The sequence below is a fragment of the Sphingomonas sp. PSPC2-2 genome, assembly GCF_049897725.1.
In the GTDB taxonomy this organism is placed as follows: domain Bacteria; phylum Pseudomonadota; class Alphaproteobacteria; order Sphingomonadales; family Sphingomonadaceae; genus Sphingomonas.
The window spans coordinates 563,284-618,203 of sequence record NZ_JAFCWU010000001.1; the positions used below are offsets into that span (position 1 = coordinate 563,284).

At 64.5% G+C, this 54,920-nt stretch carries 59 protein-coding genes (1 of these 59 running past the window's edge); 24 read left to right on the top strand and 35 right to left on the bottom strand.

What is annotated here, in order from left to right:
- The 3 genes from ACP7BY_RS02755 to ACP7BY_RS02765 form a co-directional block, all read left to right on the top strand.
- A protein-coding gene (locus ACP7BY_RS02755) for a type II secretion system F family protein (RefSeq protein WP_033964967.1) crosses the window boundary here: on the top strand, positions 1-338 show its end. The gene continues 637 nt to the left of window position 1, outside the view; 338 of the gene's 975 nt are visible here — the last part of the coding sequence; the start codon falls outside the window, past its left edge; the stop codon is at positions 336-338.
- A gap of 4 nt (positions 339-342) precedes the next feature.
- Positions 343-1,338: a type II secretion system F family protein gene (locus ACP7BY_RS02760; protein WP_033964968.1), complete on the top strand. Its 996-nt coding sequence runs from the start codon at positions 343-345 to the stop codon at positions 1,336-1,338.
- An 87-nt stretch (positions 1,339-1,425) separates the two neighbouring features.
- Positions 1,426-2,256, top strand: a complete 831-nt coding sequence (locus ACP7BY_RS02765; protein WP_209515340.1) for a hypothetical protein — start codon at positions 1,426-1,428, stop codon at positions 2,254-2,256.
- Here ACP7BY_RS02765 and ACP7BY_RS02770 read toward each other — a convergent pair.
- The 5 genes from ACP7BY_RS02770 to ACP7BY_RS02790 all read right to left on the bottom strand — a co-directional run bounded on the left by ACP7BY_RS02770 (position 2,253) and on the right by ACP7BY_RS02790 (position 9,654).
- Complete coding sequence (locus tag ACP7BY_RS02770; RefSeq protein ID WP_033967325.1) at positions 2,253-2,768, bottom strand: DUF1254 domain-containing protein; 516 nt, start codon at positions 2,766-2,768, stop codon at positions 2,253-2,255. The genes ACP7BY_RS02765 and ACP7BY_RS02770 overlap by 4 nt on opposite strands.
- On the bottom strand, positions 2,768-3,352 hold the full coding sequence (locus tag ACP7BY_RS02775) for a DUF1214 domain-containing protein (protein ID WP_033967329.1): 585 nt from the start codon (positions 3,350-3,352) through the stop codon (positions 2,768-2,770). Before ACP7BY_RS02775 ends, ACP7BY_RS02770 begins: the two co-directional genes overlap by 1 nt.
- A 16-nt stretch (positions 3,353-3,368) precedes the next feature.
- Entirely contained in the window at positions 3,369-6,053 is a 2,685-nt protein-coding gene (gene ppdK, locus ACP7BY_RS02780) for a pyruvate, phosphate dikinase (RefSeq protein ID WP_033967326.1), read from the bottom strand.
- 81 nt (positions 6,054-6,134) lie between these two features.
- Positions 6,135-8,630, bottom strand: a complete 2,496-nt coding sequence (gene glyS, locus ACP7BY_RS02785) for a glycine--tRNA ligase subunit beta (RefSeq protein WP_137903046.1) — start codon at positions 8,628-8,630, stop codon at positions 6,135-6,137.
- Positions 8,631-8,787: 157 nt separating this feature from the next.
- Positions 8,788-9,654 carry a glycine--tRNA ligase subunit alpha gene (locus ACP7BY_RS02790; protein ID WP_033967405.1) on the bottom strand — a complete coding sequence of 289 codons (867 nt, stop codon included), beginning with the start codon at positions 9,652-9,654 and terminating at the stop codon, positions 8,788-8,790.
- A gap of 179 nt (positions 9,655-9,833) precedes the next feature.
- On the opposite strand from ACP7BY_RS02790, the gene ACP7BY_RS02795 reads away from it, so the two are divergent.
- From ACP7BY_RS02795 to ACP7BY_RS02830, 8 genes are all read left to right on the top strand, one after another.
- Positions 9,834-10,739: a TraB/GumN family protein gene (locus ACP7BY_RS02795; RefSeq protein ID WP_033967403.1), complete on the top strand. Its 906-nt coding sequence runs from the start codon at positions 9,834-9,836 to the stop codon at positions 10,737-10,739.
- Positions 10,736-11,599, top strand: a complete 864-nt coding sequence (locus ACP7BY_RS02800; RefSeq protein ID WP_171010584.1) for a TraB/GumN family protein — start codon at positions 10,736-10,738, stop codon at positions 11,597-11,599. The genes ACP7BY_RS02795 and ACP7BY_RS02800 overlap by 4 nt, the downstream gene beginning before the upstream one ends.
- Before the next feature lie 244 nt (positions 11,600-11,843).
- On the top strand, positions 11,844-12,488 hold the full coding sequence (locus ACP7BY_RS02805; protein ID WP_033966177.1) for a 50S ribosomal protein L25/general stress protein Ctc: 645 nt from the start codon (positions 11,844-11,846) through the stop codon (positions 12,486-12,488).
- A gap of 122 nt (positions 12,489-12,610) precedes the next feature.
- Complete coding sequence (pth, locus tag ACP7BY_RS02810) at positions 12,611-13,186, top strand: aminoacyl-tRNA hydrolase (RefSeq protein WP_033966176.1); 576 nt, start codon at positions 12,611-12,613, stop codon at positions 13,184-13,186.
- Positions 13,183-13,788, top strand: coding sequence for a TIGR02466 family protein (locus ACP7BY_RS02815; protein WP_010403813.1), 606 nt, complete (start codon positions 13,183-13,185; stop codon positions 13,786-13,788). The genes pth and ACP7BY_RS02815 overlap by 4 nt, the downstream gene beginning before the upstream one ends.
- A gap of 81 nt (positions 13,789-13,869) precedes the next feature.
- The gene (gene ychF, locus ACP7BY_RS02820) at positions 13,870-14,970 is read left to right on the top strand and encodes a redox-regulated ATPase YchF (RefSeq protein WP_137903119.1); all 1,101 of its coding nucleotides are present in this window, start codon (positions 13,870-13,872) and stop codon (positions 14,968-14,970) included.
- Between the two features lie 38 nt (positions 14,971-15,008).
- The gene (locus tag ACP7BY_RS02825; RefSeq protein WP_171010583.1) at positions 15,009-15,320 is read left to right on the top strand and encodes a hypothetical protein; all 312 of its coding nucleotides are present in this window, start codon (positions 15,009-15,011) and stop codon (positions 15,318-15,320) included.
- A 52-nt stretch (positions 15,321-15,372) separates the two neighbouring features.
- Positions 15,373-16,929, top strand: coding sequence for a hypothetical protein (locus ACP7BY_RS02830; RefSeq protein ID WP_137903118.1), 1,557 nt, complete (start codon positions 15,373-15,375; stop codon positions 16,927-16,929).
- Between the two features lie 69 nt (positions 16,930-16,998).
- Here the strand turns inward: ACP7BY_RS02830 and ACP7BY_RS02835 are convergent, their stop codons facing one another.
- A complete protein-coding gene (locus ACP7BY_RS02835) occupies positions 16,999-17,271 on the bottom strand; it encodes a hypothetical protein (protein WP_033964472.1) in 273 nt (90 codons plus the stop codon).
- Between the two features lie 179 nt (positions 17,272-17,450).
- Between ACP7BY_RS02835 and ACP7BY_RS02840 the strand changes: the two genes are divergently transcribed.
- Together ACP7BY_RS02840 and ACP7BY_RS02845 are read left to right on the top strand one after the other, a co-directional pair.
- On the top strand, positions 17,451-18,743 hold the full coding sequence (locus ACP7BY_RS02840; RefSeq protein ID WP_033964479.1) for an ectonucleotide pyrophosphatase/phosphodiesterase: 1,293 nt from the start codon (positions 17,451-17,453) through the stop codon (positions 18,741-18,743).
- Between the two features lie 38 nt (positions 18,744-18,781).
- Entirely contained in the window at positions 18,782-19,243 is a 462-nt protein-coding gene (locus ACP7BY_RS02845; RefSeq protein WP_033964471.1) for a MaoC family dehydratase, read from the top strand.
- Here ACP7BY_RS02845 and ACP7BY_RS02850 read toward each other — a convergent pair.
- The 5 genes from ACP7BY_RS02850 to petA form a co-directional block, all read right to left on the bottom strand.
- Complete coding sequence (locus tag ACP7BY_RS02850; RefSeq protein ID WP_033964477.1) at positions 19,240-19,626, bottom strand: hypothetical protein; 387 nt, start codon at positions 19,624-19,626, stop codon at positions 19,240-19,242. The genes ACP7BY_RS02845 and ACP7BY_RS02850 overlap by 4 nt on opposite strands.
- A 95-nt stretch (positions 19,627-19,721) precedes the next feature.
- Positions 19,722-20,258, bottom strand: coding sequence for an adenine phosphoribosyltransferase (locus tag ACP7BY_RS02855; RefSeq protein WP_033964470.1), 537 nt, complete (start codon positions 20,256-20,258; stop codon positions 19,722-19,724).
- Between the two features lie 100 nt (positions 20,259-20,358).
- Positions 20,359-21,177 carry a cytochrome c1 gene (locus ACP7BY_RS02860; RefSeq protein ID WP_033964469.1) on the bottom strand — a complete coding sequence of 273 codons (819 nt, stop codon included), beginning with the start codon at positions 21,175-21,177 and terminating at the stop codon, positions 20,359-20,361.
- 15 nt (positions 21,178-21,192) lie between these two features.
- On the bottom strand, positions 21,193-22,500 hold the full coding sequence (locus ACP7BY_RS02865) for a cytochrome b (RefSeq protein ID WP_033964468.1): 1,308 nt from the start codon (positions 22,498-22,500) through the stop codon (positions 21,193-21,195).
- Positions 22,501-22,510: 10 nt separating this feature from the next.
- On the bottom strand, positions 22,511-23,083 hold the full coding sequence (petA, locus tag ACP7BY_RS02870) for a ubiquinol-cytochrome c reductase iron-sulfur subunit (protein ID WP_033964467.1): 573 nt from the start codon (positions 23,081-23,083) through the stop codon (positions 22,511-22,513).
- A gap of 189 nt (positions 23,084-23,272) precedes the next feature.
- Here petA and ACP7BY_RS02875 point away from each other — a divergent pair, with 189 nt between their 5' ends.
- The 3 genes from ACP7BY_RS02875 (at position 23,273) to ACP7BY_RS02885 (ending at position 25,233) form a co-directional block, all read left to right on the top strand.
- Entirely contained in the window at positions 23,273-23,722 is a 450-nt protein-coding gene (locus ACP7BY_RS02875; protein WP_033964466.1) for a tRNA (cytidine(34)-2'-O)-methyltransferase, read from the top strand.
- A 65-nt stretch (positions 23,723-23,787) separates the two neighbouring features.
- Positions 23,788-24,627 carry an oxygen-dependent coproporphyrinogen oxidase gene (gene hemF, locus ACP7BY_RS02880; protein WP_033964465.1) on the top strand — a complete coding sequence of 280 codons (840 nt, stop codon included), beginning with the start codon at positions 23,788-23,790 and terminating at the stop codon, positions 24,625-24,627.
- A 15-nt stretch (positions 24,628-24,642) separates the two neighbouring features.
- The gene (locus ACP7BY_RS02885) at positions 24,643-25,233 is read left to right on the top strand and encodes a GNAT family N-acetyltransferase (RefSeq protein ID WP_033964463.1); all 591 of its coding nucleotides are present in this window, start codon (positions 24,643-24,645) and stop codon (positions 25,231-25,233) included.
- Here ACP7BY_RS02885 and ACP7BY_RS02890 read toward each other — a convergent pair.
- Positions 25,206-25,943, bottom strand: coding sequence for a hypothetical protein (locus tag ACP7BY_RS02890; RefSeq protein WP_137903117.1), 738 nt, complete (start codon positions 25,941-25,943; stop codon positions 25,206-25,208). The genes ACP7BY_RS02885 and ACP7BY_RS02890 overlap by 28 nt on opposite strands.
- A complete protein-coding gene (locus ACP7BY_RS02895; protein WP_171010582.1) occupies positions 25,940-26,779 on the bottom strand; it encodes a hypothetical protein in 840 nt (279 codons plus the stop codon). Before ACP7BY_RS02895 ends, ACP7BY_RS02890 begins: the two co-directional genes overlap by 4 nt.
- Before the next feature lie 128 nt (positions 26,780-26,907).
- On the opposite strand from ACP7BY_RS02895, the gene lipB reads away from it, so the two are divergent.
- The 3 genes from lipB (at position 26,908) to ACP7BY_RS02910 (ending at position 28,793) form a co-directional block, all read left to right on the top strand.
- The gene (gene lipB, locus ACP7BY_RS02900; protein ID WP_033964461.1) at positions 26,908-27,594 is read left to right on the top strand and encodes a lipoyl(octanoyl) transferase LipB; all 687 of its coding nucleotides are present in this window, start codon (positions 26,908-26,910) and stop codon (positions 27,592-27,594) included.
- A gap of 89 nt (positions 27,595-27,683) precedes the next feature.
- Complete coding sequence (locus ACP7BY_RS02905; protein WP_033964460.1) at positions 27,684-27,941, top strand: hypothetical protein; 258 nt, start codon at positions 27,684-27,686, stop codon at positions 27,939-27,941.
- Positions 27,942-28,118: 177 nt separating this feature from the next.
- The gene (locus ACP7BY_RS02910) at positions 28,119-28,793 is read left to right on the top strand and encodes a hypothetical protein (RefSeq protein WP_126847034.1); all 675 of its coding nucleotides are present in this window, start codon (positions 28,119-28,121) and stop codon (positions 28,791-28,793) included.
- A gap of 19 nt (positions 28,794-28,812) precedes the next feature.
- Here ACP7BY_RS02910 and queE read toward each other — a convergent pair whose 3' ends face one another.
- The 8 genes from queE to ACP7BY_RS02950 all read right to left on the bottom strand — a co-directional run bounded on the left by queE (position 28,813) and on the right by ACP7BY_RS02950 (position 35,703).
- The gene (gene queE / locus ACP7BY_RS02915; protein WP_033964459.1) at positions 28,813-29,445 is read right to left on the bottom strand and encodes a 7-carboxy-7-deazaguanine synthase; all 633 of its coding nucleotides are present in this window, start codon (positions 29,443-29,445) and stop codon (positions 28,813-28,815) included.
- A 4-nt stretch (positions 29,446-29,449) separates the two neighbouring features.
- Positions 29,450-30,148 carry a 7-cyano-7-deazaguanine synthase QueC gene (queC, locus tag ACP7BY_RS02920; RefSeq protein ID WP_033964458.1) on the bottom strand — a complete coding sequence of 233 codons (699 nt, stop codon included), beginning with the start codon at positions 30,146-30,148 and terminating at the stop codon, positions 29,450-29,452.
- A gap of 160 nt (positions 30,149-30,308) precedes the next feature.
- Positions 30,309-30,737: a DUF3617 domain-containing protein gene (locus tag ACP7BY_RS02925; RefSeq protein WP_033964457.1), complete on the bottom strand. Its 429-nt coding sequence runs from the start codon at positions 30,735-30,737 to the stop codon at positions 30,309-30,311.
- A gap of 92 nt (positions 30,738-30,829) precedes the next feature.
- Positions 30,830-31,753 (bottom strand): Hsp33 family molecular chaperone HslO, encoded by a 924-nt coding sequence (locus ACP7BY_RS02930; protein ID WP_033964456.1) that lies wholly within the window; start codon positions 31,751-31,753, stop codon positions 30,830-30,832.
- Between the two features lie 137 nt (positions 31,754-31,890).
- Complete coding sequence (gene argF, locus ACP7BY_RS02935) at positions 31,891-32,808, bottom strand: ornithine carbamoyltransferase (protein WP_033964455.1); 918 nt, start codon at positions 32,806-32,808, stop codon at positions 31,891-31,893.
- 48 nt (positions 32,809-32,856) lie between these two features.
- Positions 32,857-34,050, bottom strand: a complete 1,194-nt coding sequence (locus ACP7BY_RS02940; RefSeq protein ID WP_033964453.1) for an aspartate aminotransferase family protein — start codon at positions 34,048-34,050, stop codon at positions 32,857-32,859.
- 109 nt (positions 34,051-34,159) lie between these two features.
- Positions 34,160-34,858: an efflux RND transporter periplasmic adaptor subunit gene (locus tag ACP7BY_RS02945; protein WP_033964452.1), complete on the bottom strand. Its 699-nt coding sequence runs from the start codon at positions 34,856-34,858 to the stop codon at positions 34,160-34,162.
- Positions 34,855-35,703 (bottom strand): ABC transporter permease, encoded by an 849-nt coding sequence (locus ACP7BY_RS02950; RefSeq protein ID WP_126847024.1) that lies wholly within the window; start codon positions 35,701-35,703, stop codon positions 34,855-34,857. The genes ACP7BY_RS02945 and ACP7BY_RS02950 overlap by 4 nt, the downstream gene beginning before the upstream one ends.
- 77 nt (positions 35,704-35,780) lie before the next feature.
- Here ACP7BY_RS02950 and ACP7BY_RS02955 point away from each other — a divergent pair, with 77 nt between their 5' ends.
- Together ACP7BY_RS02955 and ACP7BY_RS02960 are read left to right on the top strand one after the other, a co-directional pair.
- Complete coding sequence (locus ACP7BY_RS02955) at positions 35,781-36,491, top strand: GcrA family cell cycle regulator (protein ID WP_137903116.1); 711 nt, start codon at positions 35,781-35,783, stop codon at positions 36,489-36,491.
- Positions 36,492-36,594: 103 nt separating this feature from the next.
- Positions 36,595-37,374, top strand: coding sequence for a hypothetical protein (locus tag ACP7BY_RS02960; RefSeq protein ID WP_137903115.1), 780 nt, complete (start codon positions 36,595-36,597; stop codon positions 37,372-37,374).
- Positions 37,375-37,543: 169 nt separating this feature from the next.
- On the opposite strand, the gene ACP7BY_RS02965 is transcribed toward ACP7BY_RS02960, so the two are convergent.
- The gene (locus ACP7BY_RS02965; RefSeq protein ID WP_033964324.1) at positions 37,544-38,476 is read right to left on the bottom strand and encodes an IS1595 family transposase; all 933 of its coding nucleotides are present in this window, start codon (positions 38,474-38,476) and stop codon (positions 37,544-37,546) included.
- 267 nt (positions 38,477-38,743) lie between these two features.
- Between ACP7BY_RS02965 and parE the strand changes: the two genes are divergently transcribed.
- Together parE and ACP7BY_RS02975 are read left to right on the top strand one after the other, a co-directional pair.
- The gene (gene parE, locus ACP7BY_RS02970) at positions 38,744-40,723 is read left to right on the top strand and encodes a DNA topoisomerase IV subunit B (RefSeq protein WP_137903114.1); all 1,980 of its coding nucleotides are present in this window, start codon (positions 38,744-38,746) and stop codon (positions 40,721-40,723) included.
- A gap of 35 nt (positions 40,724-40,758) precedes the next feature.
- Positions 40,759-41,955: a tetratricopeptide repeat protein gene (locus ACP7BY_RS02975; RefSeq protein ID WP_137903113.1), complete on the top strand. Its 1,197-nt coding sequence runs from the start codon at positions 40,759-40,761 to the stop codon at positions 41,953-41,955.
- Positions 41,956-41,961: 6 nt separating this feature from the next.
- On the opposite strand, the gene ACP7BY_RS02980 is transcribed toward ACP7BY_RS02975, so the two are convergent.
- From ACP7BY_RS02980 to ACP7BY_RS03000, 5 genes are read right to left on the bottom strand one after another with little or no spacing between them, the layout of a single operon-like run.
- On the bottom strand, positions 41,962-42,228 hold the full coding sequence (locus ACP7BY_RS02980) for a hypothetical protein (protein WP_171010581.1): 267 nt from the start codon (positions 42,226-42,228) through the stop codon (positions 41,962-41,964).
- Positions 42,225-42,752 (bottom strand): GNAT family N-acetyltransferase, encoded by a 528-nt coding sequence (locus tag ACP7BY_RS02985; protein WP_033964322.1) that lies wholly within the window; start codon positions 42,750-42,752, stop codon positions 42,225-42,227. Before ACP7BY_RS02985 ends, ACP7BY_RS02980 begins: the two co-directional genes overlap by 4 nt.
- Complete coding sequence (locus ACP7BY_RS02990; RefSeq protein ID WP_033964321.1) at positions 42,749-43,555, bottom strand: LysR family transcriptional regulator; 807 nt, start codon at positions 43,553-43,555, stop codon at positions 42,749-42,751. The genes ACP7BY_RS02985 and ACP7BY_RS02990 overlap by 4 nt, the downstream gene beginning before the upstream one ends.
- Positions 43,552-43,950, bottom strand: a complete 399-nt coding sequence (gene apaG, locus ACP7BY_RS02995; protein ID WP_033964320.1) for a Co2+/Mg2+ efflux protein ApaG — start codon at positions 43,948-43,950, stop codon at positions 43,552-43,554. Before apaG ends, ACP7BY_RS02990 begins: the two co-directional genes overlap by 4 nt.
- A gap of 13 nt (positions 43,951-43,963) precedes the next feature.
- Positions 43,964-45,169, bottom strand: coding sequence for a trans-sulfuration enzyme family protein (locus ACP7BY_RS03000; RefSeq protein WP_033964319.1), 1,206 nt, complete (start codon positions 45,167-45,169; stop codon positions 43,964-43,966).
- Positions 45,170-45,276: 107 nt separating this feature from the next.
- On the opposite strand from ACP7BY_RS03000, the gene ACP7BY_RS03005 reads away from it, so the two are divergent.
- Complete coding sequence (locus tag ACP7BY_RS03005; RefSeq protein ID WP_231564991.1) at positions 45,277-46,572, top strand: phospholipid carrier-dependent glycosyltransferase; 1,296 nt, start codon at positions 45,277-45,279, stop codon at positions 46,570-46,572.
- A gap of 135 nt (positions 46,573-46,707) precedes the next feature.
- On the opposite strand, the gene ACP7BY_RS03010 is transcribed toward ACP7BY_RS03005, so the two are convergent.
- The 8 genes from ACP7BY_RS03010 to ACP7BY_RS03045 form a co-directional block, all read right to left on the bottom strand.
- Positions 46,708-47,808, bottom strand: a complete 1,101-nt coding sequence (locus ACP7BY_RS03010; RefSeq protein WP_033964317.1) for a glycosyltransferase — start codon at positions 47,806-47,808, stop codon at positions 46,708-46,710.
- A complete protein-coding gene (leuB, locus tag ACP7BY_RS03015) occupies positions 47,805-48,857 on the bottom strand; it encodes a 3-isopropylmalate dehydrogenase (RefSeq protein WP_033964316.1) in 1,053 nt (350 codons plus the stop codon). The genes ACP7BY_RS03010 and leuB overlap by 4 nt, the downstream gene beginning before the upstream one ends.
- A 47-nt stretch (positions 48,858-48,904) precedes the next feature.
- Entirely contained in the window at positions 48,905-49,531 is a 627-nt protein-coding gene (gene recO / locus ACP7BY_RS03020; protein ID WP_033964315.1) for a DNA repair protein RecO, read from the bottom strand.
- A 98-nt stretch (positions 49,532-49,629) separates the two neighbouring features.
- Positions 49,630-49,959, bottom strand: a complete 330-nt coding sequence (locus ACP7BY_RS03025) for a hypothetical protein (protein WP_126847004.1) — start codon at positions 49,957-49,959, stop codon at positions 49,630-49,632.
- A gap of 176 nt (positions 49,960-50,135) precedes the next feature.
- Entirely contained in the window at positions 50,136-51,050 is a 915-nt protein-coding gene (locus tag ACP7BY_RS03030) for a GNAT family N-acetyltransferase (protein WP_171010580.1), read from the bottom strand.
- On the bottom strand, positions 51,047-52,003 hold the full coding sequence (locus ACP7BY_RS03035) for a polysaccharide deacetylase family protein (protein WP_137903112.1): 957 nt from the start codon (positions 52,001-52,003) through the stop codon (positions 51,047-51,049). Before ACP7BY_RS03035 ends, ACP7BY_RS03030 begins: the two co-directional genes overlap by 4 nt.
- Before the next feature lie 70 nt (positions 52,004-52,073).
- Positions 52,074-53,477, bottom strand: a complete 1,404-nt coding sequence (locus ACP7BY_RS03040) for an NAD(P)H-dependent flavin oxidoreductase (protein ID WP_137903111.1) — start codon at positions 53,475-53,477, stop codon at positions 52,074-52,076.
- Positions 53,478-53,545: 68 nt separating this feature from the next.
- Positions 53,546-54,685, bottom strand: a complete 1,140-nt coding sequence (locus ACP7BY_RS03045; RefSeq protein ID WP_033964311.1) for a glycosyltransferase — start codon at positions 54,683-54,685, stop codon at positions 53,546-53,548.
- Between the last annotated feature and the right edge of the window lie 235 nt (positions 54,686-54,920).

Genomic DNA, 54,920 nt, shown 5'->3' on the forward strand with positions numbered 1-54,920 from the left:
TGGGAACGCCCGAATTTCAGTTCTTCTGCATCACCATCGCGATCCAACGCGAAACCGGCGGCAACCTGGCCGAAACGCTGTCCAATCTCGCGACCGTGCTGCGTATGCGCGGCCAGATGAAGCTGAAGATCAAGGCGATGTCGTCCGAATCCAAGGCCTCCGCCTATATCGTCGGGTCGCTGCCCTTCATCGTGTTCGGCCTGATCTGGATGATCAACGCCAGCTACATGCAGAACTTCTTCGTCGACCAACGCCTGATGGTGGCTGGTGGCGGCGGGTTGATCTGGATGGGAATCGGCGCGTTCATCATGAGCCGCATGGTCAATTTCGAGATCTGATGCGATGAATCCCGCCACCCCCACCGGTCCGGTTATCCTCGGCGTCGACGTCTATACCGTCGCGACGCTGTTGGCCGGCCTCGCTGCGTTCATGGTGCTGCTGGCCATCTACGCGGTGACCACCTCGCACGACCCGATGACCAAGCGCGTCAAGGCACTCAACGACCGGCGCGAACAGTTGAAGGCGGGCATTACCGCCTCGACCAAGCGCCGCGCCAAGCTGGTCACCAAGAATGAGACGACCGACCGCATCAAGGCGCTGCTCTCCTCGCTCAAAGTGCTGCAGGACAGCCAGGTCAAGGCCGCGCAGATCAAGCTGATGCAAGCCGGCATCCGCTCCAAGGAATATGCGGTGGCGGTGATTTTCGGCCGCCTCGTCCTGCCGCTGACGTGGGGCGTGTTTGGGCTGTACGTGGTTTACGGCACCGAGATGTTCGCGAATTGGACGCCGATCAAAGCCTATGGCCTGGTCGCGGCCAACTTCATCCTGTCGTACAAAGCGCCCGACCTCTACCTCAACAACAAGATCAGCAAACGGTCGCTGGCGATCCAGAAGGGCTTGCCCGACGCGCTCGATCTGCTCGTCATCTGTGCCGAAGCGGGACTGACCGTCGACGCCGCCTTCAACCGCGTCGCGCGCGAATTGGGGAAAGCCTATCCCGAGCTTGGCGACGAATTCACGCTGACGGCGATCGAACTCGGCTTCCTTTCCGAACGACGGCAGGCCTTCGAAAACCTCGCGCAACGCGTGAAACTCGATGCCGTGAAGGGGGTGGTCACCACCATGGTCCAGACCGAGAAATACGGGACTCCGCTGGCATCCGCCCTGCGTGTGCTTTCGGCCGAGTTCCGTAACGAACGCATGATGCGGGCGGAAGAAAAGGCCGCACGCCTGCCCGCGATCATGACGATCCCGCTGATCCTGTTCATTCTGCCGACGTTGTTCGTGGTGATTCTGGGCCCCGCCGCCTGCTCGATCTCGGACGCGTTCAAGCACTAAGGCCCGCGGGTCAGCACGCTTGCCCCCAGCCGTGGTTAACGGCAGGATCGTTGCGGAAGCGAATCTTGGGCGGGGGATGCAAAGGTCATGCTGTTCACGACACCGGAACAGTTCATCGTACTTGCGGCAGTGCTCCTCGGCGGGTGGTTGCTGGGGTATGTCAGCGCGCCGAGCCCGAAAAAGTGGAAGCGCCGGGTGCGGGAGCAATCGGAAAGCTTCACCGCTTATCATGAGCAGGCGCAGGACCAGTTGCGGGCATCGCATAGCCGCGCCGCGAACCTGACCGCCGATCTCGAAGCGCTACGCGCTGACCATGCCGAGGCGGAACGGACGATCGTCGGGCTCCGCAGCGCTGCGGCGGCCGCCACGCCGCCAGCCGCCGCTCCGGTGATCGCTGTCCCGCTGCCCGTGACCCCGCCCCCTGCGGCACCGCTCCCGTCACCCGAGCCGGTCATCGCGGCCGCAGTGCCGGAGGAACCGTCAGCGGCGATTGACCACACCGACACGCCACCAGTGGCAGCGCCCCCCTCCACCGTTACGGAAGCCCCCGCCGCGATCGCCGTCGAGCCGTCACCGGTTCATCAGCCAGAACTGGAAGCCGAGCCGACCGAAATCGCGACGGCAGCCCCGGACCCCGCCCCTACCGACCGTTTCGTCCCGAGCCCGCGCGATTCGCTGACGAGAATCCGCGGCATTGATGACGCGCTGCAGGCGCGCTTGTCCGATCTGGGAATCGTCCGCTTCGAGGATCTGGAAAAGCTGTCCGCGCAGGACGAGATGGCGCTGGAGCAACGGCTCTCCTTGCCCGTTGGCTATGTCGCGCGCGAGCAATGGCGGCCGCAGGCAGCCTTGCTGCGCGCGGGCCAAAATGCCGATCACGCGGCGCATTTCGCCGCAACCGAGCCAGCGCCGCTTTAACGCAGTTCGCACACCGTCGCCCGGCGCGCCGCATCCAGCCGGGGAAAGGCCGCACGATCGGCGACCAGAATCCGGATCAACGCGATCCCGCGGTCCCCAGCGACATCGACGCGCTGATAGCCTGTCGGCACCGAACGCCCAGCGTGGGTGATGGCAACCGCAAACGGCTTCCCCCCCGCCTGCCCACCATTGCGCACGAACACCGCATTGGTCCGCGAATCGAAGATCGACAGCGACCAATAGGGTGCCGCCACCGGCACCGCGTGGATCAGCAAAGACCCTCGCGAGATGTCATAGGGACAGGCCGAATAGGCCAGGTCCGGGCTGGGCCGCACGATCTGGCGGCTTGCCGCCGTAGCGAGCGGGCTGTGCGCGAAGCGGTTGAAGCCGCCAACCGCGACCCGCCGGATCGCCGTCGCCATCAACAGATCGGGCGCATAGGCGATCGCGCCATAGCCGGTGAGCGCCGCGACGAGTGCCCCGGCGACAAGGGGGCCGGTCCAGCGCGCCATCAGCAGGCCTCCCGCGTGATCTTGGGCAGGATGTCCGCGCCGGGATTCCCTCGGCCCCCATCGCTCGGCAAATAAGTGCGCAGGGTCAGTTCGACGCGCGCGATCCCGCCGCTTGGCAACCATTTCGCGGTTTCGGTTGGCGGCGGCGCGGTCGGGGCGAGCAGGATCGTCCAGCCCGCTTTGCCGCCATCGGGGAACGCCGCCCCCGCAACCGAATACCGTCCGGCGGCATTGGGGACGAGATAGCCGTCCGGGTCATACGCCGTCAGGCTCCACCACGCTGCGGGCAGCGCCGCGCCGGTGATGCGGTAGCGACACCGCCCCTCGATCCGCGCGCCCGCGCTGTCGCGGGCGGCGGTGTAATAGCGCGCCTCCTGCGCGGGCAAAGCGAGCAGGCCCTTCAACGCGACCACCGCGCGGGTATAGGGGTCGGCCGCCGCCGAGCCGAAGGTCTGCCCGGTCGTCCACGGCCCGATCGCCACATTGTTGCCGAGCGCCGCGCTGCGCAGGGCATAGACCGCACCGCCGAGCCCGAGCGCGACCCCGGCCACCGTGCCGATAAGATACCGCGCCCAAGCCCTCATGCGGATGCCCCCCACCTCATGCCGCTGGCTTTGCCGCAAGCGCGGCCTGCGCCGCTGCCAGTCGTGCGATCGGCACACGATACGGCGAGGCGCTGACATAATCGAGCCCCACCGTCTCGCAGAACGCGATCGACGCCGGATCGCCGCCATGTTCGCCGCAAATGCCGAGCTTGATGTCGGGCCGCGTCGCGCGACCACGCTCTGCCGCCATGCCGATCAACTGCCCAACGCCCTCGACATCGAGGCTGACGAACGGATCGCGCGCATAGATGCCGCGCTCGACATAGGTCGTCAGGAAGCGCGCGGCGTCGTCGCGGCTGACGCCCAACGTGGTCTGCGTCAGGTCGTTGGTGCCGAAGGAGAAGAATTCGCCCACTTCGGCAATCTCGCCCGCCATCAGGCAGGCGCGCGGCAGTTCGATCATCGTGCCGACATGATAGGTGATCGTCGTGCCGGTATCGGAGAACACCGCTTGCGCCGCCTTGTCGACCACCGTCTTCATCAATTCCAGCTCGCGGCGCGTGCCAACCAGCGGGATCATCACTTCGGGGATCGGTGCCGCGCCCGATTTCTGCGCAACCAGCACCGCCGCCTCGAAGATGGCGCGCGCCTGCATCTCGTAGATTTCGGGATAGGTGACGCCCAAACGGCAGCCGCGATGCCCCAGCATCGGGTTGAATTCGTGCAGGTCGGCCGCGCGCCGCTTGAGCTCGTCGACCGCGACACCCGCCGCCGCCGCGACATCGGCGAATTCGCTTTCCTCATGCGGCAGGAATTCGTGTAGCGGCGGATCGAGCAGGCGGATCGTCACCGGCAGGCCTGCCATCACCTCGAACAATTGCACGAAGTCGCTGCGCTGTTCGGGCAGCAATTTGTCGAGCGCGGCGCGGCGGCCCGCTTCATCCTCGGCCAGGATCATCTGGCGGACATTGGTGATGCGCTCGGCATCGAAGAACATATGTTCGGTGCGGCACAGGCCGATGCCCTCGGCACCGAAGTCGCGCGCGACCTTGGCGTCGAGCGGGGTCTCGGCATTGGCGCGCACGCGCAGGCGGCGCACGCCATCGGCCCACACCATCAGCGTCGCGAAATCGCCCGAAAGCTCGGGCTGCACGGTCGGCACTTCGCCCGCCATCACTTCGCCGGTGGTGCCGTCGATGGTGATGGTGTCGCCCGCATTGACCACGCGCGCGTCGGCCCCGAGACCGACACGCATCACGCCGGCCTTGGCATCGATCGCAATGCCGCCGGCACCGGAAACGCACGGACGCCCCATGCCGCGCGCCACCACCGCGGCGTGGCTGGTCATGCCGCCGCGCGCGGTGAGGATGCCCTTGGCGGCGTGCATGCCGTGAATGTCTTCCGGGCTGGTTTCGGTGCGGATCAGGATCACCGCCTCGCCTGCTGCCGCACGCTTCTCGGCGGTGTCGCTGTCGAACACGGCAAAGCCCGAGGCCGCGCCGGGCGAGGCCGGCAGGCCCTTGGTCAGCACGTCGCGCACCGCCTTGGGGTCGAGCGTCGGGTGCAGCAACTGGTCGAGCGCTGCCGGATCGACGCGCTCGACGGCCTCCTCGCGCGTGATCAGCCCTTCCTCGGCCATGTCGACCGCGATCTTGAGCGCGGCCTTGGCGGTGCGCTTGCCGTTGCGGGTCTGCAGCATCCACAGCTTGCCCTGCTGCACGGTGAATTCGATGTCCTGCATGTCGCGGTAATGCGTTTCGAGCAGGTCGAACACCTTGGCGAGTTCGGCGAACACCACCGGCATCGCCTCTTCCATCGACAGCGGCTTGGCGCCTGCCGCCTCGCGTGCGGCGGTGGTGAGATATTGCGGGGTGCGGATGCCGGCGACGACGTCCTCGCCCTGCGCATTGATCAGGAATTCGCCATAATAGGCGCGTGCGCCGATCGCCGGATCGCGCGTGAAGGCGACCCCCGTGGCCGAGGTGTCGCCCATATTGCCGAACACCATCGCCTGCACGTTGACGGCGGTGCCCCAGCTTGCCGGAATGTCGTTGAGGCGGCGATAGACCTTGGCGCGTTCCGACTGCCACGATCCGAAGACCGCGCCGACCGCGCCCCATAATTGATCGTGCACGTCCTGCGGGAAGGGCTTGCCCCAAAGCTTCTCGACCAGGCCCTTATATTCGGCGACGAGGCCGCGCAGGTCATCGGCGGTGAGATCGGTATCGAGGAAATAGCCGCGGTCTTCCTTGGCGATTTCCAGCGCTTCCTCGAATGCATCGTGGTCGAGTTCGAGCACCACGTCCGAATACATCTGGATGAAGCGGCGATAGCTGTCCCACGCGAAGCGCGCGTCGCCGCTGGTGGCGGCAAGGCCCTCGACGGTCTGGTCGTTGAGGCCGAGGTTGAGCACCGTGTCCATCATGCCGGGCATCGACGCGCGCGCGCCCGAGCGGACCGAGACGAGCAGCGGATCGGCGGCATCGCCGAAGCGCTTGCCGGTCACGCCTTCGATATGGGCGATGCCGGTGGCGACTTCGTCGCGCAGGCTTTGCGGGAATTGGCCGCCTTCGTCATAATAGACCGCGCAGAATTCGGTCGAGATGGTGAAGCCGGGCGGCACCGGCAGGCCGATCGCGGCCATCTCGGCAAGGTTCGCGCCCTTGCCCCCCAGGAGGTTGCGGTCCCCCTTGCCCCCGTCCGAAACACCGCCGCCGAACCGATACACGTATTGCGTCATGGGTCTTCCCTCTAAGTACCTGTATTCGCTGGGGAGGCGTTTGGAAGGTTAGGCTAAAGTTCAGGCAAAGTGCGCGTCCGTTCAGCCCTCGATCTTGGAAAAATCTGCAACATTGTGCACCGCAGCACGAACCCGATCAAGCAAGGCGAGCCGGGCGGCGCGCTTTTCGGGGTCAGGATCGTTGACGATCACGCCTTCGAAAAACGCATCGATCGGCGCACGCAGCGTGGCAAGGGCTGCCATCGCCGCTTCGAAATCCTCGCGCGCGACGGCCGCCGCAGCGGCGGGTTCGGCGGAGTCGAGCGCCCGCGCGAGCGCGGCCTCTGCCGGTTCCTTCTCCCTCTCCCCTTCAGGGGAGAGGGTCGGGGAGAGGGGCTGTGCTACGCTGTCGAGCGAACCGCCTGTTGCAGCGTCCCCCTCTCCCCGACCCTCTCCCCGGAGGGGAGAGGGAGAAACGCCCTCTTTCTTCAAAATATTCGCCGCCCGCTTATAGCCCGCGAGCAAATTCGCGCCGTCCGCGGTGCCGATAAACGCCTGCAACGCATGGACGCGCGCGAGCAAGCGGACGAGATCATCCTCGCCGCCGAGCGCAAACACCGCATCGATCAAGTCGTGGCGAACACCGGCTTCGCGTTGCTGGACTTTGAGGCGGTCGGCGAAGAAGTCGAGGAAATCAGCCTGAGCAGCCCCAAACATCTCCGAAATCGCCTCTGAGACATCAGTGCGACTCGATTTGTATACCTCGAAAATCTCCTCGAGACGATCTTTCGAGATTACCCCACTAGCCGCCTGCCCAAAGTTCGCCAGCTTCCGAGCCATAGGACCGAACTCTTCGAGCGCGACATATTCCATGAACGGCAGCGCTGCCTGAATATAAAGTGCATTCAGGCGGCTGCGGAGCGAATTTTTCAGGATGAGCGCGGTGGCCCCGATTGCGCTCCGCCGGAGGGCGTATGGATCTTTAGAGCCGGAAGGTTTCATTTCAAAAGCGAAAAACCCAACCAACGTATCCAGCTTATCCGCCAAAGACACCGCCACCGTCACCGGATCGGTCGGCACGGCATCGCCCTGCCCGACCGGCTTGTAATGATCGCGGATCGCGGCGGCGACGCGGGGGTCTTCGCCTTGGGCGGCGGCGTAATAGCCGCCCATCAGGCCCTGCAATTCGGGAAACTCGCCGACCATGCCGGTGACGAGATCGGCCTTGCACAGGAGCGCTGCGCGGTAGGCGAGCGCGGCCAAAGTCTCCCTCTCCCCTTCAGGGGAGAGGGTGGCCGAGCGCAGCGAGGTCGGGAGAGGGGCAGTATCGGAAGACGGCGCTTGTGACTGCCCCTCTCCCCGACCCTCTCCCCGCGAGCGGGGAGAGGGAGAAGAAATGATTCCCTCTTCGACCAACCACCGCGCCAGCTTCGCAACACGCGCGACCTTGTCCGCGACCGTGCCCAATTTCTCGTGGAACACGATCCGGTCGAGCTTGGCCGCTTGCTCTTCCAGCGGCACCTTCAGATCAGTCTCATAGAAGAATTTCGCGTCGGACAGGCGCGCGGCCAGCACCTTGCGGTTACCCTCGACGATCTTCGCGCCACCATCCGCCGCATCGATATTGGCGGTGCAGACGAAGGCATTGGCTAAATCCCCCTCCCGCTTGCGGGAGGGGTTAGGGGAGGGCAGCTCGCTGACTGCTATGTCAGACTCCCCTCCCCCAGCCCCTCCCGCAAGCGGGAGGGGAGCGCGGCACACGAAATACTTCTGGTTCACGCGCGCGGTGAGCTGAATCACTTCGGGCGGCACGGCGAGGAAGGATTCCTCGAACCGCCCGAGCAGCGGCACTGGCCATTCGGTGAGGCCGGCATTCTCGGTCAGCAGGCCCTCGTCCTGCACCAGTTCCAGACCCGCCTTACGCGCGGCCATCGTCGCGCCGAGCGCGATGATCTGGCGGCGTTCGGCCTGGTCGACGAGAACATGGCACGCGCGCAGTTTCTCGACGTAATCGTCGGCCGAACCAATCGTGATGACGCCAGGATGGTGGAAGCGATGGCCGACGGTGGCGGCACCCGCCTGCACGCCAGCAATCTCGACCGGCACGACATCCTCGCCGAACAAAGCGACGATGCCTTGCAGCGGCCGCACCCAGCGCAGCGATTCCATCGTGGTCGAGCTGGCACCCCAACGCATCGCCTTGGGCCAGGGAAAGGCGCGGATGATCGTGGGGATGGCGTCGGCCAGCACCGCGCTGGTCGCACGGCCCGGCTTGTCGACCACGGCGAACAGCACGCCATCGCGCTCGACCAGTTGCTCGCGCGTGAGGCCGGTCTTGCGCAGAAAGCCTTCGAGCGCTTGCGGCGGGGCGGAGGCCTTGGGGCCCTTGGTTTCTTCCGACACCGCCGCCGTCTCGAGCGGCAAGCCGCGCGCGATCAGCGTCAGGCGGCGGGGCGTAGCGTAGGTGACGATCTCGCTGGCAGTGAGGCCGCTCTTGGCGATCTCGGCGGTGAACAGCTTGGCGAGATCCTCGCGCGCACGATCCTGCATCCGCGCAGGAATTTCCTCGGAGCGCAACTCAAGCAAAAAGTCGGTCATCGTCCCTCTCCCATCGGGAGAGGGAGGGGCCCGCCGCGCAGCGGTGGGAGGGTGAGGGTGATACGGTGAGCGCTCTCGCCCTCACCCTTCCCACTCGGCTGCGCCGACCGGGCCCCTTCCCTCTCCCACGGGGAGAGGGAGAAATGCACTACGCTGCTCATGCTGCCCATCCCGGGAAGCGCGCTTCCCATTTGGCGGTGTTGTGCGCGATCCATGCGCCGCACGCGCCCTTCGCCAGATCGCGGACGCGGCCCATATAGGCCTGGCGCTCCGCCACCGAGATGACGCCGCGCGCCTGCAACAGGTTGAAGATGTGGCTGGCCTTGATCGCCTGCTCATAAGCCGGGATCGGAAGCTGCTTGCCGAGGCAATTCTCGCATTCGGCGACGTGCTTCTTGAACTGGTCGAACAGGCTGTCGGTATCGGCCACTTCGAAATTCCAGGTCGACATTTCGACCTCATTCTCGTGGAACACGTCGCCGTAGGTGACGCCAGCGTCGTTGAACGCAAGGTCGTACACGCTGTCCTTGTTCTGAATATACATAGCGAGGCGTTCGAGCCCGTAGGTCAGCTCGCCCGCGACGGGCTTCATGTCATAGCCGCCCATTTGCTGGAAATAGGTGAACTGCGTCACTTCCATGCCGTCGCACCACACTTCCCAGCCCAGGCCCCAGGCACCGAGCGTCGGGCTCTCCCAATCGTCCTCGACGAAGCGGATGTCGTGGACGAGCGGATCGATGCCGATCGCGGCGAGGCTGCCGAGGTACAGCGCCTGCAGATCGGGCGGGCTCGGCTTCAGGATCACCTGATATTGGTAATAATGCTGCAGCCGGTTGGGGTTCTCGCCATAGCGGCCATCGGTCGGGCGGCGGCACGGCTGGACGAACGCGGCGTTCCACGTCTCGGGGCCGAGCGCACGCAGCGTCGTCGCCGGGTGAAAGGTGCCTGCCCCCATCTCCATGTCATAAGGCTGCAGGATCAGGCAGCCGTGCTGGCTCCAATAATCATGGAGCGTAAGGATCATGCGTTGGAAGCTGAGCGGGTGTGTCACGCCCGGCGCTTTGGCGCAGCGCGGCGGGAGAATCAACCAAACGATGGCCCGGTTCGGCCACGAACGATGAATGCGGGCGCAGGCATTCTCGCAGAGGCGATATCGCGATATGGGGATTGCCGCGCGCTTGGCGACACTGTTTGGGGATGTGCATGAAGACGATCAAGACCGTATCCGCCCTGCTGGCGCTGCTGCTGGCGACACCCGCAATCGCGCAGACCCCCGCCCCGGCACCCGCTGCCCCCACCATCCCCGCCGATCCCGCCTTGTGGGTGGTGAAGGACAAGGACACGACGATCTATCTGTTCGGCACGATCCACGCGCTGAAGCCGCAGCTTAGCTGGTTCGATTCGGCGGTGCGCAAGGCGTTCGATGCGAGCGGGCAATTGGTGCTCGAAATTCCGTTGCCCAGCCCCGAACAGGCCAAAGCGGTGATCGGGCCGCTGGCGGTCGATGCGACGGGCAAGCCACTGACGCAGAAACTGAGCGCGGAGGATCGCAAGGTCTATGCCACCGCAATGGCCAAGCTCGGCATCCCTGAAACCGCGTTCGACACGTTCGAGCCGTGGTTCGCCGCGGTCACGCTCGCGCAGATCGAGCTGCAAAAATCCGGGTTCAATGCCGCCGAGGGCGTGGAAGTCGCGCTGAACGCCGCAGCCAAGGCCTCGGGCAAGCCAGTCGCGGGGTTGGAAACGCTGGAGCAGCAGCTCGGCTATTTCCACAATTTGCCGCAAACCGACCAGATCGCGTTTCTCATCTCCAGCGCGAAGGACATCGACACATTCGATTCGACGATCAACGCCATGCTCGATCGCTGGAAGGCGGGCGATGCCGAGGGCCTGAGCAAGTTGATGAACGACGATCTCACCAGCCAGCCCAACCTCTACAAAGTGCTGCTGGCCGATCGCAATGCGCGCTGGGCCGATTGGATCGACACCCGGCTGAAGACGCCGGGCACCGTGTTCATCGCGGTCGGCGCGGGGCATTTGGCGGGCAAGGACAGCGTGCAGGTCTATCTCACCAAACATCATCTGGTGGCCAAGCGAGTCCGTTATTGATCGCGCGGTGGTGCGCGCTCGGGCTGGCGCTGGCCCTGAGCGGGTGCGCGCGAGCGCCCGAAACCAAGGCGCATCCGGCGCTGTGGCGCGTGGGCGATGCGGACACCACGATCTGGTTGTTCGGGACGATCCACGCGCTGCCGCCCGGCGTTGACTGGCAAACGCCCGCCGTTGCGCGCGCAATCGCGGCGGCGGATACGCTGATCGTGGAGGTGCCGCCCGCCGATCCTGCGGCGGCGCGCGCGCAATTCGTTGCACTGGCGGAGCAGCCAGGCTTGCCGCCGATTGCGTCGCGCGTGGCCGTTGGGGATCGTCCGACGCTGGCACGCGGCATGGCGGCGGCGGGGCAAACGGCGGCGGACCTCGATGGGCTCAAAACCTGGGCGGCGGCGCTGACGATCACCGCAGGCGCGGGACACGCCGAGCAAGCGAGCGCCGCCGAAGGTGTCGAGCCCGTGCTCACCCGGCGTTTCGCGGGCAAGGCGATTGGCGCGCTGGAGACGCGCGACGGGCAATTGCGACTGTTCGATCGGTTGCCGGGCACCGCGCAGCGCGTGCTGCTGGTGCAGGCGGCGATCGATGCGCAGGATGCCGCGCGCGGCTATGCGCAGTTGTTCAAGGCGTGGTCGGCGGGCGATGACGCCGCGCTCGCCGCGACCATCGCCCCGTTGCGGCGCGATCCGGCGATTGGCAAGGCGCTGCTCGCCGACCGCAACGCGCGCTGGGCGAGCGTGATCGTGCGGCGGATGGCGCGGCCGGGGCGCGTGTTCGTGGCCGTCGGCGCCGGGCATCTGGTCGGGCCGGGATCGGTGGTGGAATTGCTGCGCAAGCGCGGGCTGAAGGTCGAGCGGGTGGAGTAAATCCTTCTGCCGTTGGGAGAAGGTGGCGCGTAGCGCCGGATGGGGGTGACTTGGGCGAACGCGCGCCTCATCCTCACTCTTCCCACGCCTTCGGCGCGGGCCCCTTCCCTCTCCCGGTGGGAGAGGGAGATGCTATCCAGCATATTGCGCTTTACCCCGCCCTCCCCTATAGCGCCGCGCTTCGGTCAGGGTCATCCCTGGAGGCCTGGCCGGAGACCACACACACGCATATCGGAGTAATGCAATGAGCGACCAATTGGAGCTCGCAGCCGAGACGCGCGAACAGGTTGGCAAGGGAGCCTCCCGTTTGCTTCGTCGCGAAGGCCGCGTCCCCGCCGTGATCTACGGCAACAAGCAAGATCCCGAGTCGATCCACGTCGAGGAAAAGGCGCTGATGCGTCTCCTGATGACGGGTCACTTCATGAATTCGGTCGTCATGATCGAGGTCGGTGGCAAGAAGGTTCGCACCCTGCCGAAGGACGTGTCGTTCGACGCCGTCACCGAGCGTCCGGTCCATGCCGACTTCCTGCGCATCGGCGCGCACACCACCGTGCATGTCAACGTGCCTGTCGTGTTCACCGATGAAGACGAAGCCCCCGGCATCAAGACCGGCAAGGGCGTGCTCAACATCATCCAGCACGAGCTGGAACTGGTATGCGACGCAGCCGAGATCCCGGACGACATCACCATCTCGCTGGCTGGCCGCGAGATCGGCGATTCGATCCACATCTCGAACGTGACGCTGCCCAAGGGCGTGACCCCGGCGATCACCGACCGCGACTTCACCATCGCGACGATCGTCCCGCCGACGGTGCCGACGGTTGCCGACGAAGAAGCGGACGCAGCTGTTGCTGAGGCGCAGGCCGCCGAGAGCGACACCGCCGAGTAATGGAGGACAAAGCCCTCTCCCCGCTGGCGGGGAGAGGGTTGGGAGAGGGGCTGAACCGGGCACAAGCGCGCGTAACGGCCCCTATCCCCTACCCTCTCCCCGGAGGGGAGAGGGAGTCTTGAATGCAAATCTGGGTCGGCCTGGGCAATCCCGGCGCGCAATATGCGCTCAACCGCCATAATGTCGGCTTCATGGCGGTGGATATCATCGCCGAACTGCACGGCTTCGGCCCCGTCAAAAAGGCGTTTCAGGGCTGGACGCAGGAGGGCCGGATCGGCTCCGAGAAAATCCTGCTGCTCAAACCCGCGACCTTCATGAACGAGAGCGGCCGCAGCGTCGGCGAAGCGATGCGCTTCTACAAGCTCGATACCGGCGACGTCACCGTCTTCCATGACGACCTCGACCTCGACCCGTTCCGCGTGAAAGTGAAGACCGGCGGCGGCACTGCCGGGCATAACGGCTTGCGCTCGACCGAGGCGCATATCGGCAACGCCTTTCGCCGCGTGCGCATCGGCATCGGCCACCCCGGCCACAAAGACAAAGTCAGTCCCTATGTGCTCGGCAATTATGCCAAGGCCGAGATGGAGCCGCTGGCCGATCTGCTCGGCGCGATCGGGGCGGAGGCCCCGTGGCTGGCCAAGGGCGATGATGGCCGTTTCATGAGCGATGTCGCGCTGCGACTGGGAGAGACGAAATGACCGTGCGCACGCTGTTCGCGACGCCGTTCTACGAAGGCAAGTTGAAGAACGCCGCTCTGGTCGCCGATCTCGACCGCTCGTGCCAGGCGCTGGCCGAGGATGACCGCGCCGGGCGCGCCTGGTCCAAGGCGCATGGCTATCGCGGCTACACCTCCTACGCCTCGCTCAACGATTTGCCGATGCGCGACCCGGCCTTTGCCGATCTGGTCAAGCTGCTCAACAAGCATGTCGCCAAGTTCGCCGAAGACTGCGCGTTCGACCTGAACGACCGCAAATTGAAACTCGACAGCTTGTGGGTGAACGTCCTGAAACCAGGCGGGATGCATTCGGGGCATGTCCACCCGCACAGCGTGATTTCGGGCACGGTCTATATCGTCGTGCCGGAGGGCGCGGGTGCGCTCAAACTGGAAGACCCGCGTCTGCCGATGATGATGGCGGCACCGACGCGACGCGACGACGCGCCCGAAATGCTGAAACCCTTCGTCTATGTCGAGCCGCAGGCGGGCAGCGTGTTCCTGTGGGAAAGCTGGCTGCGCCACGAAGTCGCGCCCGGCACCGCCAAAAGCGAGCGGGTGAGCGTCAGCTTCAACTATCGCTGGTAGGCTTCCCGCGCCGTCTCTGGCATTCCGGTGCCGGACGCCGTATCGGCGGCGCATCACACATATCGTGCTTCAAGGATCATCATGGGTTTTCGCTGTGGAATCGTCGGGCTGCCCAATGTCGGCAAGTCCACCCTGTTCAATGCGCTGACGCAGACTGCGGCGGCGCAGGCGGCGAACTATCCGTTCTGCACGATCGAGCCGAACGTCGGCAACGTCGCGGTGCCCGACCCCCGGCTCGACAAGCTCGCCGCGGTCGCGGGATCGCAGAAGATCATCGAAACGCAATTGGGCTTTGTCGACATTGCCGGGCTGGTGCGCGGCGCCTCCAAGGGCGAGGGCCTCGGCAACCAGTTCCTCGGCAACATCCGCGAAGTCGATGCGATCGTGCATGTGCTGCGCTGCTTCGAGGATGACGACGTCACCCATGTCGAGGGCAAGGTCGACCCGATCGCCGATGCCGAGACGGTCGAAACCGAATTGATGCTGTCCGATCTGGAGAGCCTCGAAAAGCGCGTCCCCAATTTGCTGAAAAAGGCGACGCAGGGCGACAAGGAGGCCAAGGTCGCCGCCTCGGTGCTGGGCCAGGCGCTCGACCTGCTGCGCGAAGGCAAGCCCGCGCGGCTGACCGTACCCAAGGATGAAGACGAAGCCCGCGCCTTCAAACAGGCGCAATTGCTGACCGCCAAGCCGGTGCTCTATGTCTGCAATGTCGAGGAAGCGAGTGCCGCCAACGGCAATGCGCAATCGGCGCGCGTGTTCGAGAAGGCCAAGGCCGAGGGGGCCGAAGCCGTCGTCGTCTCCGCCGCGATCGAGGCCGAGATCGCCACGATGGAGCCGGAAGAGCGCGGTGAATTTCTCGCCGAACTGGGCCTGACCGAAACCGGCCTGTCGCGCGTGATCGTCGCCGGGTATCGGCTGCTCAAGCTGCTGACCTTCTTCACCGTCGGCCCCAAGGAAGCACGCGCCTGGACCGTCCATGCCGGGGCTAAGGCCCCGCAGGCAGCGGGCGAGATCCACACCGATTTCGAGCGCGGTTTCATCCGCGCCGAGACGATTGCCTATGACGATTATGTCGCGCTCGGCGGCGAAACCGGTGCGCGCGATGCCGGCAAGCTGCGCCAGGAGGGCAAAGAGTATGTCGTCCATGACGGCGACGTGCTGAATTTCCGCTTCAACGTCTAATCTTGTCGGCGGGCGACGCGCGGCCTAGGGTTTCCGCGATGTTCGCCCGCCTGATCCTTGCGCTGCTGCTGGCAGCCTTTGCCATCCCGGCGATAGCGCATGGGCAGTCGTGCCATGAAATGCCAATCGCCGCGCCGATGGCGCATGGCGCGCACCACATGCCGCGTCAGGACGATCAGGCGACCGTGCCGCATATCTGCATCGGCTGCATTCCCCCGGCCAGCCTCGCCGCGCGCGGGGTGGATCAACCCGGCGTGAAGGCGGCCGTGCCGCGCCGCATCGTCGCGACCGCGTTTGATCCGGGCACGGCCACACCACCGATCGTCCCTCCTCCGCGCCGGACCGTGTGATCCGGCGGGCCATCGCGCCCGCCCGCATGCTTTCCCCGTTGAGGATTTTCCGATGACCCGATCGATGTTGATCGCGGGCTGCGCGCTGTCCGCGCTGCTGCCCGCGCCTGCTTTTGCGCAAATGATGCCCGGCATGAAGATGGACATGCCGATGCCCGCCAAGCCCAAGCCCAAGGCGAAACCCAAGCCGGTGGTGAAACACGCGCACCCCGCAGCGCACCCGGCCGCCGCACAATCCGCGCCCCCTTCTCCCCCACTACCTTCCCCGGCGCAGGCCGGGGCCCAGGAGCGGGCGGCCGATAAAGAAGCGCGGCCCTCTCCTATGACCACCTCCGAGACTGGGCCCCGGCCTGCGCCGGGGAAGACGGACGACAGCGTTCCAGCATCCCCGATGGCCATGCCCCCCGCCCCGCAGCCCCAAGGCGATCACGATCATTCCATGCCCGACATGCCCGGCATGGCCATGGGCCCAGCCGACCATGCCTATGGCGACGGGTCCGGCACCTCGCGCAACCCCGGCAATGACGGCGCGATGAAGGGGCTGCACCTCGCCACCGGCGACTGGATGGTGATGCTCCACGGCTATGCGACCAGCGTTTACACCAACCAGGGTGGCCCGAGCGGCGATCAGGAGACGTTCGTCGAATCGATGGCGATGCTCACCGGCACGCGCGATTTCGGCGGCGTGCGGTTGCAGTTGCGATCAATGATGAGCCTGGAGCCCGCAATGGGGGCGAAGGGCTATCCCAATTTGTTCGCCACCGGCGAGACCGCCAACGGCACCACGCAATTGACCGATCGCCAGCACCCGCACGATCTGTTCATGGAGCTGGCGGCGCGGCTCGATGTCGATACCGCGCACGGCAGCCTGTTCCTCTATGGCGGCCCCGTGGCCGAGCCGGCGCTGGGGCCATCGGCCTTCATGCACCGCGCCTCCGCGCAATATCAGCCGCTCAGCCCGATCACGCACCATTGGTTCGACAGCACGCATATCAGCTACGGCGTGGTGACGGCGGGCTATGGCACGGCGCGCTGGCAGATCGAGGCGTCAGGCTTTCGGGGGCGTGAGCCCGACCAATATCGCTGGAATATCGAGCAGCCGGGCCTCGATTCGTGGAGCGTGCGGGCGACCTGGACACCCTCCCCCGCCTGGGCGGTGCAAGTCAGCCATGGCTGGCTGAAGAGCCCGGAACAGTTGGAAGCCTTTCGCAACGAAGCGCGCACCACCGCGAGCGTACAATATGCCGCGCACGGCGTCTCCGCGCTGCTCGCTTTCTCCAACAAGCATAAATTGCCCGGGCGCGTGCTGACGGCATGGCTGGCCGAGGCGAATTGGGACATTGACCGCCACCACACGCTGTTTGCCCGCGCAGAAAATGTGGCGAATGACGAGCTGTTCCCGAACCCGCTCGATCCGCTGCACGATCGCAAGGTCAGGGTGAGCAAGCTGGAGAGCGGCTATGCCTATCGCCTGCGCTTTGTGGGGCCGTTCGATCTCGCGCTCGGCGGCGCGGTCGGCATCTATGACAAGCCTGCCCTTCTGGACGCGGCTTATGGCCGCTTCCCGCTGAGCTTCAGCCTGTTCGCCAAGGTCTCGCTCGGGCATTGAATGCGAAAGCGGCACCGGGGAGTTCTGCTCCCCGGTGCCGCCACTTCGCCCTTGCTGCAGGCAATCGAGTCAGTCGACTGCCTTGCGCTGGTCGCGGCGGTCGGCGCTGGCGATCACCTGGACGCAGCCTTCGGCCGCTGGTGCCGGAGCCAATTGCGTCTTGCCCGAGAGATGGATCGGGGCGGCGCGCTGCTCGCACCCGCGCTTGATCGGGTGGTAGGTTACCGCCGGGATTTTGCCCACGGGTGCCCAACGCATTTCATGCGTATCGGAAAGCGATTGCGCGGCGGCGGGGGCAGCGGCAAGCGTCATCGCAAGCGCGGCATATTTCAGCAAAGACATGGCAAATTCCTCAAAGCGTCAGGCGGATGAGGAAATATTTAGGGAGCCCACCTTGCCACCCGCTGTCCGCATTGTGACAAAGCATGTCCGGGGCCTCGTGGGCGGGGTGCAGGGCCACCCTATGCCCAGGCGCTATGTGCTGTCATAGCGCCGACGCAATTCTATCGCAGGGGATGCACATGCGCTGGACAACCCGGATCTTCGCCGCCGCCTTGTGCGCCGCCCTGCAGGCATGCGTCACGGCCCCCATTTCAGGCCCCAAGCCAGCGACCGTCGCGCAGACGGAAACGCGCGCGCCGGTCACCATTCTCATCTCGATCGACGGTTTCCGTCCCGATTACCGTGCGCGCGGGGTGACGCCCAATCTCGATGCGCTGGCGGCAAGCGGCATCAGCGCGGCGATGCGCCCGTCCTTCCCGTCCAAGACTTTCCCCAATCACTGGACGCTCGTCACCGGGCTGCGGCCCGATCGCAACGGCATCGTGTCGAATTCGATGGAGGATGTCGCGCGGCCAGGCGTGACCTTCACGATGGAAAATTCCAAGGACCCGTTCTGGTGGAACGAAGCCGAGCCCTTGTGGGTCACAGCCGAGCGCAGCGGAGTGCGCAGCGCGACGCTGTTCTGGCCGGGTTCGAACGTCGCCTGGGGCGGCACGACGAAAGGTGGCCATGGCGACCCGACCGGCGGCGTCCGGCCTGAGGATTGGTGGCCGTTCGACATGGCGGTGCCTGGCGAGCAGCGCGTCGCGGGCGTGCTCGACTGGCTTCGACGTCCCGCAGCCACGCGTCCGCGCTTCCTGACGCTCTATTTCGATACCGTAGACAGTGCGGGGCACACTTATGGTCCGGATGCCCCCGAAACGACTGCGGCGGTCGCAAAGGTCGATGCGCAGATCGGCGCGCTGGTCTCCGGACTGAAAACCCTCGGCCAACCTGCCAACATCGTCGTCGTCGCGGACCATGGCATGGCCGGGACCAGTGCAAAACGCACCATCGCGATGGACACCGTCGCCAACCCCGCCGATTATCGCCAGTTCGAGGCCGGTCCGTTCGCCAGTTTCTACCCCGTGCCCGGCCATGAGGTCGCACTGGAAAAGGCGCTGCTCGGCCACCACGCGCATTATGACTGCTGGCGCAAAAGCGAGATCCCGGCGCGGCTGCATTACGGCACCAACCCGCGCATCCCGCCCTATTTCTGCCTGGCCGAAACCGGCTGGCTGCTCAACAAGACCGCGCCAGCCGCCGATGCGCATGATGGCGGCACGCATGGCTATGATTCGGCCGCGCCGGAAATGGCGGCGCTGTTCATTGCCAACGGCCCGGCGATCAAGCCGCTGGGTACGTTGCCCGCCTTCGACAATGTCGATGTCGCACCGCTGATTCGCGACCTGCTGGCGCTGCCCGCCGGGGCCAATCTGGACGGTGATGATGCGCCGTTCCGGGCGGCGCTGCAGCCAACCCATCGCAACTAGGGGCTTGCCTTTGCCGCCACCGCGCTGGACACTGGGGCATGCACTATTTTGAAGATATCGTGGTCGGAGAGAAAGCCTCGTTCGGCCATTATGTGGTGAAGCGCGACGAGGTCGTCGCCTTCGCCAAGGCCTATGACCCGCAGCCGTTTCATCTATCCGATGAAGCGGCCGCGCAAACCCATTTCGGGCGGCTGTCGGCCAGCGGCTGGCACACCTGCGCGATGACGATGGCGATGCTGGTCGAGCAGTTCAAGGTGACCGAGCAAGCCGGGCTGGGCTCGCCTGGGGTAGACGAGCTGCGCTGGCTCAAACCCGTTTATCCGGGTGACACGCTGCGCGTCGAAACCGAGATTATCGAGAAGCGCGCGTCGCAGAGCCGCCCGGAAATGGGCAGCTTTCGCAGCAAGGTGACCGTCTTCAACCAGGACGACGTGGCGGTGATGACCTTCACCTCGATCGGGCTGATTAGAACGCGCCCGGCCGACGGATCCGACGCTTAGCGGTGGCCGCGGCCACCGCGCCCACCCGGAGCGCGGCCGGAACCAGGCCGACCTTGCACGCCATAATCGCGCCACATCGGCCGGATTTCGCGGCGGTCATTGTGCCAGCGCTGCGTGCGGCCTTGCCAATAGCCGCGCTGGTCCGGGTTCCAGCGGTGGCGGACATTGGAGCGATCGTAAACGTAATAGCCCGAGCCCGGATAATAATAATCGCCATACCAGCCCCAATAGGGGTCAGCGCGATAGCCGCCATAATAGGGGTCCCACGCGCTGGCGCCGTAGCCGACCGACACGCCCGAATAGCCGTAATCCTCGGCACAGGCGGAAAGCCCCCCCAGCGAAACGAGGGCGGCAGCGGCGAGCGAGAGTTTCATGACGGACATGGCGGCGAGTCCTTGAAGGAGGTCGCGCCCTTTGGGCTGGCGCGGCGTTGTCCAATCAACCCCGCTCGCCAGCCTTTGGTTCCTCTCGCCCGCGCTCAATGGCCGGGGAAGGCGATCAGCGAATCAACCGCAATCCCATCGGCGCGCAGTGCATCCGCACCGCCCAGGTCGGGCAGATCGACCAGGAACTGCGTCTGCTCGACCACCGCGCCCGCCTTGCGCAGCAGCCGCACCGCCGCGCGCGCGGTGCCGCCGGTGGCGATCAGATCGTCGACCAGCAGCACGCGCTGCCCCGGCACCAGCGCGTCCTGATGCATGGCGATACGATCGGTGCCATATTCGAGCGCATAATCCTCGGCAATGGTTGCGCCGGGCAGCTTGCCGTCCTTACGGATCAACAGCACGCCGGCGTTCAGCGGCGCGGCGAGAGCTGCTGCAAAAATGAAGCCGCGTGCCTCGATCCCGGCGACCAGATCGACCGGGCCGCGCGTGGCCGCTGCCATCCGCGTGATCGCGCTGGCAAAACCCGCAGCATCGAGCAGCAAAGTGGTGATGTCGCGAAACTGGATGCCGGGCTTTGGGAAATCCGGGATGGTGCGGATCAGCGCCTTCAGATCGTCATTCTCGGCCATAGCATCCTCGTCGCCCCGGAGCCGCTCGGCCCGGGTGGGAACCGCCGCCCCGCACCGCGCGGAGCCGCCCCGACACCAGGGCCGGGGCGACGTCCATGGCTCAGTGCTTGATATCGCGCCAGATGTTTTGATACGCGCCGTACGCCAGGATGCAGAAGAACAGCAGGAAGCCGAGCACCGCCAGACCGTAAGCGTGCCGCGTCGGCAGGTTTGGCTCGGCAGCCCAGGTCAGGAATGCCGCGACGTCCTTGGCATTCTGATCGACGGTCGATTTGGTGCCGTCGAGATAGGTGACTTGCCCATCCTGCGACAGCGGCGGCGGCATCGCGATGTTGAGGTTCGCGAAATACGGGTTGAAGTACAGCCCGTCCGGCACCTTGGCATCGGGGAATTTCTTCAACAAAGCGGCCGGTTGCGGTCCATAGCCGGTCAGCAATGAATAGACATAGGCCGGGCCGTCATGCCGCGCCTTGGTGATCAGCGACAAATCTGGCGGATTGCCGGTGCCGGGATAATAAACGGTCGGGAAATAATCCGATGGCAGGTTCGGGCGCTCGGTGGTGTCGCCCGATTTCGGATCGAACTGCTTGGCCTTGACCGACCAGTCCGCCGCGAACTTCTTCACTTGCGCGGGCGTATAGCCGAGCTGAGTCAGGTCGCGGAAAGCGACATGTTTCAGCGAATGGCAGTTGGCGCAGACTTCCTTATACACCTGCAGCCCGCGCTGGAGCTGGCGCTGGTCATAGGTGCCAAAGAAGCCGTTCGATGCGAGCTCGACCTCCTTGGGGTGGAGATGGAATTCGTCGACCGCCGTCGGAGCCGGGGGATCGGTGACGACCCCCTGGATCGACCAGAACAGCGCCCAGGACAGTACGGCAACGAAGCCGGCACCGATGAGAATTGCGATTGCGCGAACCATTGCTCGTAATGCCCCTTATTCGGCCGGGACCGCGCTACCGCTGAGTGCGGTATGCGCCGGTGACGTGCCACCCTTCTTCGCCAGCACCGCCTCGGTGATCGAGTTTGGCAGCGGCGTCGGGCGTTCTGCCCGCGAGATGATCGGGATGATGATCAGGAAGTGCGCGAAATAATAGGCCCCGCTGATCTGGCTGATGATGACATAAAGCGGCGTCGCAGGCGAACCGCCACACCAGCCGAGCACCAGCACATCGGCCACCAGCACCCAGAAGAAGATGCGATAGAGCGGACGATAATTGGCCGAGCGCACCGGCGACGAATCCAGCCAGGGCAGGAAGAACAGCAGCAGGATCGACCCGAACATCGCCAGCACGCCGAGCAGCTTTGCCGGAATGCCGATGAAATCGACCGTGAAGGCGCGCAGGATCGCGTAGAACGGCCAGAAATACCATTCGGGCACGATGTGCGCCGGGGTCTGCAGCGCGTTGGCCGGGATATAATTGTCCGGGTGGCCAAGGCTGTTGGGCGCGAAGAACAGGAGTGCGGCAAAGATGAACAGGAACACGCCGAGCCCGAAGCCGTCCTTGGCGGTGTAATAAGGGTGGAACGGAACGGTGTCCTGTTCGCCCTTCACGTCGACGCCGGTCGGGTTGTTCGAACCCGGAATGTGCAGCGCCCAGATGTGCAGGATGATGACCGCAGCGATCACGAACGGCAGCAGGTAATGCAGCGAGAAGAAGCGGTTGAGCGCAGCGTCATCGGGGGCATATCCCCCCAGAAGCCAGATGCGGATGGTGTCGCCCACCACCGGGATCGCCGAGAAGAAGCCGGTGATAACCTGCGCACCCCAGAAGCTCATCTGCCCCCAGGGGAGCACATAACCCATGAACGCCGTCGCCATCATCAGCAGGAAAATGACCACGCCGAGCAACCAGATCATCTCGCGCGGGGCCTTGTACGATCCGTAGAACAGCCCGCGGAAGATGTGGATATAGACCACGACGAAGAACATCGAGGCGCCGTTGGCATGCGCATAACGCAGGAACCAGCCGCCATTCACGTCGCGCATGATATGTTCGACCGAGTCGAACGCCACGCCGCCATTGGCGGCATAGTGCATCGCCAGCACGATGCCGGTGACGATCTGGATGGCGAGTGCCGCGCCCGCGAGCACGCCGAAGTTCCAGAAATAATTGAGGTTGCGCGGCACGGGATAGCCCGCGCCGACCGCGCCATAAACGAACCGGGGAAGCGGCAGCCGCTCATCGATCCACTTGGTGAAGCCCGATTTCGGCTCGTACTGCTTGGCCCAGGGGAAGCTCATATCTCTATCCTCAACCCACCGTAACCGTCGTTGGCGACGTGAATTTATACTCCGGCACGAACAGGTTCTTCGGTGCCGGTCCTTTGCGGATGCGCGCCGCCGTGTCGTATTGCGAACCGTGGCAGGGGCAGAAATAGCCACCGAACTGGCCGCGATCCTCGCCGCTGGTAATGCCCTGCGGAATACAGCCGAGATGCGTGCAAACGCCCAGCGTGATCAGCCAGTTCTTCTGGCCGCGCGTGCGTTGTGCGAGCGTTTCGGGGTCGCGCAGCGTCTTGATGTCGACCTTGTCGGCCTCGGCGATTTCGGCCGGGGTCAGGTTGCGGACGAACAGCGGCTGCTTGCGGAAGGAGGTAACGATGCCCTGCCCCGCTTCGATCTTCGACAGATCGACGTCGGTGGTGGATTGCGCCAGCACGTCGGCCGAGGGGTTCATCTGGTTGATCAGCGGCACCACGATCGCGATCCCGCCGACACCCGCAGCCGCAACGGCCGCGATGTTCAGAAAGTCGCGGCGGCGTGGTTCGCCGTCATGATGGGGTTCATTCTGCCGGGGAACTTCCAGGGTGTTTCCGCTTGCCATTCACTTGCCCTTGTACTTCGCGCACCGTGTCGAAACACGGCACGACGAAAAATCCGACAACGCCACCCTCACAAGAACGACGTGTGGGTCACGCCTGAACGCCCTCCCTCTGCTGGGGAAGCTTGAGCGTTCTGTTAGACGGCGCGACGGTGTTTTGCCAACAGCATTTTCGGAGTAGGGACGCTGGTTATGCGTATTGCTCTGTACCAACCCGAAATTGCCGGAAATGTCGGTGCCATTCTGCGCCTCGGCGCGTGCCTGGGAACCCCGGTGGATGTCATCGAACCGACCGGCTTCACCTGGAGCGAGAAGGCGCTCGCCCGGTCCGGTATGGATTATGCCGGGGTCGTGGATGTCCGTCGCCACCTCGACTGGGCGGCGTTCGAGCATCAGGTGCCCGGGCGAATCGTTCTGCTGACCACGCGTGGCGGCGTGCGCCTCGACGCGGCGGTTTTTCAGTCGGACGACGTTTTGCTGATGGGCTCCGAAGGAAGCGGCGTGCCAGATGCGGTGCACGCCCGCGCGGATCTGGCGGTCCGCATCCCGTTGGCAGAAGGGATGCGGTCGCTCAATATTGCGGTCGCAACCGGTATCGCGCTGAGCGAGGCCCTGCGCCAGACCAACGGCTGGCCCGCGTAACACCCGTGCGAACACGCGAATAAGTGATCTCGACTTGGCCGTCATCCCTCGCCACAACATCCCCGATGGACCTGGACCAAGAACAAACCGCCGCCCGCCACTGGTTCGAGCATCTGCGCGACCAGATCTGCGCCGAATTCGTCGCGATCGAACGTGAAGCCGGATCGGAGGCGAGCTTCGAATATACACAGTGGGACCGCGCCGACCCCAGCGGCGGCGATGGCGGCGGCGGCGTGCGCGGCGTGATGAAGGGCAAGGTGTTCGAAAAGGTCGGCGTCAACGTCTCGACCGTCGGCGGCACCTTTGAGGGAGAGTTCGCCAAGTCGATCCACGGCGCGGCGGAAGACCCCAGCTTTTTTGCCACCGGCATCAGCCTCGTTGCGCACATGGCTAACCCCCATGTGCCCGCAGTCCACATGAACACGCGCTTCCTGGTCACGACCAAGCGCTGGTTCGGCGGCGGGGCCGATCTCAACCCGCCGATTCCCTATGGCGAAGACACCGCCGAGTTTCACGCGGCGATGCGCGCGGCGTGTGATGCGCATGGCGACGATTATTATGCGCGCTATTCGAAATGGGCCGAGGAGTATTTCTACATCCCCCACCGCAAGGTGCATCGCGGGGTCGGCGGCATTTTCTGCGACCATCTGGAGGGGGATTTCGCCGCGAACTTCGCCTTTATCCAGGACATTGGGCGCGCCTTTCTGGACGTATATCCGCAAATCGTGCGACGCCGGATGAACACGCCCTTCAACGCCGCCGACACCGCGCAAATGCTCGAATGGCGCGGTCGCTATGCCGAGTTCAACCTGGTGTACGATCGCGGCACGCTGTTCGGGCTGAAGACTGGCGGCAATATCGATGCGATCCTGATGAGCTTGCCGCCGCTGGCAACCTGGTCCTGATGACGGGGCGCTAAGATGGGGTTGATCGCGGTTCGCGACGATGAGGTGGCGACCATCGTCACCACGCTGGAAATGCGGCAGCGCCCGCCGCTACGCCCGCTGCCCGCCTCCCCGATGCGGCTGGTAGCGTGGGAAGCGCCGAGCTTAGACGCCTATCGCACGCTGTTCCGCCGCGTCGGGGCACCATGGCTGTGGTTCTCGCGGCTGGTGATGGACGATCGGACGCTCGGCGCGATTCTCGCCGACCCCAACGTCGCGATCCATGCCGTGGTCGACCGCAGCGGAATCGAGGTCGGGATGCTCGAACTCGATTTTCGCGAAGCCGGCCAGTGCGAGATTTCCTATTTCGCGCTGGTGCCCGAACTGGCGGGCAAAGGGCTCGGTCGCTGGCTGATGGCGGAAGCGCTGGCACGCGGATGGCGCAAGGGGATCGATCGGGTGTGGGTCCACACCTGCACGCTCGACCATCCCTCAGCGCTCAACTTCTATCGCGCGCAAGGATTCGTCGCGATCAAGCGGGCGATCGAGACCTTTCCCGATCCCCGCATCACTGGGCATCTGCCGCCCGATAGCGCGCCTCAGATTCCGCTGCTCAACCGCCGATAAAGCGCGATCTCGATCAGCACCGCCGCAACGGTGCCGAGCGTATGCCCCCCGGCGATTCCTGCATCGAGCACGGCAGCCACGACCGGATTGGCCATCGGCGCGCCATCGAGCGCAGTGCCAAGCAGCTCGAAGGGCAGCGCGATCAAGCGCCCCCCCAGCAACGGTACGAACGCCAGGCCCATCAGCACCAGGCCATTGCCCCGCGTCAGCGCAAAGCTGCGCCGCCACGCCGCGAACACGCCGATCGGTCGCTCCCCGACGAAGACGGGCGAAACCGGCAGCAACCGTCCCTTGAGATACAGCCCTGGAAAGACCAAGATCGAGCCGATGCTGACCGGCACGCTGACAGCCAGCGCCAGCAAGAGATAGTGCGGCAATAACGCGCCCGCCTGACCGAGCGCGCCGCTCACGGTCGGGCGCGCTCGGTCGATATACACGACGAACAGCGCCAGCACCCCGAACAGCGACAGCAGGCTGAGCACGATCACCAGCAACTCATATTGCTGGCCCCATACGCCAAGTTGCTTGAGCCAGAGATCCGCCGACGTCTGATCCACGACCGCCGGTGGAGCGGGCGCGGGAGCGACATAAATGGCCCCCGCCAGATCGGGAATGAACAAGAAGACGCCCGCTATACCGAGCAGCAGTTCGGAATCCCGCTTGGCCATCGCCCAGGCATCGCGAAGGATGCCTGCCACATTGAGTTTCATGAAACCTCGACGATCGCCTCACGCGCATCACGCGCCGCAAGATAGAGTTTGGCGACGAACGCGACCGCCAGCAGCGAAAAGATCGTCGACACGGCGGCCACAGCGATTTGGGTCAACACGGTCGCAACGCTCAACTGCCCCTCACCGCCGATCAGCAGCCCGAAGACCGTGCCGAACACCAGCTTGGCCGCAGCGGAAGCAACCCATGATACGCAGCCATACAGCAACACCACCCCCATGACCTTCCAAGTGATCCTGCGCGTGAGCACGAAAGAGCGCGCGTAAACGCCGAGCCCGCGCCGCTCCATCACGATGATCGGCGTGGCCAGCACAACAAAGCGGGCATAGCCCCAGAACAAGATCAGGCACAGCAACAGGGTGTAGAGCGAGCCGAAGGTCAACGCGCCCTGATTGACCTCGCCTGACGGGGGCTTTCCTGCCGCCAAGGCGGCCATGTCGACGCCGCTCAGCGCAAACGCGATGAAAATCGGCGCGGCGAGCAGCAGCACGACGAGCAAGGTGACAAGCCCAACTCCGATCACCGGCAACAACCGTCGATTGGCCACGCGCACCGCCCCGCCACGCCCCGCCGCCGGATCGAATGCGAGCGCGGTGATCGCCACCCCCGCCCAGCTCGACACCAGCGACAGTGCCAACACCATCAGGCCAAGCGCAAGATCAGCAGGCTGCCCGCCAGTCCCCATCAGCGGCATCAGGCTGCCGATCAGCGTGAGCGGCACGAAAATGCCGAACAGCACGAGCGGCGTGAGCGCGGCCAGATTGTCGCTGAGAAATTCGGCCGTACGGTCCCACACGGTGCTCATCGTCGCGATCACGTCTCTAGTCTCCCCGGATCCAACGACATGATATTGCCGCGATCGGGCGGTAGCGCAATGCTCTGCCGCCCGCCACTCCCTGCAAACCCTCCCTTGCGCGGCGGGCCCAGCTACGCCATTTCCGGGGCGTGACTTTCAGGACTGACGACATCGAATGGCGCATAACGCCAGACCCGGTTCCCTATGAGGTGGCGGTCGCCGAAATGGAAGCGCGCGCCGCAGCGATCGCTGCGGGCACAGCGCGCGAAATGGTGTGGTTGCTGGAACATCCCCCGATCTACACCGGCGGCACCAGCGCCGACCCGGCCGAGCTGCGCGACCCGCATTTTCCGGTTGTGCAGACCGGGCGCGGCGGCCGCTACACCTATCACGGGCCCGGTCAACGCATCGGCTATGTTATGCTCGACCTCAACCGGCGCGGACGCGACGTTCGGCAGTTTGTCCACGCTCTGGAAGGCTGGGTGATCGCGGCGTTGGGAGATCTGGGGGTTGCGGCGTTTCGCGCACCAGGACGCGTGGGCATCTGGACCAACATCCCCGATCTGGCCAACGATGGCGGTATGGCCGAGGCCAAGATCGGTGCGATCGGCGTGCGCGTGCGGCGCTGGGTGACGCTGCACGGGTTTTCCGTCAACCTTTCGCCAAACCTTTCACATTTCAGCGGAATTGTGCCCTGTGGCTTGGCCGACTATGCGGTGACGAGCATGGAAATGCTGGGACTTCCGACCGATTTTGAAACTTTTGACGCGGCGCTTGCGTTGCGATTCGCAGCGTTTCTGCAAACTCATTCTTCTACGGCAGAAAACTGGGCTTGAGGGGCGCGCCGATCCGGACTAATGTCCACCACGGTTTGGGTATTAAAGGTCTCGAGGCCAACCAAATCCATTATCTAGGGAGCTTTCCAATGCGTGCACTCATTTCCAAGGTCGCTGCTGGTTCGATGATCGCTGTTGCTGCGATCGCCATTTCGGCATGCACCCCGAAGACCGAAACGACGACGACCGACAACACGATGGTCACCGATCTGAACTCGACCGACACGATGACCACCAACGACACGATGACGTCGACCGACGGCGCGATGGCAAACGACGGTGCGATGGTTTCGAACGACACCATGACCACCAACACCACGTCGACCACGACCACGAACAAGATGTAATTCTTCCCTTTCGGGAAAGATTGTATCGAAGGCCGTCCGGGCGACCGGGCGGCCTTTTCGATTCCGCCGTTCGATACACCGCATTTGCGGGTAGCCTCGCGCTGCAGGATGCGCGATTAGGGTTGGGGCGCGCGAAAAAACGCCGTAATTGCAAAGTGTGTGAACGAGAGGCTTCGAATGACTGTGTTGCGTACCCTTGCCGTGCTGGCCGCTGTCGCGAGTGCCGCACTTGCTGGCCCCGCCTCGGCCCAATTCTTCTTCCAGTCGCATGACATGAGTGGCCCGCCGGCGCGCGGCGACGAGCCCGGCCTGCCATCGTTGCCAGGCGCGACAGAAGACGAAGTCCGCGCCAATCTGGTTTGGAACCTGCGCTCCGCGCTCAACGTCGCCGCGTTGCAGTGCAAGTTCGAGCCGTCACTGCTGACGCTCCAAAATTACAATATCATCCTTGAAAATCACAAGGACGAGCTGAAAAAAGCATATGAAACGGTGAACAAGTATTTTGTTCGCACCAACAAGGGCGCGAAGGTCGGCATCTCCGCGATGGACCGTTACGGCACCCGCACCTATTCCGCCTTTACCACGGTCGCCGCGCAATATGGCTTTTGCCAAACCGCCAGCGCGATTGCCACGCACGCCGCCTACGCCCCGCGCGGCACGCTGTACAAAGTGGCGATCGCCGAGATGAACGCGTTGCGCAACGCGTTGGTGCCGTGGGGCGAGGAGCGTTTCTCCCGCCGCGTGCGCGTCGACACCCGCCTGGCAATGCCGCGCCTGGACTCGATTTGCTGGTCGAAGCGGAACGAATGGGTTGCCAAGAAGTGCGGCCCGTTCGAACTGACCTACCGCTAAGGCGGCCTTCGACGCTGGGTCAGCGTAGGCCCAGCGTCTTGTGCGCTTGCAGCGTCAGCCGCCATTTGGGCCGCGCCATGACAAGGTCGATCGCGGCGGCGTGATTGGACGCTGCATCGACGCTATCGAGCGGCTGCACCAGGTGATGCGCAAACGCCCATTGCTCCAGCGCGGCGACATCGGTTCCTGGCTGGGGCCAGACCAGCTTCAACTCATCGCCGCTTTGCTGGACAACCATGCTGTCCGCCTTGGGGCTGATGCACACCCAGTCGATTCCCGGATGGACTGGCAGGGTGCCGTTGCTCTCGATCGCGATCTCGAACGCGGCACCGTGCAACGCCTCGATCAGCGCATCGTCGATCTGGAGCATCGGCTCGCCCCCGGTCAGCACGACGAAGCGGCTGTCGGCACCGTGGCCCCAAAAACGCTGCACCGCCTCCGCCAAGGCCGCGGCATCGGCGAATTTGCCACCGCCAGCGCCATCGGTTCCGACGAAATCGGTATCACAGAAGCGGCACACTGCGGTCGCGCGATCCTGCTCGCGTCCCGACCACAAATTGCACCCGGCAAAACGGACGAAGACGGCGCGACGCCCAGCCTGTACGCCCTCCCCCTGGAGCGTCAGGAACATCTCCTTGACGGCATAGGACATCGCGTCAGACCGCGTAGCCGGTCGGATCCGGCAGGCCGGCTTCCTCAAATCCCTTTTTGCGCAGTCGGCAGCTGTCGCAGGTGCCGCAGTGCAGGCCACCTGGGGCGGGATCATAGCAGGACCAGCTTATCCCCGCGTCCAACCCGAGCCGCGCCGCCTCGCGCGCGATGTCGGCCTTGGTCATGTGCTGCAGCGGCGCATGAATGCGAAAGGGACTGCCCTCGACCCCGGCCTTGGTTGCCAGTTCGGCCAAGCCTTCGAACGCGGCAATAAATTCCGGACGGCAATCGGGGTAGCCCGAATAATCCAGCGCATTGACCCCGATGAACAGGTCGCGCGCGCCCGCCGCCTCCGCCCATCCGAGCGCAAGGCTGAGGAAGATCGTATTGCGCGCCGGCACATAGGTGATCGGAATGCCCGGCTGTACGCCGTCCTTCGGGACCGCGATATCGTCGGTCAGCGCCGAGCCGCCAAATGCCGCGAGATCGAGCGGCAGCACCACATGGCGCACTGCGCCGAGCGCATTGGCGATGCGTCGGGCCGATGCCAATTCCATTCGGTGGCGCTGATTATAATCAACCGAAAGCGCGAGCAAACGATAGCCCTGCTCGCGCGCCAGCGCTGCGGCCACCATCGAATCGAGGCCACCCGACACCAGCACGACTGCCAGCGGGGCGACCGAAGAGGTCTGTTCCAATGTCATGATGCAAGGGAGTTAGTCACCAACCCCGCATTGCGCAAGCAGCGCATAAAAAACGGGCCGCCCGAAAGCGACCCAGGGGTTCCCCTAAGGGGGCGAATTGGGAGAAACGCGTGCCATAAAATGCACGCGTGATGTATATCGGGAGACTCTAAAGACCGGCTTAACGCGCCGTGCTGGCACCGGGCGGGCACGCCCCGATGCGGCGTGCCTCGTAATGATAATCGAATGGCGCGCCGCTGACGATCCCTTGCGTGTCCAAATTGAAGGCGCGCGGCGTCGAAATCTTGAACGTGGTGCGGCCGTGACCGTTGCCCGGGCAAGTATAATGCACGGTGGCCAGATCCGGCTCGTTATCAATGATGAAGCGCTGACACTGCCCCGCACTGTGTCCATATTGGATCAGAACCGTCGGATCGGCAATGCACAGCGTTCGAGCGGCCGAATCGGTTCCCAGTTCCTTGATCTGCCATTGGCCGGGCTCGATCCGGGCAACCGCCGTCAGAGTTGGCCCGGCGGTCGGGGCCGCCGCGATCAGCCCGCCAACCATCAACGCCGCAACCACTGCGCGCGCGACCTTCGATATCGCCATTCGATCCAACCCCGCTCGGCCCCGGGCAGAGCCTACCCAGGTTCGCCGCTATCGTCACGTAATTGGGGTTCCGCGCGCAAGTTTCAATGCGGCTACGGAACGATTTCCGCTGCCGCCTGCACCGGGAACTTACGGGCGCAAAAGGCACAATCGACAAAGATCGTGCCAGTTTCGTCCGCCATCGCGCGCTGTTCCTCGGGCGGAAACTTGCCGAGCACTTGCGCGATATATTCGGGCGAGCAGCGGCAACCGCGAACGATGGCGGTGTCGCCATAGAGCCGCACTGTCTCCTCTTCGTTGAACAGCCGCCATACCAGCGTCTCAAGCGGAATTGCGGGGTCGGAGAGCTCGTCCGCCTGAATGGTCTGCCCGAGGATCGCGACATGCTCCCATTCGGGATGGTCGAGCCGGGTGTGCAGCCGGTCCCGTCCGACCTCGCCCTCCGGCAGATGCTGGAGCAGCAGGCCGCCGGCGAATCGCTTGCCGTCCTTCCCCTTGCCTCCACAATCGATGCCGACGCGGACGAGCGTTGGGATCTGTTCGGACTGCAGGAAATAATGCTCGGCGGCCGCGCTCAGCGAATCGCCGTCGAGCGGGACGATGCCTTGATAGCGTTCGCCCGTCGTCGCCTGATCGAAAGTGATCGCGAGATAGCCAGCGCCAAACAGCGCGAACAGGCTTGGGTTCTCCGGGGCGGATGCCAGCCGTTCGGCATCATATTGAACATAGCCGCGCAGTTCGCCGCCTTTGTAGTCGCACACCAGCAGGGTTACGATTCCCGACTGGGTTTGCGCCTGCATGGTGAGCTGGCCTTCGGCATCCTTGAGCGTCGAGCCAATCAATGCGGCCAGCGTCAGCGCCTCCGCCAGCAACGCCTCGATCGGTGCGGGATAAGCGTGGGCGTCGAGAATCGTGTCGAGCACCGGGCCGAGTCGCACGACCCGACCGCGCGCGTGGCGCGCCGGGATGGTGAAGCCGAGGGCGCGGTCGGAGTCGGTGGTGCGAAGGTCGTCCATATAAAATCCGTTCGGGCTGAGCCTATCAAAGCCCTGCTCTCCCCGCACGACCATCGTGGATAAGGAGGGCCCTTCGACAAGCTCAGGGCGAACGGACTTGCGTGTCAGCGCCTTACATAAGGCTCAACCGGCAGCGATCAACCGATCTGGCCAAAGCACCAGCGCAGCACCGACTTTTGCGCGTGCAGCCGGTTCTCCGCCTCCGGCCAGATCAGCGATTGCGGTCCGTCGATCACCTCTGCCGTCACTTCCTCGCCGCGATGCGCGGGCAGGCAGTGGAGGAACTTCGCGTCGGGCTTGGCGGTCGCCATCAGCGCGGTATCGACCTGATAGGGCAGCATCGCCTGCAACTTGGTCTCGGCATGCGCCTGCCCCATCGAAATCCAGGTATCGGTGACGATGATATCCGCACCCTCCACCGCTTCGCGCGCAGTGCCGACCACGCGCGCGCGGCCCTTGCCCAGCGCGACATCGCTCTCGGGTGGCATAAAGCCTTGCGGGCACGCCGCGACCACATCGAACTGCATCAGCCCGGCCGCCTCCATGATCGAGGCAAGCACGTTATTGCCGTCGCCCAGCCACGCCACCTTCAGCCCCGGCAACGGCTTGCCCGCTTCGATGATCGTCAGCAGATCCGCCATGATCTGACAGGGATGCGAATTATCGGTCAGGCCGTTGATGACCGGCACGGTCGCATACTGCGCCATCTCCTCGACCTTGGCATGGTCGTCGGTGCGCAACATGATCGCATCGCAATAGCCCGACAGAACGCGTGCGGTGTCGGCGACGGTCTCGCCCCGACCAAGTTGGGTCGTGCCCGAGTCGAGCACGACGCTGGAGCCACCCAGCTGACGAATCGCCATGTCGAACGACACGCGTGTGCGGGTAGAATTCTTTTCGAACACCATCGCCAGCGTGTGCCCGGCGAGCGGGGCATCGGCATCGGGCTTGCCCTTGGGCCAACCCGCACGCGCCGCCTTGCGATCGAGCGCATCGGCCAGCATCGCCGCGATACCATCCGGGCCAGCATCGGAGAGCGAGAGGAAGTGGCGCATCTCAGATCCTCCCCGTTCCGGGGAGGATCTTCACCCCATTTACCCCGCTCATGCCGTCGCCACCGCATAGTCGCGTGCGCCGTCGCTCAACTTCTGCACGAACTCGGCGATGTGGCTTTCCTCGATCACCAGCGGGGGCAGCACGCGTACCACATTCTCGCCCGCCGCGACCGTCAGCAGGCCGTGATGGTCACGCAGATGCCCGACGAAATCGCGTGCGACCGCCGCATCCTTCAGCTTGATCCCCAGCATCAGGCCCATGCCGCGAATGCTGTCGAACAGATGGTCGTGATTGGGGATCATCTGCTCGATCGAGGCGCGCAACCGGTCGCCCATCGCGGTTACGTGATCGAAAAAACCGGGTTCGAGCATCACGTCGAGCACCGCCTCGCCCGCCGCCATGGCCAGCGGGTTGCCGCCATAGGTCGATCCGTGCGTGCCGAATACCATGCCCTTGGCCGCTTCCGCCGTCGCCAGGCACGCGCCCAGCGGGAAGCCTGCGCCAATGCCCTTGGCCGACGAAAGGATGTCAGGCGTGATGCCGTAATGCTCATACGCCCACATCTTGCCGGTACGCCCATAGCCGCACTGGACCTCGTCCAGCACCAGCAACAGGCCGTGTTCGTCGCACGCTTTGCGCAGACCCTGGATGAACGCCTGCGTGCCAGCGGACACGCCGCCCTCGCCCTGGATCGTCTCGACCATGAAACCCGCAGTCGTATCGTCGATCAGCGCGAGCGCCGCGTCGAGATCGTTGAACGGCGCATATTTGAAGCCGGGCAAAAGCGGCTCGAACCCGTCGCGCATCTTGGGCTGGTTGGTTGCCGAGATCGCCCCCATCGTCCGCCCGTGAAAGGCGTTGTTGAAGGTGATCAGCGTCGTGCGCTGCGGATTGCCATTGGCATAATGATAGCGCCGCGCGGTCTTGATCGCGCATTCCACCGCTTCGGTGCCCGAATTGGTGAAGAACACCGTGTCGGCAAACGAGCTGTCGACGATGCGCTGCGCCAGATGCTCGCCCTGCGGGCTGCCATACAGGTTCGACACGTGCATCAGCGTCGCCGCCTGGTCGGCAATCGCCTGGACCAATTTGGGATGGCCGTGGCCGAGCGCGTTGACCGCGATCCCCGCCGCGAAATCGAGATAGCGTTCGCCCTGCTCGCCAATCAGGTAGCAGCCCTCGCCGCGCACCGGGCGCACGCCGCAACGCGGGTACACGGGCATCAAAGCGGGGGTCGACACAGGCGCTCTCCTTAAAAAGCAAAAGGCGACCCACACGGTCGCCCGAAACGCGTTTTACGGTGCTGAACGCCCGAGTGCAACACCGCGCGACTCGGGTTGCGGGCACAGTTTATTGCGGGCCGATCGGCGCGATCTTCATGCCGTCCTTGAGCGTGTCTGCGCGCGACAGCGCCACCCACTCGCCCAGCGCCAATCCGCTGAGCACGCCGATCCCTGCGGGCGTCTCATCCCCGAGCGTGATCCGCCGCAGATGCACGCGTGATGTGGCAAGATCGACGACATAGACCTGCGCCATCGTTCCCTGCCGCGCGAATACCGCGCTGGGCGGCACGGCGAGCAACCGCGTGCTCGTCCCGCTCGCGATGATGCTGGCGGTGCCAGCCTGGCCCACCTTCAACCGCGCATCATCGGGCAGCGCGATCTCGACCGCTACCGCGCCCGCCGGATCGGGATGCGCCGCGATCGCAATCACGCGACCGACGACAATATCCTCGCGGAACGCGGCGAAAGTCATCTTCGCGTTCGCGCCCAGCGTCACGCGCGCGGCATCGGCGGCAGGCAAAGCGAGGCGAAGATAATGGCTTGCTGCGCCCGCCCGCACGCGCGTGCCGGGCGAAACCGGCTGGCGTTCGCGCAGCGCGACCGTGCCCTTGCCGGTCACGGTCGGCACGACGATCGTACTTCCCGCCTGTGCGATCCGGACGGAGGGCTCCTGGGGTGCCTGACGGGCAGCAACGGGTTGCGACGCGGGTTTGCTGCAGGCCGCCAGCGCCAGTCCCAGCGCCAGCACCGCCCACCGGCGGGTCAATTCTTGATCTTCCAGCCCGAACGCAGCAACGCGTAGCACGCCACCGCCAGCACCACGTCGATCGCCAGCACCACGATGCTGCCAATCAGGATCGGCGAATCGGCAGTGCCGAGGAAGCCGTAGCGGAAGCCCGAGATGATGTAGAAGAACGGGTTGGCATGGCTGACCGCGCGGAAGGCGGGTGCCAGCTTGTCGACCGAATAGAAGGTGCCCGACAACAGGCCGAGCGGGGTCACGATGAAATTGGACACTGCGGCTGCATTGTCGAACTTGTCGGCCCAGATCGAAGTCAACACGCCAAGCAAGGCCAGGAACATCGTGCCGAGCAACCCGAACCAGGCAACCGCCCAGAAATGCACCGGAATCAGGTGGATGCCATAGAGCAGCATCGCCAGCCACACCCCGACCCCAACCAGCAGCCCGCGCGTCATCGCGCCCGCGACCAGCCCGGTCAGCAATTCCAGCGTCGACAGCGGCGGCTGCAGATAATCGACGATCGTACCCTGAATCTTCCCGACCATCAGCGAAAAGCTCGCATTGGCGAAGGCCGGGCCCATCATGCCCTGGCTAATGATCAGTCCCGGCGCGATAAAGTCGCCGAAGGGAATATCGATTCCGCCAACCGCGACCGGCCGCTTTGCGCCCGTTGCGACCGTGAAAACCACCAGAAACAGCAAGGTTTGGATCGCGGGCGCCCAGATCGTCTGCAGCTGCACCTTGAAGAAACGGCGCACCTCCTTGATATAGAGCGTTCGAAGGCCGCCCCAATTGACGTTCCGGAAGACCGGAACGCCCGGAGCGTTCATCATTGTGGAAATTTCGCCGATTGGGGGCTGGCTGCTCATGGTGCTGTCGCTAAAGACTGCCGCCGCCGCCCGCAACCCGTTATGGAAACGGTCGGCATGACAATTGGGAAGATTGAATGAGCTGGACCGACGAACGCATCGATACGCTGCGCAAGATGTGGGAAGCGGGGCAGACCGCGAGCCAGATCGCCGAGGAACTAGGCGGCGTCAGCCGCAACGCCGTGATCGGCAAGGCGCATCGCCTGGGGCTGCAATCGCGCCCGTCGCCGGTCAAGCCCAACGAACCCGCCGCTGCGGCCGCACCAAAGGCCGCCGCGCCCAAGCCGACGCCGCCCGCGCCGCGTCCGCCAGTCGAGCGAGTCGCACCCCCCGTCGCCGCCGCGCCGGTCGCCAAGCCCGAGCCTGAAGTCGCCGAAGAGATCGAACTCGATGTCGAGGACGATGCAGACGACGAGATCGAAGCGCCCGTCGTCGTCGCGCGCCCGGCCCCGCCGATCCTGCGCTCGGTCGGCCCCGGCGGCTTCCTGCGTCAGGCCCCTGGCGAACAACAAGCACCGATCACCCCCGCGCCGCCGCGCCGTCTGGTTCCCGCCAAGCCCTCGCCCGAAATGGCGGGCAAGACCACGCTGCTCGATCTCAGCGACAAGATCTGCAAATGGCCGATCGGCCATCCGGGCGAGCCCGACTTCCATTTCTGCGGCGAGAAGGTGAACCCCGGTTTCCCTTATTGCGTCGGACATTGCGGCCACGCTTATCAGGCACAGCTGCCGCGCCGCGATCGTCGCCCGGCCCCGCCGCTCCCGTTCGGCGGCCCCCGCGCCCGCTGATCTGCGCGACAGGACAAAGAAAAGGGGTCGCCGACACGCCATCGGCGGCCCCTTTTTTTGACGTTGTTATATTTCGCGTACCCAAACGGGCAAGGGGTGCTGAATGAGCGCCCTTAATCTATCCCGCGATTTCAAGGCAGCGCGCTTTCAGACTTTCGCAAACTTCCTTCGCCTTGCTCATGAAGGAATTGAGCGCGAACCCAATTTCCACAAGCTCCGTAAGCTTGGGGTCCTTAAGGCATATTACGAAGGAAAAATCGTACTCGCCGTTAGTTTTGACATCCCCCTTCCACCTCATAAGTTCTGCCTCGTTTTTGCGAGGGTCCCATCGGGGGGTAAGCATCGCGAAGCTTTCGACGTGCTCCGCAGTGATATCGGGGAACTTGGTCGATGCAATATGCGCTTGGATGGAGAGTCCGACCGTGTGCTTATTGTTTGCGATGGTAGCGAGCGATCGGATCAGGTCGTTTCCGCCGGGGTAAGCATCAGAAGTTCCGTATGGTTGATGCAGCCTGATCGTATCCCAGAGTCTTTGATCGATAGGGCGGCTATTCAACAGACGGTCAACATCAGTGGGCGTTTGCGCCCATGGATAGTAGACGCTTTTGGAGGGGCGTCTGGGCACTATCACGCTGCTAGCATAGATGGCCTGATCAAAGCTGTGCCGCGCACTGGTAAGAGCCTCTGTGGCTTTGCGCCTGAAGCTCTTTGGTATCTGGCCAGTGAATTTGATTTTCTGAACATTCTCGCCAGTGTCAGGGTCGAATTCATTGAAAATGGTTGCAATGTCACCTTTGAAAAAATCAGACATCACGGCTTGAAGTTCAGAGAATGCTTCTTCTGCCCATCCGATCGATTCCTCGACAGTCTCAAACTCTCGTAGGATTTTATCCCTCATGGCTTCTTTGGCATCTCACTTTTTCGCACCAGACGATCAAGCGTCTTATCGGCCTCGGTGGGGTTTAGTTCGCCAGCGGCGATTAGCCTTTCGACCTCGGCGCGAAACCTCGCGCTTTGGGCTTCCTGGCACTCTGGTTCCTTCTTCTTCGGCATCACCGCGCACCAATCGTTTCATAAGTGAGCCGCTTGCCGACGATACCCTTGAGCATCGCGTCGGCACGGTCGGCATCATTGCAACCAAGCGCCACGCGGTTGTTATAGCGGAACTCGAACTCGGCGGCATAGCGGTGCAGGTGCTGCTTGCCGCAGTGCTGATAGACACCCTTCATGCCGCGCTTGAAGATCGAGAAGTAGCCTTCGATGGTGTTGGTGTGGACCTCGCCGCGACCGTACTCGCCCGCGCTGTGACGGGTGAAATCGTGGCTGGCGAAAGTGCGCGACAGGTGGCGGTACTGGCCCGCTTCGTCGGTCATCACGCGGGCCTCGCGGGCGATGTTCGCTTCAAGAATCGGCAGCAGATCAGCGGCCTTGAGGCTGTCCACAACCATCGAACGGGCGCGGCCAGTGTCGCGGTCGATCAGCGACAGCACCTTGTACTTGTGCGCGAAACCACGGCCCTTCTTCTCGCCTTCCGGCTTAATGGTCTTGTCGTAGCCGATGAAGGTTTCGTCGATCTCGACAATGCCACCACCCGAACCGAACTGGTCGAGCCCACCGTCCCGCATGGCTTCGCGGATACGGTGCGACATGAACCAAGCGGTCTTGAGGGTGACGCCCAGAACGCGGTGAAGTTGGTTGCTGCTGATGCCCTTCTTGCTGCCAGCGATCAGGTACATCGCCTGAAGCCAGATATGCAGGGCAACGTGGCTGCTCTCAAAGATGGTGCCGATCTTCACGGTGAAGGGCTTGCGGCACTGGTAGCACTTCCAGACGCCTACACGGGTGGACTTGCCCTGAAGTTTGCCGATGCGTTCCACGCCGCCGCAGTGCGGGCATACAGGGCCTTCCGGCCAGATGCGCGCTTCGACGTAGGCGAAAGCGGCTTCTTCGCTGTGAAAGTGCGGGGCGGAAAGGGCCGACGACATAGGGTTTCTCCAACAGGATTCACCCTACGTTCTCGCCTTGGGTACGTCAAGTATAATATCGCCCTTTTTTTGGTATGCGTACCCATTCCGTTCGTTTCGAGCGTAGTCGAGAAACCTGGCACAGCGTATTTTGCGGTTTCTCGACTTCGCTCGAAACGAACGGGGTGAGGGAAAGCCGCCCTGCCCCTCCGGATGCTGAACCAATCCTAACAGAGCCATCCGCGATGGTGCTTGGCAGTATCCCCGCCCGCGCCGTATAGCCGCCTCATGCCAGAAGACCTGTTCGCCGCCACGCCCAAGCCGATGACCGATTACGATGCCTCGTCGATCGAGGTGCTGGAGGGGCTGGAGCCCGTCCGGCGGCGGCCGGGCATGTATATCGGCGGCACCGACGAGCGCGCCTATCATCACCTCGCCGCAGAAGTGCTCGACAATGCGATGGACGAGGCCGTGGCGGGCCATGCCACGCGCATCGAGATCGAGCTGCACCCCGGCAACCGACTGGTGATCATCGACAATGGCCGCGGCATCCCGGTCGATCCGCACCCGAAATTCCCGGGCAAATCGGCGCTGGAAGTGATCCTCTCGACGCTGCACTCGGGCGGCAAGTTCGATGGCAAGGCCTATGCGACCTCGGGCGGCCTGCACGGCGTCGGCGTCAGCGTGGTCAACGCTTTGTCCTCCGACACGATCGTCGAGGTCGCGCGCAACCGCGAACTGTATCGCCAGCGTTTCGCGCGCGGCGAGACGCTCGGGCCGCTGGAGCATGTCGGCGCCGCCCCCAACCGGCGCGGCACCTCGGTCAGCTTCGTGCCCGATGCCGAAATTTTCGGCGCGGACATGCACTTCAAGCCCGCGCGGCTGTACAAGCTCGCCCGTTCCAAGGCGTATCTGTTTGCGGGCGTCGAAATCCGCTGGAAATGCGCGCCCGGCATCATCACCGACGACACCCCGCCAGAGGCCGTGTTCCAATTCCCCGGCGGCCTGGCTGATCATCTGCGCGAACAGATTGCGGGGCGTGAGTGCGCGACCACCGATTTCTTCGTCACCCGCCAGGATTTCCCCGGCGAAGCGGGCCGCGTCGAATGCGCCGTCGCCTGGCCGCTGTGGAGCGACGGATCGTATAGCTGGTATTGCAACACCATCCCCACCCCCGATGGCGGCACGCACGAAGCGGGGCTGCGCGCCGCGCTGGTGAAGGGCATCCGCGCCTTTGGCGATCTGGTCGGCCAGAAAAAAGCCAAGGACATTTCGCCCGAGGATATCATGACCGGCAGCGAGCTGATGCTCTCGGTCTTCATCCGCGACCCGCAATTCCAGAGCCAGACCAAGGACCGCCTGACGTCGCCCGAGGCCGCGACGCTGGTCGAGCGCGCGGTGCGCGACCATTTCGACCATTTCCTCAGCGACAATATGGAGCGCGGCAAGGCGCTGCTGTCTTATGTCATCGAGCGCATGGACGAACGCCTTGCGCGCAAGGCCGAGCGCGAAGTGAAGCGCAAAACCGCGACCAGCGCGCGCAAGCTGCGCCTGCCCGGCAAGCTCACCGATTGTTCGTCCAACGGCCCCGAGGGCACCGAAATCTTCATCGTCGAAGGCGATTCGGCCGGTGGCTCGGCCAAGCAGGCACGCGACCGCAAGACGCAGGCGATCCTGCCGATTCGCGGCAAGATCCTCAACGTTGCCTCGGCCACCTCGGCCAAGATCCATGCCAACCAGGAAATCGCCGACCTTATCCAGGCGCTCGGCTGCGGCACGCGCAAGGACTGTGTGGCGGACAATTTGCGCTACGAACGCGTCGTCATCATGACCGACGCAGACGTGGACGGCGCGCATATCGCCACGCTGCTGATGACCTTCTTCTTCCAGGAAATGCCCGAAATCGTGCGCGCGGGCCACGTCTATCTGGCGCAGCCGCCGCTCTACCGCCTGACGGCAGGCACCAAGAGCCTGTACGCGATGGACGACGCCCACCGCGCGCATCTGGAGGCGACCGAGTTCAAGGGCAAGAAGGTCGAAATCGGGCGCTTCAAGGGTCTCGGCGAAATGAACCCGATGCAGCTGCGTGAAACGACGATGGACCCGAAGTCGCGGGCGATGCTGCGCATCACCTTGCCGCAGGAATATGAAGAACGCGCGGTGGTAAAAGACCTGGTCGACCGGCTGATGGGCACCAACCCCGCGCACCGCTTTGCCTTCATTCAGGAAAATGCCGCACGGATGGACGAAGACGCGATCGACGCGTAAGCTTTGAGCATATAGAATCTGCGTCGGAGTTTTTCATGCCCCGTCTTGATACAGTGTGCCTGCTATTGGCCGTAATAGGCACTCCGGCATTCGCACAAACGAAGGACTCAACGACGGCGGCCACCACCGGACCCGACATTGTCGTGACCGGCATCTCCCTGAATGACGCAAAGGCTTCGCTGCGGGCCTGCCTCGATCAACACTGCCCGCCGGACAAGGATATCGCCGCGACCTTGGCCCTCGCGGAGACCGAGTTCGTGGCGGGGGACTACAAATCGGCCCGCGCGACGATGCTCTCTTCGATCGGGCGCAACCGCCGCTTCGCCAAGCAATATCCGGTTCCCGTCTCCGACCTACTGCGCGCCAATTCCCGAGTGGCGGCGCATCTAGGCGAGGAAACCGCATATCGCAGTGGTGCCATCCAAGTGGTGACCGCGCTGAAAGCGGGACTGCCTCCATCCGATCCGCGCGTGTTAAACGCCCAGCTCGAGCTGGGCGATAGCTACGCCAAGACCGGCGATACCGATGACGCTATCAATCTTTATCAAGACGTGGCCAAACATGCCCATGCGGTTCATCAGTCAAACAGCGAGGGATTTGCTCTCCTCAGGGAGGCACGCCTGTACGCCGCTTTGTCCAAAGGCAAATCGAGCCCCTATTATTCAGACGCGCTAAACGCCACCAATCGACTCATCGCGCGGGGTGAGCCGGAGCTTGCTCCGTTCGTACAAGCGGCAAAGCTGCTCAAGGCAAATATTGCAGTCCAGCATGGCGATACCGGGGCTGTAGACCGCCTTGTCGCGGAATATCGCGCCGTCGCCACAGGTGGTGCCGTCCCCGTCCTGCTGTATGCGCCGAAGATCGAGCAGCGCCAGCTCTCGGGCCGCGAGGGCGCAAGCGGCACCACCCTCAACAAACTCGCCATGGATGACTTCGATAATCAGTGGGTTGACGTGAGTTTCCTCATCAGTGCCGACGGAAAAGTCAGCGAGACCGAGGTACTGCGCAAGAGCTCCGCGCTCTCGGGAGATTGGGTCAAGCCGATCCTCACAGCGATAGCGGGACGACGTTACGCCCCGCTCGCGCCCGACAGTCCAGGCTTCTTCAGAGTCGAACGGTATTCCTTCACTGCGGCCTGGACCACAGTCACCGGATCGCGGATGCGGGTACGCTCGCCTGCTCCAAAAATTGAAATGGTTGACCTGTCTCGCGATGACGCCAAAGGCGGTTGAAGCGCGTTATCTGCCCATCCGCGCTTGGTGGTATTTCATCCGCACCACCACCCCCGCCAGCACATGCAACACCGCCATGCCGATCAGGAACAGCGGCAGGATCATCGGCATTTGCGGCCAGTACCGCGCGCGTAGGCCCGCTAGCACTGCGCCGACAATCGCCAGCGCGACACCCATCCAGCGGATCGGTCGCGTGACCATGCGCAGTTCCTTTTGATAGGCGGCGCGCTCGGCGGGGTCGTTGAGGTTGGGGGGTGGCAGAGCCGGGGTCATCGCGCGGTCCAATCGCTGGCGAGCAAGCCCCACAAAAAGGTGTCGCGCACGCCGAGATGCGTTTCCCACTCTTCGCGCAGCCGACCTTCCAGCGTGAAGCCAAGCGCCTTCAGCAAGCCGTTCGACGCAGCATTCTCGGGGTCGGTATCGGCAAAGACACGGCGCTGCCCTTCGACGCGGAGCAGCTGATCGAGCACCGCGCTCACCGCTTCGCGTGCGATGCCGCGGCCCCACTGCGCGCGCGCTACCATATAGCCGATCTCGGAAACGCCGGGCCGCTTCTCGCCGACTGCGACGAAACCGATCGCGCGATCCTCGCCCGCAAGCGTGATCGCCCAGGCGCGCCACTCGACAGACGGCTCTGCAAATTTCGCGCGGGTCTGCTCGACCGAAATGTGCGGCGCGTGCGACCAATAGGTCATCGCCTCCACATCGGCATAGCTGGGGAACAGCGCCTCCGCGTCCTCCACAGTCCGTTCGCGCAGGCGCAACCGACCGGTGTCGAGCACCGGGATCGGCCTCATGCCGTCAGCGCCTCGACCAGCGTCTTGACCTTTTTCTGCCGCCACTGCGGCAGCGGCGCGACCAGCCAATAGCCCAGCCGATACGGACGCGCCTCGCCGACGGCGACCACACGGCCCGAGGCCAGATCGCCTGCTGCCAGCAATTCGGGCACGGTCGCCCGCCCCAGCCCCTGCGCCGCAGCATCGAGCGCCAGCCCGGCATCACCGACATGCACCAGCGATTCGGCGGCATCGTCGACACAGCCGGGCCAGGCGATGCGCGTGTCGATCCCGCCGCCCGCACGCTCGACAGTAATCATACCCGCCGAGGCGATCGGCTCGCCCTCATGCTCCCCCGGGCCATCGCCCCAGCGAATCGCCAGATCGAGATTGGCCTCGGTGAAATCGATCGCGCCGCTGGTCCCGAAGGTGTCGGACGAGATCAGCACGAAGCGCATTTCGGCGTCGCTGCGCGCAATGTCCGCCAGACGCGGCATCAGCCACTTTTCGGTCAAATCGCGCGGTGCGGCGATGGTCAGCGACTTGCTCGTCTGCCCGGCCTGCATCGCACGCACGGCTTCCTCAAACTGCAAAAAGCCCTCGCGCAGCGCGGCCAGCCCGCCCTCGCCCTCGGGGGTCAGCTCAAGCCCCTTGGTCGTCCGGCGGAACAGCACCACGCCCAGCGTATCCTCCAGCGCGCGGATCTGCTGGCCCACGGCAGCCGGCGTCACCGCCAGTTCGTCGGCGGCGCGCGTAAAGCTCAGGTGCCGCGCGGCGGCATCGAGCACGCGCATGCCGTTGAGCGGGAGGTGCGTGCGCTTCATGCCCCCACCGCCGGCGCGATCAGCGCGAATTTGGGGATTTCGACATCGAAGCCCGAGCCGTCCTCGCCCATCATGTGATAGCTCCCCAACATCGACCCGGTCGAGGTCGAGAGCGGGCAGCCCGAGACGTAATCGAAACTTTCGCCGGGGGCGAGCAAGGGCTGTTCGCCGATCACGCCCTCGCCTTCGACCGAATGCCGCGCCCCGCGACCGTCGGTGATGATCCAGTGCCGCGTCAGCAATTGCACCGCTTGCGGGCCGGCATTTTCGAGCCGGATATGATAGGCCCAGAACCACCGGCCACGCTCGGGCTCGGATTGTTCGGGCAGGAAGCTGACCGCGACGCGCACGATCACCCCGCGCGTCTCCGCGACGTACGGGAACAGCGCCTTCACGACCGCCGCCCCGTCATAAGCCCACCGCCGTCAGCGCGCGATCGAGATCCTCGATCACGTCGTCAGCGTCTTCGAGACCAACGTTCAGCCGCAGCAGCCCCTCGGTCACGCCCATTTCCAGCCGCTTGTCTTCGGCGACGCCGGAATGGGTGGTGGAGGAGGGGTGCGTCATCAGCGAGCGCGAATCGCCGATATTGTTGGAAATATCGACCAGTTGAAGCGCATCGAGCAGGCCATGCGCCTGCTGGCGCCCTTCGACCTCGAACGCGAAGATCGGCCCGCACGCGTCCATCTGGCGCATCGCCAGATTGTGCTGCGGGTGGCTCGGCAAGCCCGGATGCAGGATACGCGGCACGCGCGGCTCGAGGAAGCGACCGACCTTCAGCGCATTTTCCGATTGGCGGCGGATGCGCAGGTCGAGCGTCTCCAGCCCCTTCAACACCACCCAGGCATTGAACGCACTGAGCGTCGGCCCGGTGTTGCGCGTGAAGGGCAACAACGTGTTGGTGATGAAATCCTCGGTGCCACACACCGCACCTGCCAGCACGCGCCCCTGCCCGTCCATCATCTTGGTCGCGCTGTAAGCGGTGACGTCGGCCCCGAACTCCATCGGCCGCTGTAGCGCGGGCGTGGCAAAGGCATTGTCGACCACGCTGGTGATGCCGCGCGCGCGGGCGATGCCGCAAATCGCGCTCAGATCGGCAATGTCCATCGTCGGATTGGCGGGGGTTTCGAAGAAGAACACCTTGGTGTTGGCCTTGGCCGCATCCTCAAAAGCCTGCGGGTCGCGCGCATCGACGACGGTCGTCTCGATGCCGAATTTGGGCAGCAGCGTATCGACCAGCCAGCGGCACGATCCGAACGCCGCGCGCCCGGCCACGACATGGTCACCGGTCTGGAGCTGGCACAGCAACACTGCGGTCATCGCCGCCATGCCGGTCGCCATCGTGCGGCACGCCTCGGCCCCTTCAAGCAAGGCGATGCGCGCTTCGAGCATCTCGACCGTCGGGTTCTGCAGCCGCGAATAGGTCATGCCGACCTGATCACCGGCGAAGCGCGCCGCCGCATCGGCCGCGCAGTCATAGGCATAGCCCGAGGTGAGGAACAGCGCCTCGGAGGTTTCCCCCCATTCGCTCCGCGCGGTGCCGCCACGCACGGCTTGCGTTGCGGGGCGCCACTGGCGCGTGATGCTTTGGTCCTGGCCGGTGCGACGTTTCATGGGGCACGCTTTGCCGGGCGCGGGGGGCGCGCGTCAATGGGGCGATTCGCGTGGGAGCAATCCGCACTCCCTTGAAAGCACCGTAGCGAAGACGGATAGAGGCGCGCGTGAACGCCAACCAACCCAGTCCCTATCGTGCCGCCGCGTTGCTGGCGGTTCTGTCGCAAGCGCTGTTCTGCTTTCGCCTGACCGTGCCGACCAAAGTGATGTTCGACGAGGTGCATTACGTGCCCGCCGCACGGCAATTGATCGCGCTGAGCGGGCCAGTGAATATCGAACACCCCCTGCTCGCCAAGGAGATCATCGCGAGCGGTATTTTGCTGTTCGGCGACAATAGTCTGGGATGGCGCTTCTTCTCGACGCTGGCGGGCACAGCGACGGTGCTCGGCGTGTTCGCGATTCTGTGGCTGATGCTTGGGCGGGTGCGCCCGGCACTGTTCGGCGCGTTGTTCGTCCTGTTCAACGGCACGGTGTTCATCCAGGCGCGGATCGCGATGCTCGATGGCTATATGGCCGCGTTCACCGTGCTCGGCATCGCCGCCTTGCTGTGGGCGATGCGCGCCGAGTCGAGCGGGACGGCATGGTCGCGCTGGATCTTGGGGAGCGTGCTGCTCGGTCTCGCCGTTGCCGCGAAATGGATCGCCGCACCGTTCGTTGCTTATGCCGCGATTGCCTTTGTTATGGTGCGGCTGAGCGATGCGCGGCGTGGGGGGCGATCGGTTTATGCCGCGCTCAACGCCCGCCCGATCGGCGGCGTCCATCGACACTGGCCGGGGATGGCGGCGATCCCGGCGATTCTGGTGCTGGGAACGGTCAGCATCGCGACCTATTTCGCGACCTTCGCCCCTGCCTTTTTCTACACGGTGCAGCCGATGACGGTCGCCAAGCTGCTGCCCTTTCAAATGCAAATGTACGGCCAGCAAACGCAAGTCCTGCCGCACCACCCCTATCAATCGGCGTGGTGGACGTGGCCAGTGATGGTCCGACCGATCTGGTATCTGTACGAACGCGTGGATAGCGCGCAGCGCGGGGTGCTGCTGGTCGGCAATCCGGCGGTGCTGTGGGGCGGGCTGGTTGCGGTAGCGGCGTGCCTGTACGGCTGGTGGCGGACACGCGCGCCCGCGCTACTGGCGGCGACGGGGCTATGGCTGGGCAGCTATGTGATCTGGGCGATCATCCCGAAATCGCTTGGCTTTTTCTATTATTACTATCTGCCGAGCATCTTCCTGTGCGTCGCGCTGGCGGTGTCACTCGATCATTTCGCGCGCGGCAAGCGCTGGGATGCGCGCTTCCTGCTGCTGGTCGTCGCGCTGTTCGCGCTCTTCTATCCGGTGTTATCGGCAATGCCGTTATGGGGGCCCAACGCCTTCCATTTCTGGACGTGGTTTCCGAGCTGGGTTTAGAGGCTGTCCCTTTCCCCGTTCGCCCTGAGCCTGTCGAAGGGCCGCCTCCGCAGGGGCACCGTTGCTTGTGCGGCGGGGCTTCGACGAGCTCAGCCCGAACGGACCATGGATGATCGTGCTTGGGCGAAAACGACTTTAATACCGCCCCCACACGAAGCGCGACGACAGCGCATAATTCCACACCGCCGCCACCACGATTCCCGCCAGCGCGGGGGCCGCCCACGCTCCGTGCTGCACGCTGAACAGGAACGCCGCGACCCCGACATTGGCCGCCGCGCCAACCGCGCAGACGAGGCAGAACGACACCCAGCCATCGAACAATTGCCGCACGCCCTTCAGCCGCCGCTCGCGATAGGTCAGCGCATTGTTGAGGAAGAAGTTGAAGGTCATCGCAACGCCCGTCGCGACGATCGTCGCGGCCAGGAAGTTCAGCCCCTCCGCGCGGAACAGCGCCCATAACACCGTCAGGTGGACCAGCGCGCCCAGCGCTCCAATCCCTGAAAACATCACGAACCGCACCGGCACGATCCGCCCGAACAGCCGATCGTACAAAGCGATCAGAAACTCCATCGCCACGACATGGTCGAGCTTGCTCTCCCCCTCGCTGCGCAGGCGGAAAGTATAAGGCAATTCGAGGAATTTCAGCGGACGCGGGCTCGCGGTCATGATGTCGAGCAGGATCTTGAAGCCGATCGCCGACAGGCCCGGCACCAGCGCGCGCGCCACAGCGGTGCGGATCATGAAGAAACCGCTCATCGGATCGCTAAGGTCGGCCTTCAGCACATAGCGGGACAGCCGCGTCGCCAGCGCCGATTTGGCCACGCGATCCTGATCCCAATCGCCCGTACCCCCGCCCGCGACGAAGCGCGATCCGATCACCAGATCGAGCGCGCCATCCGCCTGCAAGGCATCGAGCATCTGCGGCAGCAGCGTCTCGTCATGCTGCAAATCGCCATCGATCACCGCGACCGCCGGTGCCGCAGTCGCGCAAATCCCCTCGATGCACGCCGAGGACAGGCCGCGCCGCCCGATCCGCTGGATCACGCGTACCCGCGCATCGCGCAGGGCAAGATCGCGCGCCGCCTGCGCGGTGCCATCGGGGCTGTCGTCATCGACGAAGATCGCTTCCCAGCGTCGACCGGCCAGCGCCGCGTCGAGCTTGGCGATCAACACTGGAACGTTGCGCAGTTCATTGAAGGTCGGGATGACCACTGCGAGTTCCAGCGCTTCGTTCATTTGAGCGCAGCCAGTACTGCGTCGCCCATCGCCGCTGTCGAATGCGTTCCGCCCAGATCGGGCGTGCGCGCACCGTCCGCGATCGCCGCGATCACCGCCGCCTCGATCCGCTGCGCCGAGGCTTCATCCGCCAGCGAGTGCCGCAGCAGCATCGCCGCCGACAGGATCGCCGCGCACGGATTGGCCTTGCCCTGCCCCGCAATGTCGGGTGCCGAGCCGTGGATCGGCTCATACAGCCCGCACGTCCCCTGCCACTCATTGAGCGAGGCCGAGGGCAGCATCCCGATCGAGCCGACGCACATGCTCGCCTGGTCGGACAGGATGTCGCCGAACAGATTGCCCGTCACGATCACGTCGAACGCGCCGGGGTTGCGCACCAGCTGCATCGCGGCATTGTCGACATACATGTGCGTCAGCTTCACATCGGGATAATCGAGCGCGATCTCATTGACGACTTCGCGCCACAGTTGCGAAGTTTCCAGCACATTGGCCTTGTCGACCGAAGTGAGGATGCGCTTGCGGCGCTGCGCCATCTCGAAACCGACGCGGACGATGCGGGCGACCTCGACCTCGTCATAGCGCATCAGGTCATGGCCTTCGCGCAGGCCGGTATGCGTGATGCTGCGGCCCTTATCGCCGAAATAGACGTCGCCGGTCAGCTCGCGCACAATCACCAGATCGATCGCACGCGCCACTTCCGGGCGGAGTGCAGAGGCGTCCTCCAGCCCCGGAAACATCTTGGCCGGGCGCAAATTGGCGAACAGGCCGAGCGCCTTGCGCAGGCCCAGGATCGCCTGTTCGGGCCGAAGCGCGCGCTCCAGCCCGTCCATCTCGGGATCGCCGACCGCGCCGAACAGGATCGCGTCGGCGCGTTTGGCCAGCGCGAGCGTTTCGGGCGGTAGCGGGTGGCTGGTCTGGCGATAGGCCGCACCACCGATCGGCGCGCTCTCGAATTCATGGCCGAGGTCGAGCGCTTCGAGCACGCGGCGCGCCTCATGCGTGACTTCGGGGCCGATGCCGTCTCCGGCGAGAAGTGCGATCAGTGCCACAGGCGTGCTCCCTTATGCTGCGCAGGGCAATGCCGAGGCGAAGCGCCTCACGCAACCGCCCTTTTCAACCGATCGACCAGCCGCGCCCGCGCATCGAGCGTCGCGGCGCGCCGATCGACCAGGATTTGCCGCTCCAGCGCGTCGCCAGTGAGCGCCAGTGCGGCAAGAATATCGTCCCAATCGGGCGCAACACCCGTGGTCAGCGCGGTCGGCAGCATATCGCGCTCCAGCCCATAGCCAAGCTCCGCCAGCAGCAGCAGTTCATACCGCGCCAGCGCCAGCGCCCAGCCGCGCGCGGCGGGCGCGGATTCGACCGCCACGATCGTCCCGTCGAGCGCTGCATAGAGCCGTGGATAGGGTTGCGCCTCGGGCAAGGCGGCGGCGGTCAGCGTCGTCACCCAATCGAGCGCGGCGGCGGGCAGCGGCTCGGCATAAAGCGGCGCGCGGCTGGTGACGAGTTCCACGCTCAGGCTGGCAAGCTGGTCATCGGTGCGCGCGCGCCATTCGCCGATCACGCGATTGGCCGGTTGCAGAATCGGCCGATTACGACTGGAGCGCCCACCCCGCACATAGCCCGCCTGCAAGCCATGCTCGGCGGTCAGCGCCCGCACAATCGCGCCATGCTCGCCATGATGGCGGATGGTGAGGATCAGGGCTTCGACGCGGAGATGCATGGCGGCGGTGTAACGCGGGGGCGGGTTTTCGCCAGCTTTGGTGTGGCAATGGGGGATTGGTGATTGGGGATTTGGCTTAGATTGGTGGTTAGCTGCCGTCAGCACGGATTATGCCAGAACACACCTCGCGCAGGCTCCGAATAGCAGGCTGGAGGCATTGGGAGGTCGGCCTTGCTGAGCGGCACCTGATAGCCGTAGCCGCCATCAAAATATGCGTTGGTCATAATATCGACGCCCCACGTGTGAACCGTGACATCGGCCGGGTGAAGACCTGCAATAGCCAGCGGCCATTGTTCTTTCGGGACTTTTTTCCAGCTTCTCGGCTTTTCGGGCGGGTCCGTTTTCATCAACCCATAAGCCTCAGCTCGGATCGCTCTGAGCTTCTCTGCATCTGAAATGGGCCGGTTACAGCCACCAATCAGCGACATTATCACTAACGTCGCGGACGTGACTGTTACATATGTTGATCTGCGCATGAGAGCCTTGGAGCACATACGTCGCACGTCCGCTATTGGACGGAACCAGAAATTCCGCAGTCCGGCATCACCCCTACATGCCATATTCTGTCGGCTCATCCCGTCCCTCAATCGCTGCACACCACCCCCTACCGCCGCACCCGCTTCGCCAGCGCCTCCAGCCCCAGCCGCGCGACGGCGCGCTTGCCCCACGCCGCACTGCGGTCGAACACACCGAGCGCCAGCATCGTCGCGCGATTGGCGAGCGAGGGGCGCAGCAGCAGCAGGTCAAGACAAGCGACCCCATCCGTGGCGAAGCTGCGCTTGTGCTGGCCGTCGCCCTCGGTGAAATCGAACTGCGTGAGGCCCGGCTCCGCATAAAGATCGCGCATCGCTTCCAGCATCAGCACCCCGCCCGGCGACAGATCGTTGAACGCCGGATCGTGCCCGACATGGTCATAGCGCACCGTCCCCGCCACGACCGGGCAATAGAGATAGGCGGCAGGCTCCCCGGCAATATAAAGCAGCCACGCGCGTACCGAATCCGCCGCCGCCAGCGCGCGCAGGCTTTGCAGAAACGGCGCGTCGTCGGGCAGACCGCCGCCCAGCAAACGCTCCTGATAGGTGCGCCGCGAAATGCCGCGCGCAATGTCGTGGAAGCGCTGCATCTCCTCGGGCGTGCGGAACCGCCGCACGTCGAGCAGGCCGCCCGACACCTCCATCACGCGCCGCGTCTTGCGCTTCAGGCCCGAGCGCGTGTTGCCCGACAGCGCGGCCTGATACGCGTCGAACCCGATGCCGAGATCGGCATAATGCCGCGTATAGCGTTGCCGCACCTGCGCGATCATGCCGGGTGCTGCCGCCATTACGACATCGCACTGCGCAGCGGGCACGGAGGTGATGAGATAGCCGTGCGCCTGGGCAGCCAGCGGCGGCAATACCGGCGGTTGCCCATCCAGCACCTGCCCCAGCGACAGCGGCACGCGCACCAGGTACCGCTCCACCGCGGCCAGCGTCCGCGCGCCGATCTGGAACCGCAGGGGCAGCGGTTCCGCCCCGTTCACGCCGCCCGTTCCGCGACCATGTTGGACCATAATTGCTCGGCCTGACGCCAGCGCGTGCGCAGTGGATCGGGGCCGAGCGGAACGTCATATTGCCCAAGCCGCAGCGCCGGGCGATCCGCGAAATGCATCGTCGGCAGTTCGGTCGCGCGTTCGGCGAGCAACGCGCACAACGCTTCGAAGCGGCGGACATGCACCGCATTGGGCCGCGTGCCCGCGCGGTTGGCGAGCTCGAAGCCGTGGCTGACGATCGTCACCGCCGCATGGTGCCGGTCGAGCGCATGGTCGAGGGCTGCGCGCATTTCGCCCGCCGACAGCGCGCAGATCTGGAAGTTGCGCAGAGCACCCGCTTTCTCCTCGATCAGCGTCACCGGCACCTCGATCACACCGCGATGGCGCAGCGGTGCGATCTGCGCGGCGGGGAGGTCGATCGCGCTCGGCCAAGGATGCTCGCCGCCATTGTGGCTGGCGTCATAGACGAAGCCGAGCTCGGCAAGGGCGCAAAGCGTATCCGCATTGGCGCTATACGATCCCGCGCGAAACGCGATCGGATGCGGCGCGCCGGTCGCGACAAGCAACTCGGTCGCCCCGCGAATCAGCGCGCGCTGTTCGGCCAGGCTATATTCGATGAGTTCGAATCGCGCGGCGCTTACGCCCTTGTCGCCTGCCACAGCGGCGGTCCAGTTCGGATGCAAATGGAGTTGCACCTCCTGCCCGGCCGCCAAAATCGTTTCCACAATCGCCCGGACGGGCGCGAGGCCAAAGGTCAACGCCGGCATCGGATCGACGAAGAAGCATGCCTTCAGCCCATGCCGCGCGAGCACCTCAAGCTGATACGACACCCCGACGCCCGCCGGTTCCAGCGAACGCGCGAAAATCTCCGCCCCGGCCAGGCCATCGCTGTGATGGCGCCACATCAATTCCGTATCGACGGTCAGGAAAACGGGAGAAGTCATCCCGTCGGCACCTAATGCGACGGGATGAAGATTTCACCAACCCAACAAACATTGCGACAGCGCTAAGACATCAGTCTCCGGTCAAAATACGGTCAACCAATTGTTTCACCGTCGGCACAAACCCGTTGGAATAAAACGGATCGCGCTTGAACTGATAAGCACCGTGCCCAGCGAACATCAGATTCTGTTCGACATCGCCACCATGCGCGATGTCCTGCAGTGTCTTCTGGATACAGAAGCTGCGCGGGTCGGCCAGGCGGCCGGTCGAATTGGTCTCGGTGTCGGACCAGGATGAGAAAGCGCACTGGCTGAGGCAACCCATGCAATCGGCCTGGTCCTTGCGAATCACGCCCTTGTCCTGTGGCGTGACGAAGACGAGCGTGTTGTCGGGCGTTTTCAGCGCGTCGGTAAAGCCATCGCCGAACCACTGCCGCGCGCGCAGCAGGTCGTTGCGCGTCACCCAGAAGTTCTTGCCCTTCACTCCCACGTCGAGCTGGAACACATGGTCGCCGGCACTTTGCGTCGAAAAGGCGATCTGCCGTTCGGAACGCGCCTGCAAATGCCGCAGGAACGGGTTGAGCACCGCGCTCGAATAGAAACCGGTGGGCGAGAAGCGGTGCAGCAGCACCTCGCCTTCCTCGATATTGGTGAGGCGTGCCTTCCACGCATCGGGAATCGGGCTTTCCTGCGTCAGCAGCGGGCGCGTGCCGAACTGGAAAGCGATCGTGCCCAGTTCGGGATTGTCGATCCAGTCGGACCAGTCGCGGAGATACCAGACGCCGCCTGCCATCACGATCGGCACGCTGTCGGCAATGCCGCCCTCGCGCATCGTCTCGCGCAGCGCCTTCACGCGTGGATACGGGTCCTGCGGGACGAGCGGGTCCTCGGCATTGGACAGGCCGTTATGGCCGCCCGCCAGCCACGGATCCTCATACACCACCGCCGACAGCCATTCCGCCGCCTTCGAATATGCGCGCTTCCACAGCGCGCGGAAGGCGCGGCCCGAGCTGACGATCGGCAGATAGCTGACTTCATAGGACGCCGCGATCTCGCTCAACTTGTAGGGCATGCCCGCGCCGCACGTGACTCCGGAGACAAGCCCGCGCGTGCGTTCCAGCACACCGTGCAGGATGCGCTGCGCACCGCCCATTTCCCATAGCACGTTGATGTTGATCGCGCCCTTGCCACCGGCAATGTCGAACGCGCGGCGCACCTGCTGCACCGCCCCCTCGATCGCATAGTCGATCAGTTCCTCATGCCGTTCGCGGCGGGTGAGCGCCTTATAGACTTGCGGGATGATCTTGCCGTCGGGATCGTAACTGTCGGCATTGACGGCCGAAACCGTGCCGATGCCGCCCGCCGCCGCCCATGCCCCCGCGCTTGCGTGGTTGGTCGCGGCGACGCCTTTGCCACCCTCGACCAGGGGCCAGACCTCACGGCCGCCATAGACGATGGGCTTCAAACCTTTGAACAACGTGACAGCCTCCGACTTAAACTTACGTATGATATACGCTTTGGATGCACCGACGGGCAAATCGTCAATTAGACGAAGGCCTCCGGCCGCCCGATCACCGCGCCGTAGAGCCCGGCATAGCGGGCGATCATGGTGGCCTCGTCATACTCGGCCACCGCCTTGCGCCGGTTGAGTTCGCCGAGCCAGCGCCGCCCTTCCGGGTCCGATTTGGCCAGCGCCTCCAGCGCATCGCGGATCAAGACCTCATGCCCGCGCTTTTCGATGAAGCTGCTGTTTTCGGGCACGACCATGCGCAGCACGTCACCGACCGGTGTGGACACGATCGGCAAGCCCGCCGCCATCCCCTCGATCACGCAGATCGGGAATTGCTCGGATTTGGACGATAGCGCCAGAATATCGAACAGCCCGATATATTCGTGCGGGCGCGGCAGGAAGCCGGGCATCACCAACTGGTCGAGCATCCCCATCCGCTCGGCGGTGTCGAGGATCGCCTGCCGCTCGGGCCCCTCGCCCACGATCACCAGCCGCACGCGCGCCGACATGCCGCCCACCGCCCGGACCAGCATCGGCAGGTCCTTCACCTCGCGCAGCCCGGCAAGCGTGCCGATCACGATTTCGCCCGGCTTGCGCTTGAAGCCGGGGATCGCATCGGGCTTGGGTTTTTGCGCATACAGCGCAGTGTCGATGCCATTGGCGATCCGGTGGACGCGCGCGCGCGGCTGCTTCCACGTTTTCAGCGCAATGTCTTCCAGCGTCTCGGACGGCACCACCAACGCCGCCGCCTTGGTCAGCGCGAAGCGGCGATAGAGGTTGCGCGTCGGCTTCAGCCCATCGGCTTCATCGGCGTTGAAACCGTCCTCATGATGCACCAGCGGCGGCACCCCGGCGGACGACACGCGCCGCGCCATCGCCCCGTCGATCGCGCCCCAATTATAGGTCAGCACCAAATCGAAGCGGCGCATATAGGCCGCGATCGCTTCGTAACGCTTGACCGAAGGGCCGCCGGTCAGCGGCGGCGGGTTCTGCGCGATCTCGTAATCGATGCCCTTGGCGATCGCATCGCGCGCGCCATACTGGCCGTCCATGCTCGACACGATCGTGTGCCGCGCACGGTCGCCAAAGGCGTTCATCAGGCGTACCGCGCGCGCCTCCTTTCCGCCCAGCGAGAAGGTGGAGTGCAGATGCAGAATGTTGACCGGGCGCGCCATTTGGCCGGGCGTTAGCGGCAAATGAATGCCACGTCATCTCCCCAGTCATCTCGCCCGCCTCTTGAAAGCGCGCGCAACGCTCCATATTTTCGGGATGCGGACCGGGCCCCTCTGGCGAGGGCTGAACAAGCCCTCGTGATGTCGGACCGCATCGAGCTCGCTCGGTGCTGGACGGCCCATGACACCGTCCCCGCCCCGAAACAGCCCGATCGATTTCACCATCGAAGAAGAGGCT

Coding starts and splice junctions, on each gene's coding strand:
- ACP7BY_RS02760 (WP_033964968.1), top strand. CDS start 343: ATGAATCCCGCCACCCCCACCGGTCCGGTTATCCTCGGCGTCGACGTC.
- ACP7BY_RS02765 (WP_209515340.1), top strand. CDS start 1,426: ATGCTGTTCACGACACCGGAACAGTTCATCGTACTTGCGGCAGTGCTC.
- ACP7BY_RS02770 (WP_033967325.1), bottom strand. CDS start 2,768: ATGGCGCGCTGGACCGGCCCCCTTGTCGCCGGGGCACTCGTCGCGGCG.
- ACP7BY_RS02775 (WP_033967329.1), bottom strand. CDS start 3,352: ATGAGGGCTTGGGCGCGGTATCTTATCGGCACGGTGGCCGGGGTCGCG.
- ppdK (WP_033967326.1), bottom strand. CDS start 6,053: ATGACGCAATACGTGTATCGGTTCGGCGGCGGTGTTTCGGACGGGGGC.
- glyS (WP_137903046.1), bottom strand. CDS start 8,630: ATGACCGACTTTTTGCTTGAGTTGCGCTCCGAGGAAATTCCTGCGCGG.
- ACP7BY_RS02790 (WP_033967405.1), bottom strand. CDS start 9,654: ATGATCCTTACGCTCCATGATTATTGGAGCCAGCACGGCTGCCTGATC.
- ACP7BY_RS02795 (WP_033967403.1), top strand. CDS start 9,834: ATGAAGACGATCAAGACCGTATCCGCCCTGCTGGCGCTGCTGCTGGCG.
- ACP7BY_RS02805 (WP_033966177.1), top strand. CDS start 11,844: ATGAGCGACCAATTGGAGCTCGCAGCCGAGACGCGCGAACAGGTTGGC.
- pth (WP_033966176.1), top strand. CDS start 12,611: ATGCAAATCTGGGTCGGCCTGGGCAATCCCGGCGCGCAATATGCGCTC.
- ACP7BY_RS02815 (WP_010403813.1), top strand. CDS start 13,183: ATGACCGTGCGCACGCTGTTCGCGACGCCGTTCTACGAAGGCAAGTTG.
- ychF (WP_137903119.1), top strand. CDS start 13,870: ATGGGTTTTCGCTGTGGAATCGTCGGGCTGCCCAATGTCGGCAAGTCC.
- ACP7BY_RS02825 (WP_171010583.1), top strand. CDS start 15,009: ATGTTCGCCCGCCTGATCCTTGCGCTGCTGCTGGCAGCCTTTGCCATC.
- ACP7BY_RS02830 (WP_137903118.1), top strand. CDS start 15,373: ATGACCCGATCGATGTTGATCGCGGGCTGCGCGCTGTCCGCGCTGCTG.
- ACP7BY_RS02835 (WP_033964472.1), bottom strand. CDS start 17,271: ATGTCTTTGCTGAAATATGCCGCGCTTGCGATGACGCTTGCCGCTGCC.
- ACP7BY_RS02840 (WP_033964479.1), top strand. CDS start 17,451: ATGCGCTGGACAACCCGGATCTTCGCCGCCGCCTTGTGCGCCGCCCTG.
- ACP7BY_RS02845 (WP_033964471.1), top strand. CDS start 18,782: ATGCACTATTTTGAAGATATCGTGGTCGGAGAGAAAGCCTCGTTCGGC.
- ACP7BY_RS02850 (WP_033964477.1), bottom strand. CDS start 19,626: ATGTCCGTCATGAAACTCTCGCTCGCCGCTGCCGCCCTCGTTTCGCTG.
- ACP7BY_RS02855 (WP_033964470.1), bottom strand. CDS start 20,258: ATGGCCGAGAATGACGATCTGAAGGCGCTGATCCGCACCATCCCGGAT.
- ACP7BY_RS02860 (WP_033964469.1), bottom strand. CDS start 21,177: ATGGTTCGCGCAATCGCAATTCTCATCGGTGCCGGCTTCGTTGCCGTA.
- ACP7BY_RS02865 (WP_033964468.1), bottom strand. CDS start 22,500: ATGAGCTTCCCCTGGGCCAAGCAGTACGAGCCGAAATCGGGCTTCACC.
- petA (WP_033964467.1), bottom strand. CDS start 23,083: ATGGCAAGCGGAAACACCCTGGAAGTTCCCCGGCAGAATGAACCCCAT.
- ACP7BY_RS02875 (WP_033964466.1), top strand. CDS start 23,273: ATGCGTATTGCTCTGTACCAACCCGAAATTGCCGGAAATGTCGGTGCC.
- hemF (WP_033964465.1), top strand. CDS start 23,788: ATGGACCTGGACCAAGAACAAACCGCCGCCCGCCACTGGTTCGAGCAT.
- ACP7BY_RS02885 (WP_033964463.1), top strand. CDS start 24,643: ATGGGGTTGATCGCGGTTCGCGACGATGAGGTGGCGACCATCGTCACC.
- ACP7BY_RS02890 (WP_137903117.1), bottom strand. CDS start 25,943: ATGAAACTCAATGTGGCAGGCATCCTTCGCGATGCCTGGGCGATGGCC.
- ACP7BY_RS02905 (WP_033964460.1), top strand. CDS start 27,684: ATGCGTGCACTCATTTCCAAGGTCGCTGCTGGTTCGATGATCGCTGTT.
- ACP7BY_RS02910 (WP_126847034.1), top strand. CDS start 28,119: ATGACTGTGTTGCGTACCCTTGCCGTGCTGGCCGCTGTCGCGAGTGCC.
- queE (WP_033964459.1), bottom strand. CDS start 29,445: ATGTCCTATGCCGTCAAGGAGATGTTCCTGACGCTCCAGGGGGAGGGC.
- queC (WP_033964458.1), bottom strand. CDS start 30,148: ATGACATTGGAACAGACCTCTTCGGTCGCCCCGCTGGCAGTCGTGCTG.
- ACP7BY_RS02925 (WP_033964457.1), bottom strand. CDS start 30,737: ATGGCGATATCGAAGGTCGCGCGCGCAGTGGTTGCGGCGTTGATGGTT.
- ACP7BY_RS02930 (WP_033964456.1), bottom strand. CDS start 31,753: ATGGACGACCTTCGCACCACCGACTCCGACCGCGCCCTCGGCTTCACC.
- argF (WP_033964455.1), bottom strand. CDS start 32,808: ATGCGCCACTTCCTCTCGCTCTCCGATGCTGGCCCGGATGGTATCGCG.
- ACP7BY_RS02950 (WP_126847024.1), bottom strand. CDS start 35,703: ATGAGCAGCCAGCCCCCAATCGGCGAAATTTCCACAATGATGAACGCT.
- ACP7BY_RS02955 (WP_137903116.1), top strand. CDS start 35,781: ATGAGCTGGACCGACGAACGCATCGATACGCTGCGCAAGATGTGGGAA.
- ACP7BY_RS02960 (WP_137903115.1), top strand. CDS start 36,595: ATGAGCGCCCTTAATCTATCCCGCGATTTCAAGGCAGCGCGCTTTCAG.
- ACP7BY_RS02965 (WP_033964324.1), bottom strand. CDS start 38,476: ATGTCGTCGGCCCTTTCCGCCCCGCACTTTCACAGCGAAGAAGCCGCT.
- parE (WP_137903114.1), top strand. CDS start 38,744: ATGCCAGAAGACCTGTTCGCCGCCACGCCCAAGCCGATGACCGATTAC.
- ACP7BY_RS02975 (WP_137903113.1), top strand. CDS start 40,759: ATGCCCCGTCTTGATACAGTGTGCCTGCTATTGGCCGTAATAGGCACT.
- ACP7BY_RS02980 (WP_171010581.1), bottom strand. CDS start 42,228: ATGACCCCGGCTCTGCCACCCCCCAACCTCAACGACCCCGCCGAGCGC.
- ACP7BY_RS02985 (WP_033964322.1), bottom strand. CDS start 42,752: ATGAGGCCGATCCCGGTGCTCGACACCGGTCGGTTGCGCCTGCGCGAA.
- ACP7BY_RS02990 (WP_033964321.1), bottom strand. CDS start 43,555: ATGAAGCGCACGCACCTCCCGCTCAACGGCATGCGCGTGCTCGATGCC.
- ACP7BY_RS03000 (WP_033964319.1), bottom strand. CDS start 45,169: ATGAAACGTCGCACCGGCCAGGACCAAAGCATCACGCGCCAGTGGCGC.
- ACP7BY_RS03010 (WP_033964317.1), bottom strand. CDS start 47,808: ATGAACGAAGCGCTGGAACTCGCAGTGGTCATCCCGACCTTCAATGAA.
- recO (WP_033964315.1), bottom strand. CDS start 49,531: ATGCATCTCCGCGTCGAAGCCCTGATCCTCACCATCCGCCATCATGGC.
- ACP7BY_RS03025 (WP_126847004.1), bottom strand. CDS start 49,959: ATGTCGCTGATTGGTGGCTGTAACCGGCCCATTTCAGATGCAGAGAAG.
- ACP7BY_RS03035 (WP_137903112.1), bottom strand. CDS start 52,003: ATGACTTCTCCCGTTTTCCTGACCGTCGATACGGAATTGATGTGGCGC.
- ACP7BY_RS03045 (WP_033964311.1), bottom strand. CDS start 54,685: ATGGCGCGCCCGGTCAACATTCTGCATCTGCACTCCACCTTCTCGCTG.